Raw genomic sequence first — 57671 nt, forward strand, 5'->3', positions numbered from 1 at the left:
TACCGGCGCCGACGCCAGCGTCACCGTGCAGATGATTCGGCCGCCTTCGGCCGACGCCATCGCGCATAACCGGAAGACTCGCGGTGCCGATCCATTCAAATATGGGGCGCCGGGAAGACGATGAGCCACCCTCTTATTTGACCCATTCAGGTATTCGGGCAGGACTACTTATCTTCGCGGCAGCATCCGCACCAACGTGTTATCGCGCACCACGTAGTGGTGAAACACCCCCGCCAGCGCATGCAGACCGATCAGCCAATACCCCCAGGTACCGATCTGTTCATGCCAATGCTTGATCTGCTTGGCGGTGTCTTCATTCGGGCCAATCAAGTGTGGCAACTCCAGCCCCCAGAACGGCACCGGCTTGTCGGCGGCGCTCAGGGTCAGCCAGCCCAGCAGCGGCATGGCCACCATCAGGGCGTAGAGCAGGGCGTGCATCAGGTGCGCAAGGCCAGTCTGCCAGGCCGGGGGCTTGGGAGTGATCCTGGGCGCGGCACCGACGATTTTTGCCGCCAGGCGAATCCACACCAGCGCAAACACGGTCAAGCCGGTCATGAAGTGCAATTGCACGATCAACATCCGGCTATCACTGCCCTTGGGGAAGTTGCCGCGCAGTTCGATGCAGGCATAGACGATGGCCAGCAGCACCAGCATCAGCCAGTGCAGGGCAATGGACAGGCTGCCGTAACGGGCCTCGGTATTCTTCCAGGTCATGGGGTTCCTCACGGTCGTTGCTGTTTTATATTTTTAGGTATTGCCGGGCACATTGGGCCACAGGTTGGCCACCAAAAACAGGCGTTCAGCCTCTTCCCAGGCGCCATCCTCCACTTGGACCAGCCGGACCAGCAATTGTGCCGGGGCCATGGGGTCCAGTGCCGTCAGCCATTGTTGCAGTTGTTCGGTGCTCCAGGTGTCCTGCTGGCCGTAGCGAGCCGGCGCCAGCCAGGCGTGACGTGGCAGCACCTGCCAGCGGCCCGGCGGGCTGGCGGCGTAGAAGGCCGGCCAGTCGCACTGGTGCAGCCACTGGCCCTTGAGGTGCTGGGGGTGAGCGCCCAGGGGCGGGGCGGCGGTGCCGGGCCAGGGGTAGAGCAGGTAGCCGCCCAGCCACAACTGCGCGCTGAACACATCGATATCCAGCGCGGCCAGGGCTTGGCGGCTTTCAGCCCGTGCCGAAATCGGCAGTTGATGATCGTGCAGGTGCGCCAGCTTGCGGTCCAGGCGGTCGTGGCTGCCGGGGCCCAGCCAGTGAGACGGGTCATGACCGTCGCCGGCCTGCGGGCCCAGGTACAGCTTGATAGCCAGCTCCAGGTGATGCACGCCGTCGCCATCGCGCAGCAGAATGTCCAGCTCGCCCAAGGTGTGGCCCTCGCGGCGAATGGGCAGGTTGGCGGCGATCAGGTCGATGCCGGGGGCCTGGCTCAGGGCAAATTGCCACAAACGCTCGTAATAGAGCCCCAGCCGACGGGTGGCAGCGCCCCGGGTCAGCCATTCCACCAGCGGTCTGTGATCCTGGTCCAATGCCCGCAACCAGGCCTCCAGGTGCCCGGGCTGCGCCACCCAGTCGCTGCCGGTCAGCGGATGGCGCTGTGGCCACGGCGTCTGGGCCAGCATCGGCGGGGCCAGGATCACCCAGGCAAGGTCACGCACCTGGGGCTGGCGCAGGTGGCGAGGTAGAGCGGCCAGGGAGGGAAAGAGGTTCATGGTGCGAGCATAGCTGGTTGCCAACCTGTGCGCCGCTCCCACAAAAGCCGTTGCGGCCATACACGACCTCGTCGCTGCCAAGTACCCCTGTGGGAGCGGGCTCTGCCCGCGAAGCAGACACCGCGGTATTTCAGATACTCTGCGGCGTTCTTTTCCCGGGTAGAACCCGTACAGGTTTGTTTCCAGCGTACCGTTCCAGGGGCATCTCAACCGTCCGCCCTGTGTGCCTGGCAGCGAATCGGTGTGTCCCGGATGGGTTTACTTGCAACCCATGAAGAACCTGCATAGGGGCCATGGCGCAAACCTTTTTGTCCTGCCCGTTGCTTTCCCCCATAATCGACCCCACGTTTCCCAAGGCGCCGCCCCAAGGCCGCGCCCGTTGCAGACCCCCGCAGGAGCCCCATGGAGCAATTTCGCAATATCGGTATCATCGGCCGCCTCGGCAGTTCCCAGGTGCTTGATACCATTCGCCGCCTGAAAAAATTCCTGCTCGACCGGCACATGCACGTCATTCTCGAAGACACCATTGCCGAAGTCCTGCCAGGCCACGGCTTGCAGACCTCCACGCGCAAGATGCTCGGCGAGGTCTGCGACATGGTCATTGTCGTGGGTGGCGACGGCAGCCTGCTGGGCGCCGCGCGGGCCCTGGCCAAGCACAATGTGCCGGTGCTGGGCATCAACCGCGGCAGCCTGGGCTTTCTCACCGACATTCGCCCCGACGAGCTGGAAGTGAAGGTGGCCGAGGTGCTGGACGGCCATTACCTGGTGGAAAACCGCTTCCTGCTGCAGGCCGAAGTGCGCCGCCACGGCGAGGCCATCGGCCAGGGCGATGCGCTCAACGACGTGGTGCTGCACCCCGGCAAGTCCACGCGCATGATCGAGTTCGAGATCTACATCGACGGCCAGTTCGTGTGCAGCCAGAAGGCCGATGGCCTGATCGTGGCCACGCCTACCGGCTCCACGGCCTACGCGCTGTCGGCGGGCGGGCCGATCATGCACCCCAAGCTCGACGCCATCGTCATCGTGCCCATGTACCCGCACACCCTGTCGGGCCGCCCTATCGTGGTGGACGGCAACAGCGAGCTGAAAATCGTCGTGTCCAAGGACATGACCATCTACCCGCAAGTGTCCTGTGACGGCCAGAACCACTTTACCTGCGCCCCGGGCGACACGGTCACGGTCAGCAAGAAATCGCAGAAACTGCGCCTGATCCACCCGCTGGACCACAACTACTACGAAGTCTGCCGCACCAAACTCGGTTGGGGCAGCCGGCTGGGAGGCACAGGAGACTGATGCTCGATCCCGCACGCAGCTACGATCTTATCGGTGACGTGCACGGTTGCGCTCATACCCTTGAGCACTTGCTCGACACCCTCGGTTACCGCAAGCAGGGCGGCATTTGGCGCCACGCCCAGCGCCAGGCGCTGTTTCTGGGTGACATCATCGACCGCGGCCCGCGCATTCGCGAGGCGCTGCACATCGTCCACGACATGGTGGACGCCGGCCAGGCACGCTGCATCATGGGCAACCATGAATTCAACGCGCTGGGCTGGTGTACTGCGGCGCCACCGGGCAGCGGCAAGCAGTTCGTGCGCGAGCACACGCCGCGCCATGCCCGGCTGATCGGCGAGACCCTGGCCCAGTTCGAGCAGTACCCGGCGGACTGGAAAGACTTTGTGCAGTGGTTCTACGACATGCCGCTGTTCATCGACGCCGGGCGCTTCCGCCTGGTGCACGCCTGCTGGGACACCAGCATGATCGAGCTGCTGCGCGGCCAATACCCCGACGGCTGCATCGACGAACACTTTGTGCAGGCCGCCGCCGTGCCGGGCAGCTTTGCGTGCAACGTCTTCGACCGGCTGCTGCGTGGTACCGACATGCGCCTGCCCGACGGCATGACCCTGACCGGCGGCGACGGCCTGACCCGGGCGTTTTTCCGCACCAAGTTCTGGGAAGACGACCCGCAAACCTACGGTGACATTGTGTTCCAACCCGATGCGCTGCCCGCGGACGTGGCCAGCACGCCGCTGTCCAGCAGCCAGAAAAACAACCTGTTGCGCTATGGCCTCGACGAGCCCCTGCTGTTCGTCGGCCACTACTGGCGCAGCGGCCGCCCGTCGGCCATCCGCCCGAACCTGGCGTGCCTGGACTATAGCGCCGTACTCTACGGCAAGCTGGTGGCCTACCGCCTGGACCAGGAAACGCGCATCGACCCGCACAAGTTCGTGTGGGTGGACGTCGAGCGTGCGGCGGTGCGCCCATGAAGCCGGTAACCGCGATGCGCGTGCCGCTGGCGACCGACCTGGGCGGCTTCGTCAAGCTGCTGCGCCGCCTGCAAATGCCTCATCGGGTCAGCGAAGAGCGCGACGAACAGGTGGTGTGGGCGGCGGACGAGAAAATGGCTGCCGATATCCGTGAGCTGTACCAACGCTTCCCGGACGGCAATGCCGATGTCGACCTCGACCTCAGCCAGTACCAACCCCAGCCGCGCTTTACCCGGCCGAGCCTGGCCGCACAGGCGCGTGCGTGCCCGGCCACTACCTTCGTGCTGTTGCTGTGCCTGGTGGTGGCGGTCCTGACCTACCTGGGCGACAACGTCGACACCCTGCACTGGCTGACCTTCCAGGACTTCAGCTATGACAGCCAGAACCTCTACTTCATCCCCCTGGCCACCAGCCTCGATGCCGGCCAGTGGTGGCGGCTGTTCACGCCCATGTTCCTGCATTTCGGCGTGCTGCACCTGGCCATGAACGCCCTGTGGTACTGGGAACTGGGCAAGCGTGTGGAGATCCTGCAGGGGCGCATCAACCTGTTGGGGCTGACGCTGCTGATCGGCCTGCTGTCCAACGTCGCACAATACGGGTACAGCGGCCCCAGCCTGTTCGGCGGCCTGTCGGGCGTACTGTACGGCTTGCTGGGCCACGTGTTCGTGTTCCAGTGGCTGGCGCCCAACAACATCTATCGCATGCCGCGCGGCATCCTGGTGATGATGCTGATCTGGCTGGTGGCGTGCATGACACCGTTGGTCAGCATGTTCGGCCAGATCGCCAATGGCGCCCACGTGGGCGGGCTGTTGGTCGGTTGTGTCACAGGGCTCTTGGGTGGCGCCTTCGCGCGCCGTAAACTACGCGCATAAATTCTGGAGACGTCATGACTTCCTTCGCCCACATGATTGAAAACATCACCCCCGAGATCTACGAGAGCCTTAAACTGGCCGTGGAAATCGGCAAATGGTCCGACGGCCGCAAGCTCACCACCGAGCAGAAAGAATTGTCGTTGCAGGCGGTGATCGCCTGGGAAATGCAGAACCTGCCCGAAGACCAGCGCACCGGCTACATGGGCCCGCAGGAATGCGCCTCGAAGTCGGCGCCGGTGGCCAACATCCTGTTCAAGTCGGATGCTGTCCATTGAACGAGATTGGTCGCGGTACCCTGAGCAAGATGGCCACCCGGCTCGACGAGTCGGCGGTCCAGTACAGCTTTCGCCTGGGCGATGTCGAGATCCCGGTCAACGAGATGATCGGCAAGCCCTTGCGCCTGGAATTCCTGGGCGCCATTCACTGCACCCACTGCGGTCGAAAGACCAAGACCAGCTTCAGCCAGGGTTACTGCTACCCGTGCATGACCAAGCTGGCCCAGTGCGATGTATGCATCATGAGCCCCGAGCGCTGCCACTACGACGCCGGTACCTGCCGCGAGCCGTCCTGGGGCGAGCAGTTCTGCATGACCGACCACGTGGTGTACCTGGCCAACTCGTCGGGCGTGAAGGTCGGTATCACCCGCGCCACCCAGTTGCCCACCCGCTGGCTCGACCAGGGCGCCAGCCAGGCCATGCCGATCGTGCGCGTGGCCACCCGTCAGCAGTCGGGCCTGGTGGAAGACCTGTTCCGCTCGCAAGTGGCCGACCGCACCAACTGGCGCGCGCTGCTCAAGGGCGACGCAGCCCCGGTGAACCTGGCCGAAGTGCGCGACATGCTGTTCGACACCTGCGGCGCCGGCTTGTCGCTGTTGCAGGAACGCTTCGGCCTGCAGGCGATCCAACCGCTACAGGACAGCCAGGTTGTGGAAATCCGCTACCCGGTAGAGGCCTACCCGGCCAAGATCACCAGCTTCAACCTGGACAAGAACCCCGTGGCCGAGGGTACGCTGCTGGGCATCAAGGGCCAGTACCTGATCTTTGACACCGGCGTGATCAATATTCGCAAATACACGGCGTACCAGCTCGCCGTGCATCAGTAGAAGGATGTCAGCATGCGCACCGAACAGCCGAAAATGATTTACCTCAAGGATTACCAGGCCCCTGAGTACCTGATCGACGAAACGCACCTGACCTTCGAGCTGCACGATGACCACACCCTGGTCCACGCGCAGCTGGTCATGCGCCGCAACCCGGCGCGCGGTGCCGGCCTGCCACCGCTGGTGCTCGATGGCCAGCAGCTCGAACTGCTGTCGGTCAGTGTCGGTGACAGCGAGCTGTCGCCCGCCGACTACCAGCTCGACGACAGCCACCTCACCCTGCACCCCAAGGCCGACGCCTTCACGGTGGACACCAGCGTGCGCATCCACCCCGAGACCAACACGGCGCTGGAAGGCCTGTACAAGTCGGGCAAGATGTTCTGCACCCAGTGCGAGGCCGAGGGCTTCCGCAAGATCACCTACTACCTCGACCGCCCGGACGTGATGAGCAAGTTCACCACCACGGTCAGTGCCGAGCAACACAGCTACCCGATACTGCTGTCCAACGGCAACCCGATTGCCAGCGGCCCCAGTGAAGACGGCCGCCACTGGGCCACCTGGGAAGACCCGTTCATGAAGCCTGCGTACCTGTTCGCGCTGGTGGCCGGTGACCTGTGGTGCGTGGAAGACACGTTCACCACGATGTCTGCCCGCGAGGTTGCCCTGCGCATCTACGTCGAGCCGGAAAACATCGACAAGTGCCAACACGCCATGACCAGCCTGAAGAAGTCCATGCGCTGGGACGAAGAGACCTATGGCCGCGAGTACGACCTGGACATCTTCATGATCGTCGCGGTCAACGACTTCAACATGGGCGCCATGGAGAACAAGGGCCTCAACATCTTCAACTCCAGCGCCGTGCTGGCCCGCGCCGAAACCGCCACCGATGCCGCCCACCAGCGCGTCGAGGCCATCGTCGCCCACGAATACTTCCACAACTGGTCGGGCAACCGCGTCACCTGCCGCGACTGGTTCCAGCTGTCGCTCAAGGAAGGCTTCACGGTGTTCCGCGACGCCGGTTTCTCCTCGGACATGAACTCGGCCACGGTCAAGCGCATCCAGGACGTGGCCTACCTGCGCACCCACCAGTTCGCCGAAGACGCCGGCCCCATGGCCCACCCGGTGCGCCCGGACAGCTTTATCGAGATCTCCAACTTCTACACCCTGACCGTGTACGAGAAGGGTTCGGAAGTGGTGGGCATGATCCACACCCTGCTGGGCGCTGAAGGCTTCCGCAAGGGCAGTGACCTGTACTTCGAGCGCCACGACGGCCAGGCCGTGACCTGCGACGATTTCGTCAAGGCCATGGAAGACGCCAATGGCGTTGACCTGACCCAGTTCAAGCGCTGGTACAGCCAGGCCGGCACGCCGCGCCTGCAGGTCAGCGAAAGCTACGACGCCGCCGCCAAGACCTACAGCCTGCATTTCCACCAGACCTGCCCGGCCACCCCGGACAAGGCCGAGAAACTGCCGTTCGTGATCCCGGTGGCCCTGGGCCTGATCGACGCCCACGGCAACGACCTGCCGCTGCGCCTGCAAGGCGAACCCCAACCGCAGGGTAGCAGCCGCGTGCTGTCGGTGACCGAGGAAGACCAGACCTTTGTGTTTGAGGGCATCGAGGCCAAGCCACTGCCATCGCTGCTGCGTGGTTTCAGCGCGCCGGTGAAACTCAGCTTCGACTACAGCCGCGACCAGTTGATGGTGCTGATGCAGCACGACAGCGACGGTTTCAACCGCTGGGACGCCGGCCAGCGCCTGGCCGTACAGTGCCTGCAGGAACTGACTGCGCAGTACATGGAAAACCAGCCGATGGTGCTGGACCCACGGCTGATCACCGCGTTCGGTACAGTGCTGGCCAACCACAGCCTGGACCAGGCCATGGTGGCCGAAATGCTCTCGCTGCCGAGCGAAGCCTACCTGGCCGAACTCAGCGACCGCGCCGAAGTGGACGCCATCCACGCCGCCCGCGAATTCGCCCGCGGGCAAATTGCCGAACACCTGTACGGCGCCCTGTGGCAGCGCTACCAGGCCAACCGAGCCATCTCCCGCGACACCGCGTACGTGCCGGAAGCCGAGCACTTCGCTCGCCGTGCCCTGCAGAACATCGCCCTGTCGTACCTGATGCTCACGGCCAAGCCAGAAGTGCTGGAAGCCACCCTGGAACAGTTCGACGCCTGCGACAACATGACCGAGCGCCTGACCGCGCTGGCCGTGCTGGTCAACTCGCAGTTCGACGCCGAGAAAGCCAAGGCCTTGGCAAGCTTCGCCGAGCACTTCAAGGACAACCCCCTGGTCATGGACCAGTGGTTCAGCGTGCAGGCCGGCAGCACCTTGCCGGGCGGCCTGAAGCGCGTACAAGCGCTGATGGAACACCCAGCCTTCACCTTGAAAAACCCCAACAAGGTGCGCGCCCTGATCGGTGCCTTTGCCCAGCAGAACCTGGTCAACTTCCACGCCGTGGACGGGTCGGGCTACCGCTTCCTGGCCGACCTGATCATCCAGCTCAACGCCCTCAACCCCCAGATCGCCGCCCGCCAACTGTCACCGCTGACCCGCTGGCGCAAATACGACCCGCACCGCCAGGCGCTGATGCGCGGCGAGCTGGAGCGGATTTTGGCGTCCGGTGAGTTGAGCAGTGATGTGTATGAAGTGGTGAGCAAGAGCCTGGCGTAAGTCAGGCGCTTGCACCCAGGCGCCGTCCCTGCCCAGCAGGCGCGACGCCTTTTTCATGGCTTGCAGAAAATGGCGGCACACAGGACCAGCGTCGAACGCACAAGGCTGACAACTCGATACATCAGGCCATTGTACGTTGTAACAAATGTGGGAGCGGGTTCTACCCGCGAAGCGCCGCGCGGGCGGCGCTCGATCTCATGAACACCACAAAAACCGACAAGCGCTTCCAAACCACACCACAAACCCGTAGCCACTGCCGCCAGGCTGAGCTGGCCGGTGTGAACCCTGAGGACATCCAGCGAAGCACAGGGCCAGCGCAGCCTGCGGCAGCGGGATTGCGTCATGGCCGCCAGGTGCTAGTCGATGTTTTTCTAGCGCCCTCGAGATCGAGCGCCGTCCGCACGGCGCTTCCCGGGCAGAGCCCGGTCCCACAGTCTATGGTTACCCCCTTTTCTGCAATACTGTACTGAGATGTTCGTGAATTTGGTTTGCGTCAATCTATTCGGCGTCGTGTGTGGGAGTTGGGCTCCCGCGCCTCGATGAAAGTCGCGCCAGACGGTCCTTAATATTTGTTCGGCTTCAAAAGCCGAGTGGGACCACAGGTTGCCCGTCAGGCCGGTGTACCGTTCACGTCATCTGTATGTGCAGCATCGCAAAACCAGGTGGTTGTTACTCGTGTGTCCGCAGGGTCAAGCGCTGATGGCGCTTGATCCTGCATCGAATTCGCTGTGGTGTGCGGTAATGGCCCAGGCGATCCTGGCCAGTTTGTTGGCGATCGCGCACACCACCAGATTGGTGTGATGGGTGCGCAGCAGTTCGCGGACCCAGTCCGCCAGTTTGCCGCTTTGTCGCTCCAACCCCATCAGATAAACCCTCGCGCACTGAATCAGAAGGCGTCGCTGATTGCCGTCGCCTCGCTTGCTGATACCACCCAGTCGTGGTTTGCCGCCGGTCGTGAACTGCTTGGGCACCAGCCCCACCGAGGCGGAGTAGTCGCGCCCGCTCCGGTACTGTTTACCATCTCCCAACTCCGCAGCCAGGGCGGTAGCGGTGATCGGGCCAACACACGGCAATGTCATCAAGCGCGAAGCCAGATCATCGCTGGCGGCCTGGCAATGCACTTCCTTGTCCAACGCCTTGACCTGGCCGTCGAGATAGTTGAAATGGGCATGTAGATCCATCAGCAGCTTTTTGATCAGCAGCGAAAATGTGCAGTCATCGAGCAGAATCGGCAGTTCCCTCACTGATTTGAAACCGGGCGGGAGGCTGATGCCGACTTCCAGCAAATAGCTGTGAACACGATTCATCGTGGCCGTGCGCTCCTTGATGAAGGTGTCGCGCAGCGAGTTGAGCATTGCCAGCGCTTGCTGGGCTTCGGTCTTGGGGTGGACGAATCGCATCTTGTCACGGGTCGCAGCCTCACCAATGGCGGCGGCATCGGCGAAGTCGTTTTTGTTGCTTTTGACGTAGGGTTTGACGAATTGAGCTGGGATGAGCTTGGGCGTATGGCCCAGCCTGGTAACCTCGCGCGCCATGAAATGAGAACCGCCGCAGGCCTCCATCACCACCGTGCAAGGGGCTAGGCTCGCCAAGTGCTTGACAAGCCCCATGCGGTTGAACTTGCGGTGATAAAGCTCTTGACCCGAATCATCTTGCGCGTGGATGTGGAAACTCAATTTTCCCAGATCGATAGCGACGATAGCGACGTTTTTCATGGCATAGCACTCCGATAGGCACCCTGTGAAAGTTTAGTGGGCTTACACAGGGTGGGGCGGGGGTAGCCATTTCATTATTGGTTGCAACGTGCCATGGCCTGATGGTCCGAGTTGTCAGCCTTGGTCGTTCGCAGGGGATGAGGTGCATGCCCTAATCGGCGCGTTTGCCCGGCAGAACCTGATCAACTTCCACAGTGTCGACGGCTCGGGCTACCGCTTCCTGGCCGACCTGGTGATCCAGCTCAATGCCCTCAACCCTCCGATCGCCTCCAACTGGGCCCGCTGACCCGCTGGCCTAAATCCGACCGGCCCGCCAGGCGTTTATGCGTGGCGCTGGAGCGAGTTTTAGCGTCCGGTGAGTCGAGCCGGAGGTGTATGAAGTGGTAAGCAAGAGCTTGGCGTAATTCAGACGCTTGGACCCAGAGGCGCTGGCCCTGCCCAGCAGGAGCGGTGTTTTTTGTGCATGCACAGCCCCGATACCATGAACTGGTGCATGACGACATCTGCTTTCGCTCGCGCCAAAGAGTATTCCTACAGAACCTTGGGAATTTGCTGATGGGTGTGGATTTACCTGTCGCGTAGATTCAGCCTTTCAATTTTCAGGATGATCGTGCTACGGCTAATCCCGCTTACATGACGCTCACTGGCAAAGCCCAAGGGCTCATTTCCGCTGGTTGCTCCACTCAGGATTCGATTGGCAATAAATGCCAGGCTGGGCACCGTGACGAGATCATGGTCCTCTCGTTCAACCACTTAATGGAACATATCGGCAACAGCAGCCGCGCCACTCACCAGCCAATCATGATCACCAAAAATATCGATAAGTCCTCTCCGCTGCTGGCTCAAGCGCTCGCCAGTCTGGAACAGGTTGATTGCACGATCACTTTTTATCGAGTATCGGCGTACGGCGTTCAGGAAAAATTCTTTACCGTAGAAGCCACGGGAGCCCGAATCAGCAGGTTGGTAGTGGACATGCCGCATGCAATCTTGGAAAGCGACGATGACGCTCAGGAGCAGGTCTCCATTCGTTATCGCGATATCCGATGGGTGCACCATTTGGCAGGGACAACAGGGTACAGCTCATGGGGTGACAGTGAGTGAGCAAGTCAACCACGAGCGAGGTAAAGAGTGCCTGCGATTTCTGGGACGTCTCACAGGCAGCAAATTACCTGGCAAGCCAAGCATGTACATTGAGTGGGCGGCACATTCAGGACGGCGTGCTGCGATCAAGTTTTAATCGCGAAGTGGCTTACTACGCAAGAGGAATTGTTCGTGATGTAGAGGCAGGTCGTAAAACACCGGATGAGGGGCTAGCGGCTCTGCTTAAGGAAAAGCGACATTTAATCAAGCAGTCTCGCGAAATCGCGTTGAAGGGAATCGGTGTGGCAGCCGGGTCTTTACAGATCGCGACGGGGGCAGGTATTTGCTATGGTTCTGTAGGCCTTTTATGCCCCTTTTTCGGCGTGCCGTTGATGGCCCATGGTGCTAACAACGTATACGAAAATGGTCGTAACCTGATGCAGGGGCGGTCTGACACCCAAGGGCCTGTGAGGAAGGCTTACCAAGGCGTATCGAAGGCTTTCGGACAAAGTGATGTTGAGGCCAACATTGCCTACGGCGCGGTCGATGTGAGCACTTCGATATATGGCCTAGGGAGACTCCTGCTCAAGCGTGATGCTTGGCGCTTATTTCGCTACATTCGTGCAGATTACGTGCGTGTTTACTCGCAAACCAGCGTTCCGGCTTTGACCTTCGAGGCTATTTCGAATGGGATTACTCTGAAGTCTACGCACGACGAATTCGAAAAGCATGGCAGATAGCTACTGGCTGATATTGGGTAGCTACTTGCTGGTGTCGATCAGCGGTCTGATCTTCTGCAAGTGGGTTGCTACCCGATTGTCGGGGCTAACGGCGTCAACGCCTTGGTTTTGGCTGTCTATCGCCCTGACCGTTGCGTGGGGTATGGTGCAACTGAATGTAGCGAAGTACGGAGGCGTGATTTTTTTTGAGGGCACGAAAAAGTACCTTGAGGAAAATGAGCTCGTCAGGTTGTGCGCCTTGATTATCACGCTGCTGCTTACCGGTTGTACCCCAAGGCCAGAAAAGAAAAGGCCGGGTTGTTGAGGCCTTGGGTTGCTCACGGTACCTTTACTGAGTCTCGTGCAACCCCTGAAGGGGCGCGGAGACTAGGCCGTTGCTCATCTGCGTTAAACAATCAATAGCGTGGTTCAACGCCTGCGTAGCCTGCGCATCCGCATCACATCGCTCATCCGACAGAACTCTAATGGTATTGAGCATGGCATTGGCGCACTGCAAGGTCTCGTCAATCGGAATATTGGCACGCACCGCAAAGACAAGTTGGGTGGCAGACCGTGCGGCGTTCGAAGTCGGGTAACTCTCGATCAACATGGAAGCCAAGAGGCCCGCGCCACACGGCCCGCCATAAAGCAAAGCAAAAGGCAAAAAAATGCCCCAGCTTTTATGGGGGCGCTACTGCGCCATGTTGATTGAGTGCCGGCTTCGACCCCGGGCCGTTGATTTGGCAACGACGGGAGGAAGCCTATCGTCAGAGGCCGGTGACTGCAAGTGGTATGTCGCCGCTGCCGCCAGGCTGCGGGACTTCGTCATGGCCGTCAGGTGCTAGTCGATGTTTTTCTAGCGCCCTTGAGATCGAGCGCCGTCCGCACGGCGCTTCCCGGGCAGAGCCCGGTCCCACATTATTTGTTGCAACGTACCATGGCCTGATACACCGAGTTGTCAGCCTTGGTTGCTCGCAGAGTCTGCCGCGTCGCAATCAACCATCAAGAATCCCGTCCCCCCGCCGATACGTCCCGACGCCCCTTGGACTTTTCGGCTGAATTTCATGAAGCAGTTTTTCAACAAGCCTTACCTGTTACCCACCCTGATTTCCCTTGTTTTGCTGGCCGTGGTGTCGCTGTGGCTGAGCCCGGCGCTGGACCTGTTGGCGCTGGCCGTGGACCTGCGCTGGCTGTCGGTGCTGGCATTGTTCCTGTTTTGCCTGTTCTGCTGGACCTGCATCTCCCTGGGCCGCTGGGGCGAGGTGGCGTGGAAGCGTGTCGATTATCTGTGGCTGGGCTGCGTGGCGTTGGCGCTGGTGGTGCAGGCGGCGGGCGAGGGCAGCCTGCGCTGGGTGGCCACGGCACTGTTGCTGGTGTTGGCGCTGTCGCTGCGCGCCACCAAGGTCAAGGCCGAGATCCTGCTGAAAACCCCGCGCCGTCAGGCCGTGTGGCTGGTGCTCAACCAGCGTCTCGAGGTGCCGTCCGAAGGCCGCCTGGACATGCGCGCCCAGCGCGCCAAGGTGCGCCTGGTGCAGCTGCTGCGCGACTGGCGCGTGGGGCAACTGCCGCTGGCCCACGTGCAAGTGGCCGCGAAGGCGCCGGACCTGCTGAGCAGTTCGGTGATCGAGGTCAAGCCGCGTTTCAGCGAGCCGGAATTCACCTACGACTTCCAGCATTCATTGGAATCCACCGCCCTGGGCCGCTGGATCCTGGAGCAGCCGGTGGACACGGTGTACTTGTTTGGCGAAATCAATTCGATGCTGCTGGCCCAGCTGTTCCGCTGGGGCAAGGACCACAACCTGGAAGTGATCGCCGACGGTGGCGTGACCCTGCTCAACGAGGAGCACGCGGCGGCCTGACGGTGATATGGTGTAGATAGTTCGCAGGCTATCTATCCATCCTCAGGAGTGCCGTTCATGAATCTGAAACGCCTGTTCACCGCATCCAGCCTGGCCTTGGCGGTATTGGCCAGTGGCGCGGTCCACGCCGACGCGCCGCCCTCGGGCGTGCGTGGCGCCATCACCGCCATCAACGGCGACGACCTGCAGGTCAAGACCAACCACGGCGAAGACGTGCTGGTGCACCTGACCGGCGACACCCAGGTACGTGGCGTGACCCTGGCCAACATTGCCGATATCAAGCAGGGCAGCTACGTGGGCGCCGCCGCGGTTCCTCAGGACGACGGCACCTTGAAAGCCCTGGAGGTGCACGTGTTTGCGCCGTCCATGGCCGGCACGGGTGACGGTCACCGCGCCTTTGACCTGGCCGCCAACAGCAGCATGACCAACGGCAGCGTCGGCGACCTGGTGGTGGCCAACGGGCGCACCATCACCGTGAAGTACAAGGGTGGCGAGCAGAAGATTTTCGTGCCCGAGGATGTGCCTATCGTCAACCTGGTGCCGGGTGATCGCAGCCTGCTCAAGCCCGGGGTGAAGGTGGTGCTGTTTGCCCAGAAGGCGGCGGATGGCAGTTACACCGCCAAGGCCATTTCCGCTGGGGAAAATGGCTTGAAGGCGCCGATGTAACAATGCTGCCTGGTGTGGGAGCGGGCTCTGCCCGCGAATCAGACGCCGCGGTGTTTCAGGTAGACGGTGGCGTTTGCTTCGCGGGCAGAGCCCGCTGCCACGGTTGGCGACGCAGTTTCACCACCAACCCATACAACAACGGCACAAAGAACAACGTCAACACCGTCGCCGACAACATCCCGCCAAACACACTGGTACCAATTGCCCGCTGGCTCGCCGAACCCGGCCCGGTGGCCAATGCCAGTGGCAGCACGCCGAACATGAACGCCAGCGACGTCATCACAATGGGGCGCAGGCGCATGCGCGCCGCGTCGAGGATGGCCTGGTGCAGGCTGGCGCCCTGACGGTGCAGGGTTTCGGCTACCTCGATGATGAGGATGGCGTTTTTGGCCGTCAGGCCCATGATGGTGATCATGCCTACCTTGAAGTACAGGTCATCGGGCATGCCGCGCAGGTGCGTGGCCGCCAGGGCGCCGAGCAGGCCCAGGGGGATGGCCATGATCACCGCCAGCGGCATCGACCAGCTTTCGTACAGGGCCGCCAGGCAGAGGAAAATCACCAGCACCGACAAGCCGAACAGCAACGGTACCTGATCGCCCGACAGGCGTTCCTGAAAGGACTGGCCCGCCCATTCATAGCCGATGCCCACGGGCAGTTGCGCCACCCGCCGGGCCAGGGCATCCATGGCCTGGGAGGTGCTGTAGCCGGCGGCCGGCAGGGCACTGATGGCCATGGTCGGGAAGCCGTTGAAGTGGTCGATCTGCAGGGCGCCCAATGTCCAGCGCATGCTCACGAACGCGCTCAGCGGCACCATGTTGCCGTCGGCGTTGCGCACCCGCGCCTGCAACAGGCTGTCGGGGGACTGGCGGTCGCGGCCCTCGGCCTGCACCAGGATGCGCCGCACCTGGTTCTTATAGATGAAGTCGCCCAGGTACTGCGAGCCATACAGCGTGGCCAAGGTGTCATTGATCTCGCTGACGGCCACACCCATGCTCTGGGCCTTGACTCGGTCGATGGACACGCGCAACTGCGGCGCATCGTCCTGGCCGGAGAACGACACGTCGCTCAGGGCCGGGTCTGTGGCCGCCAGCGCCAGCAACCGGTCCTTGGCCGCCAGCAGCGCGTCATGGCCCAGGCCGCTGCGGTCTTGCAGGCGCAGGTCGATGCCCTCGGTGCGGCCCATGTTTGGCAGCGGCGGGGTGTTGAGCGCCTTGACCAGGGCCTTGGGTTGCTGTGCAGTGCCATGCTCGAAGTGGCTGTTGATGCGCTGCATGATCGCGTCCACCTGCTGGTCAGGCCGCTTGCGCCGGGACCAGTCGATCAGCGTGGGCCAGACCATGGCGGTGTTCTGCCCGTCGCCAAAATAACTGAAGCCTTGCATGGCAAAGCGGCTGTCGATGTCCGGGTCCTGGGCCATGAACGCCTGCACCTCGTCGAGTACTTGGCGCGTGTCGGCCTGGGTAGCGCCGGTGGGCAGTTGGATTACGGTGGCGAAGTTGCCCTTGTCTTCCTTGGGCAGGAAGCCGCCCGGCAGGTGCATGAACAACAGCGCGCATAGGCCCAGCAGGCCGCCGTACAACAGCATGAAGCGCAGCGGGCGGCGCAGGAAACCATCCAGCGCGCGCAGGTAACGGTTGGCCACCGCCTGGCTGGCGCGGGCCACGCGGCCGGTGCTGGCGGCATGACTGATCGGTTTGAGCAAGGTGGCGCACAGGGCCGGCGTAAGGCTCAGGGCCAGGAACGCCGACAGCGCCATGGGCACCGCCAGCGCCACGGTGAATTGCCGGTAGATCTCGCCCACCGCGCCGGGGAACAGCGCCATGGGCACGAACACCGCAGTCAGCACCAGGGTAATGGCAATGATCGCACCGCTGATCTGCTGCATGGCCAGCAGCGTGGCCTCGCGCGGGCCTACGCTTTGCTCGGCCATGATGCGCTCAACGTTTTCCACCACCACGATGGCGTCGTCCACCAGGATACCGATGGCCAGCACCATGCCGAACAGCGTCAGCACGTTCAGCGAGAAACCCAGCACCAGCATGGCCGCGCAGGTACCGGCCAGGGCGATGGGCACCACCAGGCTGGGGATCAGCGTGGCGCGCCAGTTGCCCAGGAACAGCCACATCACCGCGAACACCAGCACCATGGCCTCAACCAGGGTGTAGCCGACCTTGACGATGGACAGGTGCACGAAGGTCGAGGTGTCGAAGGCCGTGTGGTAATGCAGGCCAGGCGGGAACTGCGGCGCCAGCTCGGCCAGGGTGGCCTTGATGGCGTCGGCGGTTTGCAGGGCGTTGGCGCCGCTGGCCAGCTTCACCGACATGGCGCCGCTGTAGCGGCCGTCGAGAAACGCCGGGTAGTCATAGTTCATGCCGCCCAGTTCCACCCGTGCCACGTCGGCTACGCGCAGGGCCGAGCCGTCGCCGTTCACGCGCAGGGCAATGGCGCCGAAGGCCTGTGGCGTGTCCAGTTCTTCCTGCACCGCCAGCGGCGCGGTGATCGCGGTGCTGGCGGGCGCGGGCGGGGTGCCGATGGCGCCCAGGGTAATGCGTTCGTTCTGCAGGCTAATGGCGTTCACCAACTCGCTGGTGGTGATGCCGGTGGCGGTCAGGCGCTGCACGTCCGGCCAGATGCGCATGGCGTATTCGGGGCTATACACCTCCACGCCACCCACGCCCGGGGTGCGTAGCAGGGCCGGGCGGATGACGCTGGTGGCGTAGTCGCCCAGCTCGATGTCGTCGACGTTGGGGTTGTCGGCCGTCAGGGTCACGAACATCAGCTCGTTCTGGCCGCTTTGCTCCACGGTCAGGCCCTGGCGGCGCACGCTTTCAGGCAGGCGTTCCTCAACGCGTTTCAGGCGGTTCTGCACCTCTACCGCTGCCAGTTGGGTGTCGGTGCCAGTGTCGAACGACAGGTTGATCTCGATGGTGTTTTCCGAGCTGCTGGAGGCGAAGTACAACAGCCCCGGAATGCCGCTCAGCTCACGCTCGATCACCGCCGTCACCGTGCGCTCGGCCACCTCGGGCGAGGCGCCGGGGTAGCTGGCGGTGATGCCCACCCGTGGCGGCGCCACGTTGGGGTATTGCTCCATGGACAAGCGGCCTGCGGCGCCAAGGCCGGCCAGCAGGATGACAATGGCGATGACCCAGGCCATCACCGGCCGGGCGATAAAGAAGGCTGACATGGAAGTCCTTATGAACGATCGGCGACTGTACCGGTAGCAGCAGAAGGTTTGGCGGCAACGGCCTGGCCGTCGCCCAGGGCGCCACCGTCGAGGATCACCTGTTCGCCACCGGACAGGCCGGCACTCACGCGCCACTGTTTGCCTTGCAGGGTCTGGGCCTGCACGTTGACCTGTCGCGCATGGCCGTCCTTGAGCACCATGACGTAGGCGCCGTCGCGGGTGCGGGTCAGTGCCTGCTGGGGTATCAGCACATCCTGGCGGCCGCCGGCGCGTTCGAATTCCACCTGCACGTACAGGCCGGGCAGCAACAACTGGTCGGGGTTGTCGAACAGCGCGCGCAGGGCCACGGTGTCGGTTTTCGGGTCGACGGCGGTGTCGGTGAACAGCAGTTTGCCCACGCGCTTGTACAGGCTACCGTCGCTCAGGCGCAGGCTGACCCTTGCGGCGCCAGGGCTGTCTTTCAGGGCCTCGCCCAGGGCCAGGAACTCGCTGGCCGGCTGCGAGAAGTTGACGTAGATGGGGTCCAGTTGCTCCACGGTGGTCAGGGGCGTGCCTTCATCCTGACCGACCATAGCGCCTTCGCTGACCAAGGCGCGGCGGGCGCGGCCGGCGATCGGCGATTTGACGCTGGCGTAGTCCAGTTGCAGGCGCGCACTGCGCACCTTGGCTTCGGCGGACAGCACCGCGGCCTTGGCGCGTTTTTCCGCGAACAGGTCCTGGCGGCTTTGCTGCACGCTGATGGAGTTGTCCACCACCAACTGTTGCGAGCGGCGGGCGATGTCCCCCGCCGACTCAGCGGCTACCTGGGCCTGGGCCAATTCGGCCTCGGCGGCGGCCAGGTCGGCGGCGAAGGGCGCCGGGTCAATGCGAAACAGCAGGTCACCGGCCTTCACCGCGGCGCCTTCGGTGTAGGTGCGCTGCTCGACGATGCCGGCCACCCGCGCACGAACTTCGGCCGTGCGGAAGGCTTCCAGGCGGCCGGTAAGTACCGTGGTGCGCGGTTCCAGCGCCGCAGTGGCGACAGCAATGTCCACGGCAAGGGGGGCAGAGCTGGTGGTGGCGGGTGGCGCGGGCTTGTCGCAGCCGGCCAGCATCCCGCTGGCGGCCATCGACAACGCCAGGGCTTTGAGCGTGAGCTTGAAGCTGGGCATGGTCGTACTCGGGTCGGCTCTCTTCATGAGAGGGTGGTGCGTGAACAGCAATGGCTGTGCCAATGTAGAAAGGACGAAACAATTGGCCGTTGGATTACAGAGGGTGTCGCTTTTTTATAACAATGTGGGACGAAGGTACGACCTTCGGCACCACATCGGGGCAATAAATCCCCCACCCGCAGCAGCCCTCAGCGGTAGGCGCTACCGCCAGGCCGCAGGCTGCGAAGGCGTGCAACGCACGCCCGTGGTACTCCAGGCAATGCGCAAGGTCCTGCGGACCTTCTCACAGCCTGGCGCCAGCGCCTACGGATGTGCGCGTATCCGCACGATTCACTTATTGCTGGGTATAGATTTGATCAAACACCCCACCATCGGCGAAGTGGGTTTTCTGCACGGTGCGCCAGTCGCCGAAGGTTTTCTCTACCGAGAGGAAATCCACGGTGGGGAAGCGGTCCTTGTACTTGGCGAGAACGGCAGGGTCACGCGGGCGCAGGTAATTCTGCGCGGCGATTTCCTGGCCTTCCGGCGACCACAGGTATTTCAGGTAGTCCTCGGCCAGGGCGCGGCTGCCTTTCTTGTCCACCACCTTGTCGACCACCGCCACCGGCGGCTCGGCTTCGGCGGACACGGTCGGGTAGATGACCTCGAACTTGTCGCGGCCAAACTCGCGGGCAATCATTTCCGCTTCGTTTTCGAAGGTCACCAGCACATCGCCGATCTGGTTGGTCATGAACGTGGTGGTGGCGCCACGGCCGCCGGTATCGAGCACCGGCACCTGTTTGAACAGCTTGCCGACGAATTCCTTGGCCTTGTTCTCGTCACCGCCGTTTTTCAGCACATAGCCCCAGGCCGACAGGTAGGTGTAGCGACCGTTGCCGCTGGTTTTCGGGTTGGGCACGATCACTTGCACGCCGTCCTTGAGCAGATCGGGCCAGTCTTTCAGGCCCTTGGGGTTGCCCTTGCGCACAATGAACACGGTGGCCGAGGTGAACGGCGCGCTGTGGTTGGGCAGGCGGGTGACCCAGTCATCGGGCACCAGCTTGCCGTTGTCGGCCAGCGCATTGATGTCGGTGGCCATGTTCATGGTGATGACATCGGCTGGCAGGCCATCGATCACCGAGCGCGCCTGTTTGCTGGAGCCGCCAAAGGACATTTGCACCGTGACATTCTCGTTGTGCTCGGCCTGCCAGTGTTTCTGGAACGCGGCGTTGTAGTCCTTGTAGAAGTCACGCATCACGTCGTAGGAAACGTTCAGCAAGGGCGGCGGCGCGGCCTGGGCCAGGCTGGCCAGCCCCAGGCCGGCAGCGAGCAGCGAGGCGCTCAAGAGTTTATGCATGGTGATGTCCCTGTTGTTGTCGTTGGATGCAATTGGCCAGCAACTATAGCCGGGCGGTATAGGCCCCCCAAAGATCTAAAAGTGGGGTGCTTATTCGATTTTTTGAAACAGCGCATTGCCACAGCGCGAACAGAAGGCCGCCTGGCTGTCATGGTCGTCCTTGGCGCACACCGGGCACTTGTGCGTTTGCCGTTCGCCGCGCATGGCGTTGGTCAGCTCGGCGGTGAAGATACCGGTGGGCACGGCGATGATCGAGTAACCGGTGATCATCACCAGCGCCGAGATGATCTGGCCCACCGGCGTCTTCGGCACGATGTCGCCAAAGCCCACGGTGGTGAGGGTGACGATGGCCCAATAGATGCCCATGGGGATGCTGGTGAAGCCATGCTCCGGGCCTTCGATCACGTACATCAGGGTGCCGAACACCGTGACCAGGGTGGAGACCGTGAGCAGGAATACGATGATCTTCTGCCGGCTGCCGCGCAGTGCCGCCATCAGGTAGTTGGCCTGGCTCAAGTAGGGGCGCAACTTGAGCACGCGGAAAATGCGCAGCATGCGGATCACCCGCACAATCATCAGGTACTGGGCGTCGCTGTAGTAGATGGCCAGGATCCCCGGCACAATGGCCAGCAGGTCCACCAGCCCATAGAAGCTGAAGGCGTAGCGCAGCGGTTTGGGCGAGCAGTACAGGCGCAGCATGTACTCTACGGCGAAGATGGTGGTCAGGCCCCATTCGATGTTGGCGAACAGGGTGGCGTACTCGCGGTGCACGCCTTCTATGCTGTCGACGATCACCAGCACCAGGCTGGCGAGGATGATCAGCAACAAGGTGGTGTCGAAGCGTCGGCCGGCCACCGTGTCACTGAAGAAAATGATGGTGTAGAGCTTTTCGCGCAAGGTGCGTTGGCTGTCCATAAGGTCTCGGTTCCTGACAATGAACAGAGCCTAGGGGGTTTACCGGCGGCTGTGCAAGGCCGGCTCCGGCAGCAGCACCCGGGAGCCGGCCCGCACCAGCCAGCACGCCAGAATGAATGGCGCGGTCAGGCCGGGCAGCGGCAGGCTGGCGAACCCCGGTTGCAGCAGCACGGCCAGGGCCACGGCCATGCCGGCGCGTAGCGGCCGGGCACTGAAGGCCAGTGCCGCCAGGGCCGGGTTGAAGCCGTACAGGCCCGGCAGCGGCGGTTCGCCCTGCAGCCCGGCGAAGAACAACCCGGCGGCCGAGCCCAGCACGGCCCACAGTGCCGCTCGGCGGTCTGCCACAATCAGCCCCAGCAGGACCAGCGCGCCCGCCACGGGGCTGCCGAGCACGAAGATCTGGCCCAGGCCGGTCAGCACATCGGCCATGCCGAAGGGCTGGATGGCGCCCGGCAGGGGACTGATGACGCCCGCCAGCGCCCAGCCGGCCAGCACGAAGGGCGTGGTGTAGGCGGGCAGGCAGGTGGGCCGCGCGCAGTGTTTGAGCCAGCGCGCCAACAGCAGGCTGCTCAGGCCGCTGGCGGCGATGATCAGCAGTGGCAGCGTCAATGTCAGGGGCAGCCCGTGGCTGAACAGCAGGCCGATCAGTACGCCGTTGTAGCTATACAGGCCGGCCTGGCGATGGGCGCGCAGGTAGCCTCGTCGTTGCGCGGTCAGCAGGCCGCTGGCGGCGCCCAGCAGTGCGCCGCCAAGCAGCTGCGGGGCGCCGACCAGGATGGCCAGCAGGCAGCACAGGCCGCACAGGGGGTGGCGTTGCAGCACCACTTGGCTGAAGCCGTTGAGCAGGGCGGTGGCCCAGTCGGGGCAGAACGAAGAAGGTGTGTGCATGGGTGTGGTTCTTGTGGGAGCGGGCTCTGCCCGCGAAGGGCATACCGCGAAATGTCTGGTTAACCGCGGCGTTTTCTTCGCGGGCAGAGCCCGCTCCCACAAGGTCAGGGGTTGTGTTGGAAAATGGTGTCAGACCAATGTTTCGATACGCAGCGAATTGGTGCTGCCCGGCTTGCCGAACGGCACGCCCGCGGTGATCACCAAGGTATCCCCTCGACACGCCAACCCTTGCGCCTGGGCAATCTCCAGCGCCGTGGAGCACACTTCCTCCACCTGGCGCAGGCGGTCGTTGACCACCGAGCGCACACCCCAGGCCACGCTCAGCTGGCGCGCGGTGGCCAGGTTGGGGGTGAGGTTGAGGATCGGCACCCGTGGCCGTTCGCGGGCGGCACGCAAGGTCGAGGCGCCTGACTCGCTGTAGTTGACCAGCACCGCCACCGGCAGGATGCCGCTGATCCGGCGGATGGCGCAGCTGATGGCGTCCGACACCGTGGCTTCGGCCTGGGGCCGGCTGACGTCCAGTTGCGCCTGATAATCAGGGCCGTTTTCCACCTGGCGAATGATCTTGCTCATCATCTGCACGGCTTCCAGCGGGTAATCCCCCGAGGCCGTCTCGGCCGACAGCATCACCGCATCGGCCCCTTCGGCCACGGCATTGGCCACGTCGGTGACTTCGGCGCGGGTGGGCGCCGGGGCAAAGCGCATGGATTCGAGCATCTGCGTGGCCACCACCACCGGGCGGCCCAGGGCGCGGCACACGGCAATGATGCGCTTCTGGATGTGTGGCACGGTTTCGGCCGGCACTTCCACGCCCAGGTCGCCGCGGGCAACCATGATGGCGTCGCTCAACTGGGCGATTTCCTCCAGGTGCACCAGCGCCGAGGGCTTTTCGATCTTGGCCATCAGCTGCGCACGGCCCGCAATCAGTTGCCGGGCTTCATGAATGTCTTTCGGGCGCTGCACAAATGACAGCGCCACCCAGTCCACCCCCAGCTCCAGGCCGAAGGCCAGGTCGCGGCGGTCCTTGGCGGTCAGCGGGCTGAGCTCCAGCACTGCCTGGGGTACGTTGACACCCTTGCGGTCGGACAGCTCGCCGCCGGCGATCACCTGGGTATCGATGGCGTCGGCATGCTTGTTGGTTACCTTCAGGCGCAGCTTGCCATCGTCCAGCAGCAGGTCCATGCCCGGCTCCAGCGCCGCGATGATCTCCGGGTGCGGCAGGTTGGCCCGGCGCTCATCGCCGGGGGTGCTGTCCAGGTCCAGTCGAAAGGCCTGGCCGCGATGCAACAGCACCTTGCCGTCGGCGAAACGGCCCACGCGCAGTTTCGGCCCTTGCAGGTCCATCAGCACGCCCAGGGGCGTATTGAGTTGTGCCTCCACGTCGCGAATCCATTCCAGGCGCTGGGCGTGGTCGCCGTGCTCGCCATGGCTGAAGTTGAGGCGGAACAGGTTGACGCCCGCCAGGGCCAGTTGGCGAATGTCTTCCTGGCTGCGGGTAGCCGGGCCGAGGGTAGCGAGGATCTTGGTATTTTTATAGGCAGTCATGGCGCGGTGGCTTCCAGGATCAGGATGGCGCGAAAGTCGTTGACGTTAGTGCGCGTGGGTTCGGTGACCACCAGGGCGTCCAGGGCCTGGAAGTAGCCATAACCGTTGTTGTTGTCCAGCTCGGCGGTGGCGCTCAGGCCCAGTTGCGCGGCGCGACGGTAGCTGCACGGGGTCATCACGGCGCCGGCGTTGTCTTCGGAGCCATCGATGCCGTCGGTGTCACCGGCCAGCGCGTACACGCCAGGCAGGCCCTTGAGGTTTTCGGTCAGGCTGAGCAGGAACTCGGCGTTGCGCCCGCCACGGCCATTGCCGCGCACGGTCACGGTGGTTTCGCCGCCGGAAAGAATCACGCAGGGGGCGGCCAGCGGCTGGCCATGAATGACGATTTGCCGGGCGATGCCGGCGTGCACCTTGGCCACTTCCCGCGACTCGCCCTCCAGGTCGCCGAGAATCAGTGGGCTGAAGCCGGCGGCGCGGGCTTTCACCGCCGCGGCCTGTAGCGATTGCTGGGGGGTGGCGATCAGCTGGAAGTGGCTGCGCGACAGGCACTGGTCGCCTTCCTTGACGGTTTCCGAGGCCGGGTTGTGTAGCCAGTCGCGCACATTGGCCGGTACCTCGATGCTGTAGCGGGCCAGAATCGCCAGGGCCTGGGCCGAGGTGCTGGGGTCGGCCACGGTGGGGCCGGAGGCGATAACCGTGGCCAGGTCGCCCGGTACATCGGAAATGGCGTAGGTGTGCACGGTGGCCGGCCAGCAGGCCTTGGCCAGGCGCCCGCCCTTGATGGCGGAGAGGTGCTTGCGCACGCAGTTCATCTCGCCGATGGTGGCGCCGGATTTCAGCAGTGCCTTGTTCACCGCCTGCTTGTCGGCCAGGCTGATGCCCTCGGCCGGCAGGGCCAGCAGCGACGAGCCGCCGCCGGACAGCAGGAAGATCACCCGGTCGCTTTCACTGAGGTTGCCGACCAGCTTCAGCACGCGGCCGGCCACCGCCAGGCCGGCGGCGTCTGGTACCGGGTGGGCGGCTTCCACCACTTCGATTTTCTGGCAACGGGCGCCGTGGCCGTAGCGGGTCACCACCAGGCCGCTGACCTCGCCCTGCCAGCAGTGCTCGACCACTTCGGCCATGGCGGCGGCAGCCTTGCCGGCGCCAATCACGATGACTCGGCCAGTGCGGTCGGCGGGCAGGAAGGGTTCCAGTACCTGGCTTGGGTGCGCCGCGGCGATGGCCGTGGCAAACAGCTCGCGCAGCAGGGATTGCGGATCGACTGGCATGGCAGGCTCCCGGGGGTTCTTATTGTGTGTGGAGTGAGTTGTGGGGGCTGGCAAGCCAGCTCCCACAGGTTCCAGCAGCCCTTAGTTGTCGCGGATGCTGAAGTTGGCCATGTGTTCCAGGCCCTTGATCAGCGCCGAGTGGTCCCAGTGGCTGCCGCCCAGGGCCGCGCAGGTGCTGAACACCTGTTGGGCGTTGGCGGTGTTGGGCAGGTTGACGCCCAGCTCGCGAGCACCTTGCAGGGCCAGGTTGAGGTCCTTCTGGTGCAGGCTGATGCGGAAGCCCGGGTCGAAGGTGCCTTTGATCATGCGCTCGCCGTGCACTTCCAGGATCTTCGAGGAGGCAAAGCCGCCCATCAGCGCTTCACGGACCTTGGCTGGGTCGGCGCCATTCTTGGCGGCGAACAGCAGGGCTTCGGCTACGGCCTGGATGTTCAGGGCCACAATGATCTGGTTGGCCACCTTGGCGGTCTGGCCGTCGCCGTTGCCACCCACCAGGGTGATGTTCTTGCCCATGCTCTGGAACAGCGGCAGCGCGCGGTCGAAGGCGTCCTGGTCGCCGCCCACCATGATGCTCAGGGTGGCGGCCTTGGCGCCCACCTCACCGCCCGACACCGGCGCGTCGAGGTATTGCGCGCCGCGCTCGATCACCTTGGCGGCAAAGCCCTTGGTGGCCGACGGCGAGATGGAGCTCATGTCGATGACGATCTTGTTCGGGCTCAGGCCTTCGGCAATACCTTGGGCGCGGAACAGTACGTCTTCGACCTGAGGGGTGTCGGGCACCATGATGATGATGAATTCCGCTTCCTGGGCCACGTCACGCGGGTTGGCCAGGGCCACGGCGCCTGCGGCTACCAGGTCGGCGGGGGCGGCGTCGTGGTGGGCAGAGAGGAACAGTTGGTGACCGGCTTTCTGCAGGTTCTGCGCCATGGGATGGCCCATGATGCCGGTGCCGATGAATCCGATTTTTGCCATGGTGGTGATCCTTCCTGATTGTATTTTTTTGAAAAGAAGAATGATCGTTGGATGCCTGCCGGGCCCTTGCGGGCGCGGGCTCTGCCCGCGAAGCAGGCACCGCGGTCTGTCAGGTTACGCAGCGCGCCCTTCGCGGGCAGAGCCCGCTCCCACAAGGGATTTGAGCCAGCCCAGGCCCGCTTCGGTGGTGGTCAGCGGCTTGTATTCACAGCCCACCCACCCCTGGTAGCCAATTTTGTCCAGGTGCTCGAACAGGAAGCGGTAGTTGATCTCGCCGGTGCCCGGTTCGTGGCGGCCGGGGTTGTCGGCCAGTTGCACGTGGTTGATCTGCGGCAGGTGCGCCTGCAGGGTGCGGGCCAGGTCACCTTCCATGATTTGCATGTGGTAGATGTCGTATTGCAGGAACAGGTTGGCGCTGCCCACCTCGGCCTGGATGGCCAGGGCCTGGGCGGTGGTGGTCAGGTAGAAGCCGGGGATGTCCAGGGTGTTGATCATCTCCATCACCAGGCGAATACCGGCCGCGTGCAGCTTTTCGGCGGCGTAGCGCAGGTTGGTGACGAAGGTGTCTTTCACCGTGGTGCAGTCCAGGCCCTGGGGGCGGATGCCGGCCAGGCAGTTGATCTGGGTGTTGCCCAGCACCTGGGCATAGGCGATGGCCAGGTCCACGCCGGCGCGAAATTCCTCGACGCGGTCGGGGTGGCAGGCAATGCCGCGCTCGCCCTTGGCCCAGTCACCGGCCGGCAGGTTGAACAGCACCTGGGTCAGGCCGTGGGCCTGCAATTGCGCCTTGATCTCGGCAGAGTTGAAGTCATACGGGAACAGGTATTCCACCCCGCTGAAACCGGCATCGGCGGCGGCCTTGAAGCGGGCGAGGAAGTCCTGTTCGGTGAACAGCATCGACAGGTTGGCAGCAAAACGCGGCATGTGAGCCTCCTGGAAATAGGGGGCCACGCCCACGGGCGTGGCAAGCAGGTATCAGTCGAGCAGCGAGATCGCCGTCGGGGCGTCGTTGCCGACCAGGGCCAAGTCTTCGAATTCGTTGACCGCGTTGATCTCGGTGCCCATGGAGATGTTGGTCACTCGTTCAAGAATGATTTCCACCACTACCGGTACCTTGAATTCCTCAAGCATGGCCTGGGCCTTGCGCAGGGCCGGCTGGATCTGTGCCGGTTCGAACACGCGCAGGGCCTTGCAACCCAGGCCTTCGGCTACCGCCACGTGGTCCACGCCATAGCCGTTGAGCTCGGGGGCGTTGAGGTTTTCGAAGGCCAGTTGCACACAGTAATCCATGTCGAAGCCGCGTTGGGCCTGGCGGATCAAACCCAGGTACGAGTTGTTCACCACCACGTGAATGTACGGCAGGTGGAACTGCGCGCCCACGGCCAGTTCTTCGATCATGAACTGGAAGTCGTAGTCGCCGGACAAGGCCACCACCTTGCGCGCAGGGTCAGCCTTGACCACGCCCAGTGCCGCAGGGATGGTCCAGCCCAGCGGGCCGGCCTGGCCGCAGTTGATCCAGTGGCGTGGCTTGTACACGTGCAGGAACTGCGCACCGGCGATCTGCGACAGGCCGATGGTGCTGACGTAGCAGGTGTCCTGGCCGAACACCTGGTTCATTTCCTCGTACACGCGCTGGGGCTTGACCGGCACGTTATCGAAGTGGGTCTTGCGCTGCAGGCTGGCCTTGCGCTGCTGGCAGTCGGCGAGCCAGGCGCTGCGGTCCTTGAGCTTGCCGGCGGCTTTCCATTCGCGGGCCACTTCCAGGAAACGGTCCAGGGCGGCGCCGGCGTCCGAGACGATGCCCAGGTCGGGAGTGAACACGCGGCCGATCTGGGTGGGTTCGATGTCCACGTGAATGAAGCGACGACCCTCGGTGTACACCTCGACGGAGCCGGTATGGCGGTTAGCCCAGCGGTTGCCGATACCCAGCACCACGTCGGACTTGAGCAGGGTGGCGTTGCCGTAGCGGTGCGAGGTTTGCAGGCCAACCATGCCCACCATCAACGGGTGATCGTCCGGGATGGTGCCCCAGCCCATCAGGGTAGGCACGACCGGTATGCCGGTCAGTTCGGCGAATTCCACCAGCTTGGCGCTGGCATCGGCATTGATGACGCCGCCACCGCTGACCAGCAACGGCCGTTCGGCCTGGTCGAGCATGGCCAGGGCCTTTTCGACCTGGGTGCGGCTGGCGGCCGGGCGAGTCACGGGCAGCGGCTCGTAGGCGTCGATGTCGAATTCGATCTCGGCCATCTGCACGTCGAACGGCAGGTCGATCAGCACCGGGCCGGGGCGGCCGGAGCGCATTTCATAGAAGGCTTTCTGGAAGGCGTAAGGCACCTGGCCCGGTTCCAGCACGGTGGTGGCCCACTTGGTCACCGGCTTGACGATGCTGGTGATGTCCACGGCCTGGAAGTCTTCCTTGTGCAGGCGGGCGCGGGGGGCCTGGCCGGTAATGCACAGAATCGGGATGGAGTCGGCCGAGGCACTGTACAGGCCAGTGACCATGTCGGTGCCCGCCGGGCCCGAGGTGCCGATGCACACGCCGATGTTGCCGGCCTTGGTGCGGGTGTAGCCCTCGGCCATGTGCGAGGCGCCCTCCACGTGGCGAGCCAGCACGTGATCGATGCCACCGACTTTCTTGAGGGCCGAGTACAGCGGGTTGATGGCGGCACCGGGAATGCCGAAGGCAGTGTCCACACCTTCGCGGCGCATCACCAGAACGGCTGCATCGATTGCTCTCATTTTGCTCATGGTTTTGTGCCTCTTTGTGTTTTGTAATTGTATACAAGTGGCTATTTGTCGAGTTTATTCACGGCAGAGGCTTCAGGTCAAACCCTTTTAACTTTTGCCAAAGCGTGGTGTCAACGAGCCATTGGACCGGAATATTTTCGATATTGTATACAATAAATTTTGTATTTGTGCTCTATTTGTTGTGTCGATTTTTCATTCCAGAGGATCTGCCCATGACTGCCATTACCTTGGCCGCTGCCAATCGTCTCGTCGAACACGCCCTGGCCACGGGGCGTGAAATCAATGCCGCGCCGCTCACCGTGGCGGTGCTGGACGCCGGCGGCCACCTGATCAGCCTGCAACGCCAGGACAGCGCCAGCCTGCTGCGACCGCACGTGGCCATTGGCAAGGCCTGGGGCGCCATTGCCCTGGGCAAGGGCTCGCGGTTGTTGGCGACGGACGCCCAACAGCGCCCGGCGTTTTTCGCCGCGTTGAATGGCTTGGGGCAGGGTGGCGTGGTGCCGGCGCCGGGCGGGGTGTTGATTCGCGATCAGCAGGGGGTGGTGCTGGGGGCGGTGGGCATCAGCGGGGATGTGTCGGATGTGGATGAGCGGTGTGCGATCAGCGCCATCGAAGCGTCAGGCTGGACAGCCGATGCTGGCACCACCCCCTGAAACCCGTGGGAGCGGGCTCTGCCCGCAAGGCAGGCACCGCGTGGTGTCTGCCAACCCGCAGTGCTGCTTTCGCGGGCAGAGCCTGCGCCCACAAAAAACAGGATTGGGTTGTCATGACTGTCAGGCGTCGGGGGCGCAGCCCTTCAGCACCATGCGAATGATCGTTTGCGCCGCCGCTTCATAGTCGGCCTCGTCCAGCCGCGCTTTGCCGGTAACCACGGCAATCTGCCAGTCGAAGTCGGCGTAGGTCTGGGTCGCGGCCCAGATGCTGAACATCAGGTGGTGGGCGTCGACATGGGCGATCTGGCCGCGGTCGATCCAGGTCTGGATGCAGTCGATGTTGTGCTTGGCCTGGGCGTTCAGCTGTTCCACCTGGTCGGGGCTCAGGTGTGGCGCGCCGTGCATGATCTCGCTGGCAAATACCTTGGAAGCTGCAGGCAAGTCCCGGGAAATACGGATTTTTGAGCGAATGTAGCCACTGAGCACTTCATCGGGATTGCCCTCGGCGTTGAACGGCGTGGACGCCGCCAGAATCGGCTCGATGATGCTTTCCAGTACCTCGCGGTACAGGTTTTCCTTGGACTTGAAATAGTAATAGACGTTGGGCTTGGGCAGCCCGGCCTTGGCCGCGATGTCGCTGGTCTTGGTGGCGGCGAAACCTTTGTCGGCAAATTCTTCGCTGGCCGCGCGCAGGATCAGTTCTTTGTTGCGCTCGCGAATGGTGGTCATAAACCCGATGATTCCTTGCCTGCTGGGGCGGTGCCGCATGGTAGCACCGTGCTCGCGCAGCGCTCAACACGGCGCAGGCCGACGAGAGGCCTGTCGGCTGCCTGAATGGATGCGGGGTTGGCCAGGTGGCGGGTGGGCGCGCTGCTAGAATTTTCAGGAGAACAGGCTAGTGGCCATCACCGAAAGCCTGTGTGCCCGAGGTGTAAGCCGGTGCCGAAGCGTAAACGCGGTCTTCTCTTGTTTGCTGCCCTTGTGCTGGTGCTGCTCGCCTGTTTTCTTGCCTGGCACCTGCTGGCCGGCAAGGCCAAGCCCAAACCACCGCCGCCCGCCGAGCCGGTGGCCGTGGTGGCGGTGAAACAGCAGGACGTGCCGGTGTACATCGACGCCTTGGGCACGGTCACCCCCACCCGCACGGTTACCGTGGTCAGCCAGGTGGCCGGGCTGCTCACCGAGGTGCCGTTCAAGGAAGGCCAGCACGTCAACAAGGGCCAGATGGTGGCGCGCATCGACGACCGCGCGCTGAAGGCGCAGTTGGCCCAGGCCCGTGGCGTACTGCTGCATGACCAGGCGTTGCTGGCCAACGATCAGCGCGACCTGACCCGCTTCGGCCAATTGATCAAGGTGGGCTCGGTCAGCCAGCAAACCCTCGACACTCAACGCTCGCTGGTGCAGCAACAGCAGGGCACCGTGGCGGCCGACCAGGGCAGTGTGCAGAACCTGGACGTGCAGGTCAGCTACTGCACCCTTTATTCGCCGGTGGACGGCGTGGTGGGCTTGCGGCTGGTAGACCCGGGCAACTATGTCAATCCACAGACCAGTACCGGCATTGCCGTCATCACCCAATTGCAACCGGCCACTGTGGTGTTCGCGGTGCCCGAAGACGACCTGGGCGCCATCGACCAGGCCATGGCCAAGGGCCCGGTCACGGTGCTGGCCTATGACCGCAACAAGCATGACCTGCTGGCCACCGGCACGATGCTGGCGCTGGACAACCAGGTCGACACCAGCACCGGCACGGTCAAGGTCAAGGCACAGTTCACTGACCCGGCGGCCCATCTGTTTCCCAACCAGTTCGTCAACGCGCGGTTGCAGGCCGACCGCCTCAGCCAGGTTGCCGTGGTGCCCACCCCGGCCATTCAGCATGGCAGCCAGGGCGATTTCGTCTTTGTGGTCAACGACAACAAGGCGGCGTTGCGGGTGGTCAAGCCGGGCCCGGCCATGGGCGACGTCACCGCCATTCTCGACCAGGGCGTAAAGCCCGGTGAGCAGGTGGTGACCGAGGGCGCCGACAAGCTGGACAACGGCTCGGCCGTCAAGGTCGCCACCCCATGAATATCTCGCGGCCGTTCATCGAGCGGCCGGTGGCCACCGCGCTGATCATGGTCGCGGTGCTGCTGGTGGGCCTGCTGGGTTACCACCTGCTGTCGGTGTCGGCGCTGCCCGAGGTCGACTACCCCACCATCCAGGCGTTCACCCAGTACCCTGGCGCCAGCCCCGAGGTCATCAGCTCCTCGATCACCGCGCCACTGGAGCGCCAGTTTGGCGAGATGCCGGGCCTCAAGTCGATGAACTCCACCAGTTCCGATGGCGCTTCGGTGATCACCCTGCAGTTCGCCCTGGCCTTGTCCCTGGACGTGGCCGAGCAGGAAGTACAGGCGGCGATCAACGCCGCCGGTACTTTCCTGCCGGCCAACCTGCCGTACCCGCCGGTGTACAGCAAGGTCAACCCGGCCGACGCGCCAGTGCTGACCCTGTCGCTGACCTCGGACGTGCTGCCGCTGACCAGGATTCAGGACCTGGCCGACACCCGGCTGGCGCAGAAAATCTCGCAGATCACCGGCGTCGGCCTGGTTACCCTCAGCGGTGGCCAGCGCCCGGCGGTGCGGGTACAGGCGAACACCTCGGCGCTCAATGCACTGGGCCTGTCGCTGGATGACGTGCGCACCGTGCTGGGCACCGCCAACGTCAACCAGGCCAAGGGCAACATCGACGGCCGCTTCCAGGCCTACTCCATCGGCGCCAACGACCAGTTGCAGTCGGCCGAGCAGTACCGCGACCTGATCATCGCCTACAAGAACGGCGCGCCCATCCGCCTGGCGCAGGTTGCCGCGTCCATCCAGGGCCCGGAAAACCCGCGGCAGGCGGCCTGGACCAACAGCACGCCGTCCATTGTGCTGAACATCCAGCGCCAGCCCGGCGCCAACGTCATCCAGGTGGTGGACCGCGTGCAGCGCCTGCTGCCCAGCCTGCGCGCGAGCCTGCCGGCGACCCTCAAGGTGGACGTGCTCACAGACCGCACCCAGACTATCCGCGCCTCGGTCACCGACGTGCAGCTTGAGTTAGGCGTGGCGATCCTGCTGGTGGTGCTGGTGATTTTCATTTTCCTGCGCGACCTGGCTGCCACTCTGATCCCGGCGCTGACCGTGCCACTGACCCTGATCGGCACCCTGGCCGTGGCCTACGCCCTGGGTTTCTCGCTGAACAACCTGACCCTGATGGCGCTGACCATCGCCATCGGCTTCGTGGTGGACGACGCCATCGTCATGATCGAGAACATCACCCGCTACATCGAGGAAGGCGAGAGGCCCCTGCAGGCGGCGCTCAAGGGCTCGGCGCAGATCGGCTTCACCATCATCTCGCTGTCGGTGGCGCTGATCGCGGTGATGATCCCGTTGCTGTTCATGGGCGACGTGGTGGGGCGGCTGTTTCGCGAATTCGCCACCACGGTGGCGGTGACCATCGTCATTTCCGCGCTGATTACCCTGACCCTCACCCCCATGCTTTGCGCGCGGCTGCTCAAGGCCCGGCACACGGAGCGCCGTGAAGACTTTTTTGACCGCATCAACGGCTATTACGTGAAGGGCCTGGACTGGGTGTTGCTGCACCAGACCCTGACGCTGGTTTCAATCGTCATGACTGCGGCGCTGACCGTATGGCTGATTCTGATCATTCCCAAGGGTTTTTTCCCCGACCAGGACACCGGCCTGATCCAGGGCATCTCCCAGGCCGCGCCCGGCGTGTCCTTCGCGCGCATGCAGACTGAACAGCAGCGCCTGGCCGCGCGCATTCTCAAGGACCCGGCGGTGGCCAGCCTGTCGTCGTTCGTGGGCATCGACCAAACCAACCCGACGCTGAACCAGGGCAACCTGCTGATCAACCTCAAGCCCCGTGGCGAGCGGGACAGTGCCGCCGTGGTGATCCGCCGCCTGGCCGATGCCAGCAGTGACAATTCGGGTATTCGCCTGTACCTGCACGGGGTGCAGGACCTGACCCTGGATTCCACTCTATCCACCACCGGTTACCGCCTGGGCTTGCAGGCCATCGACCCCCAAGTACTGGAACAGTGGGCCAATAAATTGATGGCGGCCATGCGCAACGACCCGATGTTCGCCGACGTGCAGAGCCAGGCCCTGCAGTTCGGCAACCAGGTACAGCTGACCTTCGACCGCGCCACCGCCTCGCGCCTGGGCGTGACGCCCCAGGCCATTGATGACGTGCTGTACGACGCTTTCGGCCAGCGCCAGGTGTCCACCATCTACACCCAGCTCAACCAGTACCACGTGGTGCTGGCCAGTGACCGCCAGCCCGGCAACCTCGCCGACCTGCTCACCGGCCTGTATGTGGACACCGCCGGTGGCGGGGTGGCGCCGCTGTCGAGCATGGCCACCCAGCAGGTGGTGCGCACGCCCATTACCCTCAACCGCCAGGGCCAGTTCCCCTACGCCGACGTCTCGTTCAACCTGGCGCCGGGCCAGACCCTGGGCGCTGCCGTCACGCGCCTGGGGCAGGTGGAGCATGACGTGGGCCTGCCCATTACCGTGCAGGCGCAGCTGGAAGGCGCGGCGGCCACCTTCCAGTCGTCGCTGGGCAATCAGCTGTTCCTGGTGCTGGCGGCCATCGTGGTGGTGTACCTGATGCTGGGCATTCTCTACGAGAGCTTCGTGCACCCGGTGACCATTCTTTCCACCTTGCTGTCGGCGGCCCTGGGCGCGTTGCTGGCGCTGCTGGTCACCGGCACGCAGTTCGACATCATCGGCCTGATCGGCATTGTGCTGCTGATTGGCATCGTCATGAAGAACGGCATCATGATGGTCGACTTCGCCCTGGAGTTGCAGCGCAACGAGGGCCTGGACGCCACCGCAGCGATTCGCCAGGCGGCGCAGCTGCGGTTCCGGCCCATCCTGATGACTAGCATGGCCTCGCTGTTCGGCGCCGTGCCGCTGGCGCTGGGCACCGGCATAGGTTCGGAGCTGCGCCACCCGCTGGGCATTGCCATCATCGGCGGCCTGCTGCTGAGCCAGCTGCTGACGCTGTTCTCCACGCCGGTGATTTTCCTCGCCATGAACAGCCTGGGACGACGCCTGGGCGGCGCCCAGCCGAGCGCTGAAGCGCCGGCGCCATGAACCTCTCGGCGCCGTTCATTTCGCGCCCCATCGCCACCACGCTGTTGGCGTTGGGGCTGGCACTGTTTGGCATTCTGGCGTTCAAACTACTGCCGGTGGCACCGCTGCCCGAGGTCGACTTTCCCACCATCAGCGTGCGCGCCAGCCTGCCGGGGGCCGACCCCAGCACCGTCGCCACCTCGGTGGCTACACCCCTGGAGCGCCAGTTCGGGCAGATATCGGGCATCACTCAGATGACCTCGTCCAGCACCCTGGGCGCCACGCGCATCAACCTGCAGTTCGACCTGAACCGTGATATCGACGGCGCCGCTCGCGACGTGCAGGCGGCCATCAACGCGGCGCGCACCAACCTGCCCAGCGACCTGTCCGGCAACCCTACCTATCGCAAGGTCAACCCGGCCGACTCGCCCATCCTGATCATCAGCATGACTTCGGCCACCGCCACGCCGGGGCAAATGTACGACGTGGCCTCCACCGTATTGCAGCAGCGCTTGCTGCAAACCTCGGGGGTGGGCGACGTGATTGTCGGCGGTGGCGCCCTGCCGGCGGTGCGGGTGGAACTCAACCCCGATCGCCTCAGCCATTACGGGGTCAGCCTGGAGCAGGTGCGCGGGGTGATCGCCGACGCCAACACCAACCTGCCCAAGGGCACCATCAGCAGCGGCGGCGGCAACTATACCCTGGGCGCCAACGACCAGCTGTACCAGCCCCAGGACTACAGCACGCTGATCGTCAAACAAAGCAATGGCGACGTGGTGCACGTGGCCGACCTGGGTTATGTGCGCGAAGACGTCGAAGACCTGCGCAACTTCGGTTTGTCCAACGGCCAGCCGGCGGTGTTGCTGGTGGTGTTCAAACAACCGGGCGCCAACGTGCTGGAAACCGTGGACGCGGTGAAGGCGGGGCTGCCGTTTTTGCAGGAATCGGTGACCAGCGGCATCAAGCTCAACCTGTTCATGGACCGCACCACTACCATCCGCTCGTCACTGCACGACGTGGAAGTCAGCCTGCTGATTTCGGTGTTGCTGGTGACCCTGGTGACCTTCTGTTTCTTCCGTGACTGGCGCAGTACCTTGGTGCCGGCCATCGCTGTGCCGCTGTCGTTGCTGGGCACCTTTGGCGCCATGTATTTCCTGGGCTACAGCCTGAACAATCTGTCACTGATGGCGCTGACCATTTCCACCGGCTTCGTGGTCGACGACGCTATCGTGGTGGTGGAAAACATCATGCGCCACCTGGAGCAGGGCGCCACGCGCACCCAGGCGGCACTGGAGGGCGCGCGCGAGGTGGGCTTCACGGTGCTGACCATCAGCGTGTCGCTGGTGGCGGTGTTTATCCCGCTGCTGTTGATGGGCGGTATTGTCGGGCGGCTGTTTCGCGAGTTTTCCATCACCCTGTCGGTGGCCATCGTGATCTCCATGGTGGTGTCGCTCACCGTCACCCCCAGCCTGTGCAGCGTGTTGCTGCGCCCGCAGCGGGGCGGGCAAGGGCAGGGCGAGGAACACCCGGATTCGCGCTTTCACCGGTTCTACGACCGCACCTTGGGTTGGGTCATCGGCCATTCGCTGCTGGCCGGCCTGGTGACCCTGATGGTGGTGGGCGTGGCGGCGGTGCTGTTTGTGCTCATTCCCAAAGGCTTCTTCCCCCAGGAAGACACCGGGCGCCTGCAAGGCTCGATACTGGCGGCGCAGAGCGTGTCCTACAGTGCCATGCAAAAGAGCTTCGAGCGGATTAACCGCACGGTGATGCGCAACCGCGCTATCGAGAACGTCGGCGGTTTTGTCGGCGGCAGTGGTGGGGGCAGCGGGGCGATCAACAGCGCGCAGCTGTTCATCACCCTCAAGCCATTGAACCAGCGCACGGTGGGCGCCGACGCGGTGATCGGGCAGATCCGCCATGCGCTGGGCGACATGCCCGGCACCAAACTGTATTTGCAGTCGGCCCAGGACATCACCGTGGGCGGTCGCCAGAGCGGTGCCCAATACCAGTACACGCTGACCGCCGATGACCAGAGCGACCTGGACTTCTGGGTACCCAAGGTGCTCGATGTGCTGCGGCCTCTGGGCCAGCTCACCGACCTGAACACTGACCAGCAAGACAACAGCCTGCTGGCCAACCTGCACGTGGACCGCGACAGCGCCTCGCGGCTGGGCGTGAGCCTGTCGGCCGTGGACCAGACCCTGTATGACGCCTTTGGCCAGCGCCAGGTGTCGACCATTTACCGCGCCGCCAACCAGTACCACGTGGTGATGGAACTGGCGCCGCCGTACTGGCGCGACCCGGTGGCGCTCAAGGGTATTTACGTGCCGGTGGGCACGGTGGCCTCCACGGCGCGCGGCGGCGCGGCGCCCGGCATCGCCAGTTCGGCCCTGGTGCCGCTGTCGGCCATGGCCACCTACAGCATCGACCGCACGGCCATTTCCATCAGCCACCAGGGCACCTTCCCGGCGGTGACAGTGTCGTTCAACCTGGCGCCCGGGGTGTCCATCGGCCAGGCCACGGTGTTAGTGGAAAACGCCGTGGCGCAACTGCGCATGCCCGCCAGCGTGGTTGGCCAGTTCGCCGGCACCGCCCAGGTGTTCCAGGCCTCGGTGGCCGACGAGCCGCTGTTGATCGTCGCCGCGCTGGTGTCGGTGTACATCGTGCTGGGCGTACTCTACGAGAACCTGGTGCACCCGCTGACCATTCTCTCGACCTTGCCGTCGGCCGGGGTGGGCGCATTGATTGCGCTGCTGGTGACGGGCACCGAGCTGTCGATCATCGCCTTGGTGGGGGTGATATTGCTGATCGGTATCGTCAAGAAGAACGCGATCATGATGGTCGACTTCGCCATCACCGAGCGCCGCGAAAAAGGCCTCGACGCTCGCGAGGCCATTCGCCGGGCCTGCCTGATCCGCTTCCGGCCGATCATGATGACCACCCTGGCGGCCATTTTGGGCGCCATGCCGCTGGTGCTGGGCCATGGCTACGGCTCGGAGCTGCGGCGGCCGCTGGGTATTTCGATCATTGGCGGCTTGCTGTTCAGCCAGGTGCTGACGCTGTACACCACGCCGGTCATTTACCTGTGGCTCGACCGGGCCTCGGCGCGCGTGCGCCGGCACGGCAAGGAGACTTGAATGCGCACCCTGATTGCTTCGGCGCTGCTGCTGGCGCTGGCCGGCTGCACGGTGGGGCCCGATTACCAGCGCCCGCAACAGGCGTTGCCCAGTGGTTTCAAGGAAGGCGCGGCGTTCCAGCGTGCGGCCGCCAACCCGCAGGGGGCGCTGCACAGCCAGTGGTGGCTGGATTACCACGATGCCACCCTGAACCGGCTTGTCGAGCAGGCCAACAGCGCCAACCAGTCGATCGCCGCCGCCGAGGCCGCCTACCGCCTGGCCAATGCCCAGGTGGCCGCCAGCCGGGCGAGCCTGTGGCCGACGGTGGGGGTTGGGTTGTCGGGGGCGCGTGGCGTGGGCGAGAGTGGCTCTTCCAGCAGCGCGGCAGCCGCCAGCACCACCGGTGTCAGCCAGTCGGTCAGTGCCACGCTAACGGCCAGTTGGGAGCCTGACCTGTGGGGCCAGGTGCGCCGGGGCATCGAGTCGAGCAACGCCCTGGCACAATCGTCCGACGCCTTGCTGGCCGGGGTACGCCTGTCGATTGCCGCGAGCGTGGCCACCGACTATTTTGCCGTGCGCCAATTGGACATCGACATCCGGCTGCTGAAAGACCAGCAACGCATCGACCAGCAACTGCAGGACATGACCCAGGCCGAGTTCGTCCAGGGCACTGCCACCAACGACCAGTTGCTGGTGGCGCAGGATCAGTTGACCGCGGTAGTGGCCGCCTTGCAGACGTCTCAGCGTTCACGTGAACAGTACGAGCATGCACTGGCGGTGCTGGCAGGGCAGGCTCCGGCGCAGTTCAGCCTGGCACCGCTGGCCGATTATTCGTTCGCGGTGTTGCGGCCGCCATTGGCAATGCCGTCGGGGTTGTTGCAGCGTCGCCCTGACGTGGTGTCGGCCGAGCGCACGGCAGCCGCCGCCAACGCGCGCATCGGCGTGGCCGAAGCGGCCTTCTATCCCGACCTGACCCTGACGGCCGAAGGCGGCTATCGCGGCAGTGCCCTGGGCGGTCTGTTCTCATTGCCCAACCGCGTCTGGCTGCTGGGCCCGGCGCTGGCCGAAACTATCTTCGACGGCGGCGCACGGCGCGCGGCGGTCAATGAAGCCCAGGCCACCTATGATCAGGACGCCGCCAACTACCGCGGTGCGGTGCTCACCGCGCTGCAAAACGTTGAGGATAACCTCTCGGCCCTCAACCACTTGCAACAGCAGGCCGACGCCTACCAGCAGATCTTTCAGCGCAACCAGCAACTGTTCGGCAGTCAGCAGGCCCAACAGCAGGCTGGCACCGTCAGCCGGCAGAATGTGCTCACCCAGCAACTGGTGTTGTTGCAGGCCGAACAGAACCTGCGCGACACCCAGGGCCAGCTCGGCCAGGGCAGCGTGGCCCTGATCCAGAGCCTGGGCGGTGGCTGGCAGGGCAGTGCACAGTAAGGGCATGACAGGGTATGCTCGCGCCCATTGAACATGAACGATGGGAACGTTTCTTATGGCAGGAAGCAGTCTGCTGGTATTGCTGGATGACATCGCCGCGGTACTCGACGACGTCTCGCTGATGACCAAGGTAGCGGCCAAGAAAACCACCGGCGTGCTGGGCGACGACCTGGCGCTCAACGCCCAGCAGGTTACCGGCGTGCGCGCCGAGCGCGAACTGCCCGTAGTGTGGGCGGTGGCCAAGGGCTCGCTGCGCAATAAGGTCATCCTGGTGCCTGCGGCCCTGGCCATCAGCGCCTTCATCCCCTGGGCGGTGACGCCGCTGTTGATGGTGGGCGGTGCGTACCTGTGCTTCGAAGGCTTCGAAAAAGTGGCGCACAGCTTGCTGCACGCAAAGCAGGACGATCACGCCGAGTCTGCCGTGGTGGCCGACCCCAGCGTCGACCTGATGGCCTATGAACAGGACAAGATCAAGGGCGCGGTGCGCACTGACTTCATCCTGTCGGCGGAAATCATCGCCATCACCCTGGGCATCGTCGCCGACGCGCCGCTGATGCAGCAGGTGATCGTGATGAGTGGTATCGCCCTGGTGATGACCGTGGGCGTCTACGGGTTGGTGGGCGGCATCGTCAAACTTGACGACCTGGGCCTGTGGATGACCCAGCGCCAGGGCGGCCTGACCCGCGCCATTGGCGGCGGCATCCTGCGCGCCGCGCCCTACATGATGAAAACCCTGTCGGTGGTGGGCACGGCGGCGATGTTCCTGGTGGGCGGCGGCATCCTGGTGCACGGCATTGCACCGTTGCATCACTGGGTGGAAAGCGTGGGCGGCAGCGTGACCATGGCGTTGCTCAATGGTGTGCTGGGCGTGGCGGCAGGTGCCGTAGTGCTGGGCGTTGTCACCATCGCCAGCAAAATCTGGAGCGCCCTGCGCGGCTGACCCCGCCAAAACCGCCGCAGCTGCCGCCCCGCAGCTCCACAGGTCATCCCCTTTGATTGATGCCATGGCGGAATGACGTGCTGCCGATTCGTCGTTTGCGGCGCTGGGAGCCGGATTCGATACTGAACCATCTGCCTTGAAGGAGCCTGCGCCGTGACCGAACTGAATTACCGCTTCGCCCCCACCTTCCAGGCGCCGACCGGTTCGGCGATTCGCGAGCTGTTCAAGTACCTGTCGCTGCCCGGCATGATCTCCTTCGCCGGTGGCTACCCGGCCACGACCTTTTTTGATCAGCCGAACCTGACCGCCGCTGCCGAACGTGCCCTGCGCGAATCGCCCGTGGACTGCCTGCAATACGCGGCCACCGATGGCTTGCCGTTGCTGCGTGAGCAACTGGCGGCGTTGATGGCGCGCCGTGGTGCGCCGGTGGCCGTGGATGACCTGATGGTGACCACCGGCTCCCAGCAGGGCCTGGACCTGTTGATCAAGGTGCTGCTCAGCCCAGGTGAGCGGGTGCTGGTGGAGCGGCCGACCTATCCTGCTGCCTTGCAGGCGTTTCGCCTGGCCGGCATGCACGTGGACAGCGCCGACACCGATGCCCAGGGCCTGGACACCGAGCGCCTGGCCGAGCAATTGGCGACCTTGCCCCGTGGCAGCATCCGCCTGCTGTACTGCGTGCCGACCTTCGCCAACCCCACGGGCGCCTGCCTGCCGCTGGAGCGTCGCCTGAAGCTGCTGGCCCTGGCCGCCGAGCACGACTTCCTGATGATTGAAGACGACCCCTACGGCGCCCTGCGTTTCGCTGGCCCCGAGGTGCCCTCGCTGCTGGCGTTGGAAAAGCAGGTCGATGGCGCGGCAGGGCGGGTGATCCATCTGTCCAGCCTGTCCAAGGTCGTGGCCCCGGGCCTGCGTATCGGCTGGTTGATTGCGCCAGCGCCGGTGCGCCAACGCTGCGTCATCGCCAAGCAGACGGTGGACCTGTGCACTGCGCCCTGGGCCCAGCAGATTGCGGCATTGTACTTGGCGGACGGTGCGTTGGAGCGAGCCTTGCCGGGCCTGATCAAGGGCTACGGCGACAAGTGCGCACGAATGCTGGGCGGCCTTGAGGGGCTGCGAGACGTGCTGGAAGTATCGCCGCCGCAAGGCGGGATGTTCATCTGGGGGCGTTGCCGTGACGGCGTGAATGCGGGGGAGTTGTTGGAGCGGGCCATCGAACAGCGGGTGATGTTCGTGCCGGGCAGTGCGTTCTTTGCGAATGATCCTGATACCAGCAGCCTGCGCCTATCTTTCGCCGCTCCGTCGATCGAGCAGATCGACGAAGGGCTCCTGCGCCTTTGCAGGAGCTTCAAGCGGTAAGCTGCAAGCCAGCGCGGATCGCCGTTACTTGCAGCTTAAAGCTCAAAGCTTGCAGCTTATATCGCCGCCTCAGCGGCGCTTAGAAGAACACTTTCAGCAACAGGCTGGCGGTGTTCTGGTTGGTGTCGAAAGCGTGGCTGCTGTCGATGCCGTACTTGTCTTTCCAGTAGTCATACTCAAAGCCCACGTAGACCTGCTTGGGCTGCCAGTGCAGGGCCTTGCCCAGGTCGTATTTGACCTGCGGGTTGAAGTGCAGGTTGGCGTGGTAGTCGCCTTCCTTGTTGTGGTCACCGCTGACCACCCAGTCCATGTAGCCGTCGATGAGGACGTCGGAGCTGCCCACCGGAATGGTGTAGGACCACACCGGGGTGATCTGCCAGATGTTGTTGCCCGCGCGGCCGCCATCCGGGATACGGTTGTAGAAGTTCAGCTGGAAGTAGTCGAAACCGGGAATATTCAGGTCGAAGCCCGGGCCGATCAGGTAGGACTCCACGTCACCTTCGCCAAACTCGTAGGTGAAGGCCAGCAGCACGTCGCTCACTGGGCCAAAGGCAAACTTCTGGTCAAAGATCTTGCCCAGCGACAGGCGCGGGCTGAACTCGCCATACAGGCCGAAGGTGCCGTTGCCGGAGTCTTTCTTGCCGTTGTACCAGGTGTTGTCCACGAACAGGAAGTTGTCACCGTATTTCCAGGCGTCGGCGTGCTCGAACGTGACGGTCTGCTGGATGCCCGGGTTGACCTTGAAGTCCTGGCCATACAGGTAGGTCAGGCTGTTGCTCTGCCACTGCAGCCAGCCGCTGTCGTCAGCCATGGCCTGGCCCCCGGCCACCATGCTGCCAGCCACCATCAGGCTCGAAAGAGTACGTTTCATCGGTTTGCTCCCTGGATAAATCTTCGTCTGTTTTTCGTGGTGGCGCTCTGGAGTGGCGCCTTGTGGGTTGTGCAAAAAAGTCGTCCAACTGGTCAACTTCTCCTGCGGCGCAACTGAGATAGCAAGAGCCTTGCCAAGTATTCGAGCGGCCAGAAAAATCCCGTCGGCTGTGTGAAAAAAACAGTCGAAAGGTGTTCGATTGGCTGCAAACGATGACGCGGCAGGGCAGGCGCCCAGTCTTGTGCAAGAGGTCAGCTTTATCGGGGAAAACATCCCCCCGGTTTCACGCGGCCGCGCAGATTACTGACTCATGGCGCCTCGCTCAAGTGCTCCGTTACAGAGCAGGCACAGCAAAAGTGGGGCACTCGGTCAGCTTTTTGCCCGGTGCCCCCCGTGATCAATGCTGATGCGCCGCTCGGGCATGGGCCTCGCGCTCGGCGCCGCCGAGTACGTTGAACAGCAGGTTGAGCAGTACCGCGCTCAACGTTGCCATGGCGATGCCGCTGTGGGTGATGGGGCCCATCCACGCGGGCAGCTGCGAAAAGAACTCGGGGCGCACCACCGGGATCAGGCCCATGCCGATGCTTACCGCCACCAGCAGCTGGTTGCGACGGTCACCGATATCGGCTTCCTGAAGGATCTTGATGCCGGTGGCCGCCACCATGCCGAACATGGCGATGGCCGCGCCGCCGAGCACGGCCGGGGGAATGGAGGCCACCAGGAACGCGGCCTTGGGCAACAGGCTGAGGGCGATGAGGAAACTGCCGGCCACGGCGGTCACCGAACGGCAGCGCACGCCGGTCATCTGCACCAGGCCGATGTTCTGGGCGAAGGAGGAGTGGGTGAAAGTGTTGAAGAAGCCGGCCACGAAGGACGCTGCGGCGTCGCACAGCAGGCCACGGCGCAACATGCCCGGGGTGACCTCGCGGTCGGTGATCTTGCCCAGGGCCAGGAACATGCCGGTGGACTCGACGAAGATGATGACCACCACCAGGCACATGGACAACACCGGTGCCAGGCCGAAGGTGGGCATGCCGAAATGCAGCGGCGTGACCAGTTGCACCCAGGGTGCGGCAGCCATGCCCGACAGGTCGACCATGCCGATGAAGCCCGACAGTATGTAGCCCAGCACCATGCCGATCAGCACCGAGATATTGACCCAGAAGCCGCTCATGAAACGGTGGATCAACAGGATGGTGGCCAGCACCAGCCCGGCCACGGTCAGGTAGATGGGCGAGCCGAACTGCACGGCCTTGGCGCCACCGCCGGCCCAGTTCACCGCTACCGGAAACAGCGACATGCCGATGGAGGTGATCACCGTGCCGGTGACCAGGGGCGGGAAGAAACGCACGATCTTGGACATGAAGGGGGCGATGACCATGCCGAAGAAACCCGCGGCAATGGTGGCGCCGAAAATGCCCGGCAAGCCCACGCCCTGCATGCCGGCCATGGCCACCATGCTGCCCACAGCGGCGAAGCTGGCGCCCATCATCACCGGCATGCGGATGCCCAAGGCACCGATACCCAATGACTGCACCACGGTGGCCACGCCAGCCACCAGCAGGTCGGCGTTGATCAGGAAGGCAATCTCGTCACGGGAAAGACCGGCGGCCTGTCCGATGATCAGCGGCACCGCGATGGCGCCTCCGTACATCAGCAATACATGCTGCAACCCTACCAGGATCAATTGCATCAGCGGCAGGGGCTGTCGTGGTGGCGCGGCAGGGATGCGCGCGTGGCTTGACTCGGACATGCAACACCTCGGATTTTGTTTTTATTGTGGAGCTGTGGTCAGGACGCTTCATTCACATTGACCCTGTGGGAGATCATTTTGTGGGAGCGGGCTCTGCCCGCGAAGAAAACGCCGCGCAATGTCTGGTATATCGCGGCGCCCGATTCGCGGGCAGAGCCCGCTCCCACAAAGTATGCATCCATGCAATTTTCCCCTGGGGTATCCAGCGTCACCTCAGTTGGTCTGCGCTCCCTTGGCGATCCATTGGCCAATCAGGTTGCGCTCTTCCTGGGTCATCTTGGTGATGTTGCCCAGCGGCATGATCTGGCTGGCCACGGCCTGCGCCTGGATGCGCGGGGCCAGTTGCTGGATCTGCTGCGGGGTGTCGAACATGACGCCGGCCGGTGCGGTGGAGAACAGCGGGCTGGTAGGTGTGGCCGAATGGCATACCGCGCAGCGCTCCTGAATCACCCCGTGAACCTTGTTGAAGTCTGCGTCACTGGTGCCGGCGCTGGCTTGCGCCGGCTGTTCGGCTGCCGCGGGCTGCGCAGGCTGGGCCGGCATTTCGTCGGCGCGCTTGCCGCCAATGGCGGTACCCGGCAACGGCTGGTACTCGATCTTCGGTGCCTGGGCCACGTCGCTGCTGTTGCCCATTTGCATGGGGCCGGTCACGAACGCCAGGCAGATCATGCCCAGGGCGCCGGCAGGCAGGGCCCAGGCAAACTTGTGGCTGTTGTGGCGGGTGTTGAAATAGTGACGCACCATCACCGCGACCACCGCGATACCAGCCAGGATCAGCCAGTTGTAATGGCTGCCGTAGGTGCTGGGAAAGTGGTTGCTGATCATGATGAACAGCACGGGCAGGGTGAAGTAGTTGTTGTGACGCGAACGCAGCAGGCCCTTGGCCGGCAGGGTAGGGTCGGGCGTGCGGTTCTCTGCGATGGCTGCCACCAGCGCGCGCTGGGCGGGCATGATGATGCGGAACACGTTGCCGACCATGATGGTGCCGATGATGGCGCCGGTGTGCAGGTACGCACCGCGGCCGCTGAACACCTGGCTGAAGCCATAGCAGGCGGCGATGATCAGTACGAACAGCACCAGGCCCAGCAGGCCGGGGCGCTTGCCCAGGGGCGAGTCACACAGCAGGTCGTAGATGAACCAGCTGGCAACCAGCGCGCCCACGCCAATGGCGATGCCTTCCGGCCCGCTGAGGGTGCTGCCGGGGGCCAGCAGGTAGAGCACCGGGTTGGAGTAGAACACCACGCACAGCAGCACGATGCCCGACATCCAGGTCCAGTAGGCTTCCCATTTGAACCAGTGCAGGTTGTCCGGCATGGTGGGGGGAGCCAGCTTGTATTTTTCCAGGTGGTAGATACCGCCACCGTGAATGGCCCACAAGTCACCGCTCAGCCCGTCACGTGGGTTGGCGCGGTTGAGGTTGTTCTCCAGCCAGACGAAATAGAAGGATGCGCCGATCCAGGCGATACCCACGATCATGTGAATCCAGCGCACGCCCAGATTCAGCCACTCCATCAGATGTGCTTGCACAGTCGTTACCTCTTGCCGTGCCACTGCAGTGCAATGGCCAGCCTTCTCTTATTGGTGGGGGGCGAGGATCAGTAATTCGTCCTCATTGAAAAAATGCTCATCGCAGTTGTTGCCAGTGCCACTGCGATCAACCACCAGGAAGTCATCCCGCTTTTCGATCGTCAGCACCGGATGGTGCCAGACGCCGCGATGGTAATTGATGCCCTGCCTGCCATTGGTGATGAAGGCGCGGACCAAGCCTGATACAGGTGCATCGCCAAGTGGCGCGACCACGATCAGAAAGGGGTTGCCCAGCAGCGGCACGAAAGCCTGGCTGCCCAGCGGGTGGCGCTCCAGCATGCGCACGGTCAACGGCATGTCCAGCACGTCGGCGCGGAAAATGCTGATGATCGCCTTGTCGTCTGGCGTGGCGGTCTCGACCGTGGCCAGACGATGGAAACGCATGGTCGAGCCATTGTTGATCATGAAGTGGTCGCTGCCGTCGGTTTCGATCACGTCACCGAAGGGGGCGAAGGCTTCTTTTGTCAGGGGCTCGATCACTAGTGTGCGCATTGTGGGTCTTCTGTCTGTTCAGTGATTAGTGTGTTGCCTTTGCGGGCCTCTTCGCGGGCAGAGCCCGCTCCCACAAAAACATCTGCAAACCCTGCTTTTGTGAGAGCGGGCTCTGCCCGCGAAGAGGCTACCGCTTACTTGGCTACCTTGCCGAGTACGCGCAAGCGGCTCACGCCACCGTCCGGGAACACGTTCAGGCGGATGTGGGTGATAGGCCCCAGGTCCTTGATCTGCTCCTGGAAGCTGTGCTCCTGGTGCATCTGCAGTTTCTGGCTAGGCAGCAGTTCGCGCCAGAACAGGCTCTGGGTTTCGATCTGGCTGTCGGTGCCGCCTTTCACGAACGCGCCCTGGATCGAGCAGCTGTCCGGGTAGTTACCCTTGAAGTGCAGGGTGTCGACCACCACGTGTTCAACGGTGCCGGCATGGCCCAGGGCGACGATCACCCAGTCATTGCCGGGCGTGCGGCGGCGGGCGGTTTCCCAGCCGTCGCCCATGTTGATGCCACGGCCCGGGTTGAGAATGTTGCTCATGCGCCCGAAGTGCTCGTCGGAGCAGGCCAGGGCACGGCCGCCGTTGAGGGCGCTGGCCAGGTCGACCTGCTCATTGTCGCCGGTGGCCGACCAGTCGCGGAAGGGCACGCCGTACACGCGCAGGCGCGCCACGCCGCCGTCCGGGTAGATGTTGAAGCGCAGGTGGGTGTAGGCCTGGGCATCATTGATTTCGTGGTAGTGGTGGCTGTTGCCTTGCAGTTCCACGGCCGACAGCACTTCGGTCCACTGGGTGGCGTCGGTCGGGTCGCCGTTGGCCACGAAGCAGCCTTCCAGCGAAGCCGATGGCGGGAAGTTGCCGGTGAAGAACGAGGTGTCGATGTCCACGCCCTTGATCGAACCCGGCACGCCCAGGCGGATTACCGCGCTGTCGTAGCCTTCGAAGCGCTTGCGACGCGACTCCCAGCCGTCCATCCACTTGCCGTTGTCATCGAACACGCCTTCCTTCCACACCGCGGGGGTGGGCTGGAACAGGCGGTTGACGTCGGCGAACCAGTCGTCGGTGACCGAGATGGCCTTGGTGCCCAGGCGTGCGTCGGCCAGGTTGACGAACTTCTCGAAGGGTACGGCGTATGCTTTCATTTTTCTTGTCTGCCTTGAATAGGTGGCTGGGGAAGCTTGTCAGGCCCTGGGTGCGTCAGCGCTGACGGTACTCGGGCCAGGCTCGCTATAGGGTCAGTAAACGGAACAGGGCAATCTTGTTGATCTGCGCCAGGGCTTCCTTGAACTCGGCCTCGACCGAGTTGTGGATGCGCACTTCGAACGCGGCGAGGATCTGATGCCGGTTGCTGCCTTTCACTGCCATGATGAAGGGGAACTTGAATTTGGCCTTGTAGGCATCGTTCAGCTCCGTGAAGCGCTGGAACTCCTCGGTGGTGCATTGGTGAATACCGGCGCCGGCCTGTTCGTGGGTGCTGGCTTCGGTCAACTGGCCCTGGACGGCAGCTTTGCCGGCCAAGTCAGGGTGCGCGTTGATCAATGCCAGCTGGCTGGTGTGATCGGCGCTCAACAGGATGTCGCTCATACGCTGGTGCAGGGTTTCGATCTGGTCGAGTTCGGCGTCCTGGCCCAGGTCGAAGGCTTTTTCCGCGACCCACGGCGAGTGCTCGTAGATGTCGGCGAAAACGGCGACGAAGGCGTCACGGTCGAGTGTCGACGGCTTGATGGTCTGGAAAGCGGTCATTGCGCGGCCTCTTCCTGGAAGGGGTGGGCTTCGTGCCAGTGACGGGCGATGTCCACGCGGCGGGCGAACCACACCTGGTCATGGCCTTTGACGTATTCAATGAAGCGCTTGAGCGCCGCCATGCGTGCAGGGCGGCCGATCAGCCGGCAATGCAGGCCGATAGAGAGCATTTTCGGCGCTTCGGCACCCTCCGCGTACAGCACGTCGAAGGCGTCTTTCAGGTATTCGAAAAAGTCGTCGCCCTTGTTGAAGCCCTGCACTTGGGTGAAGCGCATGTCGTTGGTGTCCAGGGTGTAGGGGATCACCAGGTGCGGCTTGCCGGTGCCGTTGTTCGGCTCCCAGTAGGGCAGGTCGTCGTCGTAGGTGTCGCTGTCGTACAGGAAGCCGCCTTCCTCCATCACCAGCCGACGGGTATTGGGGCCGGTGCGCCCGGTGTACCAGCCCAGTGGGCGTTCGCCGCTGATTTCGGTGAGGATACGGATGGCTTCGAGCATGTGCTCGCGCTCCTGGTTCTCATCCATGTATTGGTAGTCGATCCAGCGGTAGCCATGGCTGCAAATCTCGTGGCCGGCATCGACCATGGCGCGGATCACGTCAGGGTGGCGCTGGGCGGCCATGGCCACGGCAAAGATGGTGAGCGGAATGCCCGCTTCCTTGAACAGCTTGAGTACACGCCACACGCCGGCACGGCTGCCGTACTCGTACAGCGACTCCATGCTCATGTTGCGTTCGCCTTGCAGGGGCTGCGCGGCCACCATTTCGGACAGGAAGGCTTCGGATTCCTTGTCACCGTGCAGAATGTTGCGCTCGCCACCTTCCTCGTAGTTGAGTACGAACGACAGGGCGATGCGGGCATTGCCCGGCCAGCGAGGGTGGGGCGGGTTGGGGCCGTAACCGATCAGGTCGCGTGGGTATTCAGCGCTCACTGCATTCATCCTTCTTCGCGTCATAAGGTGGCGGGTGGCCCCGATGAGGTTGGCGACCCGGCGATGGATTGATTGTATACAACTTTATGATCACTTTGTAAGCCTGTTTTTTTCCAATCATCGCTTCAGCCCATCGATTTATTTTCTTGCAAAATACTTGCCCGATTGGTCAGGTATTTGCTTGGAAGACCATGCAGGACTTGCTTTGCCGGGTAATATGCCTGTTTTCTGGGCATGCCTGCGGGCAGGGTAAAAAGACCGGAATAATTGTGTACAATTTGCTTTGAAAGTGTCTTAATGTTTTCCTGCCTGGCGCCTTCAGTGCCCTGAAAGGGTGCGCAGGCCTACGAACAACCGGATGAAAATGAGGCACGAAACACCATGGGACGTTTGACTACGCATGTGCTGGACGCCGCCCACGGCTGCCCTGGCAGCAACATCAAGGTCGAGCTGTATCGCGTCGAGGGCCAGCAACTGGAGCTTGTGGCCAGCGCCTTGACCAACAGTGATGGCCGTTGTGACGCACCGGTATTACAAGGTGATGACTACCGCACCGGCGTGTACCAGTTGCAGTTCTCGGTGGGCGACTACTATCGCGCCAAAGGCGTGCAACTGCCGGACCAGGCGTTCCTCGACGTGGTCGTGCTGCGGGTTGGCATCAATGCCGAACAAGAGCACTACCATGTGCCCTTGCTGGTTTCGCCTTATAGCTATTCCACTTATCGCGGCAGCTGATTCAGCCGTAACAGCGCTTCGTTGGTACCTCTTGCCCGCCCACACTGCGGGCTTTTTTTGTTGCGCGATATTTCCCGGGCGGCGCTGTGCAGCCGCTGCCGCCGGCTGCGCCGGCCCGCACGTTCGCTGAAACCCCCCAGTGGCCTCCGGTGCCAATGCAGCCTGGCGGCAGCGGCGACGGTATCGGCATCGCTCTTCCATTTCGCGGTAGTATTCGTCGGGTATTCCTCCCTACCGAATGGAACTCGTCGAGTCGATCTATGAAAAAAGCAGCAGGCATAGCAGCAGGTGTGGTCATTGCCGTGGGCGTCGTGGCCACCGCCGGTGCGTGGTTTACCGGTACCCGCCTGGAAGGCGTATTGCAGGAAGCAATCAGCGAGGGCAACCAACAGTTGTTGCAGTCGGGCGTAGGCCCCGATGGCAAGGCGCAGTTCAGCATCGAGCTGGTCTCGCTGGACCGTCACCTGTTCAGCAGCACCGCCCATTACCGCGTGAACGTGCAGATGCCCCACGCCAAGCCGGCTCATCTGCTGTTTGTCGACCACATCGAGCACGGCCCCCTGCCGCTGTCGCGGGTCACCCGCCTGCGCCTGGCGCCGGTGATGGCGGCCAGCAATTTTGAGCTGGAAAAAAGCCCCGACACGGAAAAGTGGTTTGCCATGAACAACGGCCAGACCCCGCTCACCGGTCACTCGGCCATCCACTACAACCGTGGTACCGAGACCCACGTCGACCTGGCACCGCTGGAGTCCAAAGAGCCGGGCAAGACCCTGAAGTTCTCGGGCCTGGCGGTGTCGATCAACACCACCGCCGATGCGCAGAAGTACGAGCTCAAGGGCAACATGGCCAACCTGTCCCTGGACCTGGCCAGCGAAGAAGGGCCGGTGCATGCCGATATCGACGGCGTGACCCTGGACAGCGGCGGCGAGAAGGGCAAGTCGGGCTTCTACCTGGGGCACACGGAACTGAAGGTGGCCACCCTCAACCTGCAGGGCGCGAACGCGCCGGCCTTCGCCGTGAAAGACCTGGACTTCAACGGCCTGATGCAGGAAGTCGAAGACAAGCTGGCCGCGCAGATCAGCTACGCCGTGGGTTCACTGGACGTGGGTGGCCAGGCCCTGGGCTCGGCGCAGATGAACTGGAAGTTCGACAACTTCGACATCGCTTCCAGCAAGTCGCTGTACGCGCTGTACGTCAGCAAGATCGCCGCGCAGCAACAAGCCGCGGCGGCTGCCCACGTGCCGTTGAACCTGCAGCTCAGCGATGCCGACCAGCAGCAGCTCAACACCGACATGCTCACCCTGCTGGCCGCCAAGCCGCACATCGAAATGGAGAACCTGTCGGTCAAGACTGCCAATGGCCAAAGCCAGGCCAGCCTGGTGCTGGACCTGACCAGCCCAGGCACGCTGGACAACGACTCTGCCGATGTAGGCAAGAAAATGATCAGCCTGCTCGACGCCAAGGTTACGCTGTCCAAGCCCATGATCATGGACCTGGCCACCGCCCAGGCGCACCTGCAAGGCCGCACCGACAAGGATGCCGTGGCGCTGCAGGCCAAGAACGTCAGTGACTCCATTGGCGGCATGGCCGTGGCCACCCAGTTGGGCAAGGTGGACGGCGACAACGTCACCAGCCGCCTGCATTACGCCGACGGCATGGTCGATTTCAATGGCCAGAAGATGACCGTGGAGCAATTTTCCGCGTATGTCGGCAATCTGCTGGGCCAGCAGCAAGCCCAGCGCTGATAGGCGTTTGACGCATGGGGGGAATGCCGCAGGAACTGCCGGAAGGTCCTGCGGACCTTTTCGCAGCCTTTCGGCAGCTCCGGTTTCATTCAACTTCTGGGTCAGCCGCGGCTGATCAACGCCGCGGTGCCGGCCGCACCAAACAGCGCGGCACTCACCCGGTTGAACCAGCTCTGCCCGCGCCCCGTGCGCAGGTAGTGCGCCGCGCCGTGGGCGCCCAGGCCGTAGCCCAGCTTGCACAGCAGATCCAGCACTGCCCAGGTGGCGATCATGATGCCCAGTTGCGCGCCCAGCGAGTGTTGGGCGTTGAGGAACTGTGGCAGGAACGCTGCAAAGAACAGAATGTCCTTGGGGTTGCTGGCGCCCAGGGCAAAGGCGCGCCAGAACAGTGCGCCAAAGCGTGGCGCCGGCAGGTCGGCGGGCACCTCGGCGGCGCTTGGTGCGCGGCGTGACTGCTGCCAGCTTTGCCAGGCCAGGTAGAACAGGTACAGGCCGCCTACGATCTTCAGGGCGCTGAACACCTGTTCCGAGGCCATCAGCAACGCGCCCAGGCCCAGGGCCGACGCGCTGAGCAGGCAGATGGAGGCACTCACCCCGCCCAGGAATGCCGGGTAGGAGCGGCGCAGGCCGTAGTTCAGGCTGTTGCCGATCATCAGCAACGACAAAGGCCCTGGGATGACAATCACCACCAGGGCCGCGGCGCTGAACAACAGCCAGGTATCCACACTCATTGTTTCTCTCCTCGACGACAGATTTCCCCGCACTGTAGCCGCAGCCTGGCGGCAGCGGCTGCAAGCGGGCGTTACAGGAAGATGAACTTGGCGATGAAGATCGCGCACAGCACCCACAGGCTCACCGAGATTTCGCGGTGCTTGCCGGTGCCGGCCTTCAGCGCCACGTAGCTGATGAACCCCAGGGCAATACCGTCGGCCACCGAGAAGGTCAGCGGCATCATGATCATGGTGACGATGGCCGGGATGCTGTCGGTGGCCTCATCCCAGTTGATGTGGGCCATGCCACCCATCATCAGCATGGCCACGTAGATCAACGCACCGGCCGTAGCATAAGCCGGAATCATGCCAGCCAGGGGCGCGAAAAACATCGCCGCGACGAACAACAGGCCCACAGTGACCGCCGTCAGCCCCGTGCGGCCACCGGCGGCCACGCCTGCGGCGCTTTCCACGTAGCTGGTCACCGGTGGCACGCCGACCATGGCGCCGAACACGCTGGAGGCGCTGTCGGCCTTCAGTGCGCGGGACAGGTTTTCGATACGCCCGTCGGCGTTCACCAGGTTGGCACGCTGGGCCACGCCCATCAGCGTGCCGGCGGTGTCGAACATGTGCACGAACAGAAAGGCCAGCACCACGCTGATCATGCTGACGTTGAACACCCCGGCCACGTCCATGGCCAGCCAAGTGGGCGCCAGGCTCGGTGGCGTGGAGAACACGCCGCCGTACTGGACGATGCCCAGGCCCCAGCCAGCGGCCGTCACGGCAATGATGCTGATGAGGATGGCGCCGAACACCCGGTGATAGCTCAACACCGCGATCAGCAGGAAGCACACGGCGGCCAGCAGCGGTGCCGGGTCACGCAGGTTGCCCAGCTTGATCAGTGTGGCGGGGCTGGCGACGATGATGCCCGAGGTTTTCAGGCCAATCACCCCCAGGAACAGGCCCACGCCGGCGCCCATGGCAAAGCGCAGGCTCACCGGGATGCTGTTGAGTAGCCACTCGCGCACCCGAGACAGGGTCAGGATCATGAACAGCACGCCGGAGATGAACACCGCGCCCAGCGCCGTCTGCCACGAATAGCCCATGGTGCCTACCACGGTGTAGGTGAAGAACGCATTCAGGCCCATGCCCGGTGCTAGCCCCACCGGCCAGTTGGCGTACAGGCCCATCAGCAGGCAACCCAGGGCAGCGGCGATGCAGGTGGCGACGAAGGCGGCGCCATGGTCGATGCCCGCATCGGCCATGATGTTGGGGTTGACGAAGATGATGTAGGCCATGGTGATGAACGTGGTCAGGCCGGCGATCAACTCCGTGCGCACGGTGGTACCGTGCAGGCTCAGCTTGAACAGGCGTTCCAGCAGCCCGCGCCGCAACGGCTGGGCAAGGTGCAGGGGGGCGGCTTCGGATTTATTGCTTTCCACAGCGAGTTACTCCTCAAGGCTTTTGTTGTTTTCCGAAGCCGCGCGCACATGAGCTCGACCCCGTGAGGCAGGTAAAAGTGGTGGTGCAGGCGACTGTTGTTATTTGACCTCTGGGTCAGGAAAATCGCTCGAGGTGATTATGCGTTTGTATACAAAGAATGCAAATAATGTTTTTGGTTTTGTGCGCAGATTATTCGTCAATCGCGACATATGGTTATCCGGCGTGCTTGCCAAGTGCGGCCATGCATGACCTGACACAAGCCCTTGGCCCTGTGTACAATGGGCCTTACTGCCGCAAAAACTTCACCTTCGAGTGCCCATGAACGAACAGTTGCAACCCCTCAAGAAACCAACGCGCGCGGCCAAGGCCGGCCGTCTCGGCACCCAGGACGACATCGTCTACGCCCATATCTTCGAGGCCATCCTCGAACAGCGCCTGGCGCCTGGGACCAAATTGAGCGAGGAAGCGCTGGGCGAGATCTTCGGCGTCAGCCGCACCATCATTCGCCGTGCACTCTCGCGCCTGGCTCATGAAGGCGTGGTATTGCTGCGCCCCAACCGCGGTGCGGTGGTGGCAAGCCCCAGTGTCGAGGAAGCGCGGCAGGTGTTCTTCGCCCGGCGCATGGTGGAGCGTGCCATTACCGAACTGGCGGTGGAGCACGCCACGACCGAGCAGTTGGCGGAGTTACGGCAAATGGTGTTGGACGAACGCGACAGCTTCTCGCGCGGTGACCGTGGCGCCGGTATTCGCCTGTCCGGGGAGTTTCACCTGAAGCTGGCCGAGGCGGCGAAGAACGCCCCGCTGATCAGCTTCCAGCGCAGCCTGGTGTCGCAGACTTCGTTGATCATCGCCCAATACGAAAGCGGCAACCGCTCGCACTGTTCCTACGATGAACACACCCAGCTGATTGACGCTATCGAGGCGCGCGATGCGACCCTGGCGGTGGACCTGATGATGCACCACATGGACCACATCGACAGCAAGCTGAACCTGGACGAGGAAAGCGCCTCGGACGACCTGCATGCGGTGTTCTCGCACCTGTTGGGCAAGAAGGGCGGCAAGGGCTGATAACAGAACCCTGCAGGCAGGCGTTTTATGTGGGAGCGTGCAGAGCCCGCTCCCACAGCGTTCAACTTCACAGCGGGCGCACCAGGGGTTTATCTTTGATGCACCTTGTTACCCGCCGCATAGGTCTGCAGCACCGTGCGGTCATCGCCCAGTGTGGTCAGCACGAACAACGTCTCTTCAATGCTCTTGGACTGCTTGATGCGGTACGCCAGTAGCGGCGTGGCATTGTAGTCCAGCACCAGGAAGTCGGCATCGCTGCCCGGCTTCAGGTTCCCCACCTTGTCTTCCAGGCGCAGCGCCCGCGCGCCCCCCAAGGTGGCCAGGTACAGTGACTTGAACGGGCTCAGCCGTGCGCCCTGCATCTGCATCACTTTGTAGGCCTCGTTCAGCGTATTGAGCAGTGAGAAGCTGGTGCCGCCACCCACGTCCGTACCCAGGCCCACGTTGAGCTTGTGCTTCTCGGCCATCGGCAGGTTGAACAGGCCGCTGCCCAGGAACAGGTTGGAGGTGGGGCAGAAGGCAATGGCCGAGCCGGTTTCGGCCAGGCGCGCGCATTCGTCGTCGCACAGGTGCACGCCATGGGCAAACACCGAGCGTTCGCCCAGCAGCTGGTAGTGGTCGTACACGTCCAGGTAGCCGCTGCGCTCGGGGAACAGCGCCTTGACCCACTCGATCTCCTTCAGGTTTTCGCTGATGTGGGTCTGCATGTAAACGTTGGGGTATTCCTTGAGCAACTGGCCGGCCACGGTCAATTGCTCGGGGGTGCTGGTGGGCGCGAAACGCGGGGTTACTGCGTAGTGCAGGCGGCCCTTGCCGTGCCAGCGTTCGATCAGCGCCTTGCTGTCGGTGTAGCTGCTTTGGGCGGTGTCCACCAGGTAGTCCGGGGCGTTGCGGTCCATCATCACCTTGCCGGCGATCATGCGCAGGTCCAGCTTTTCGGCCACCTCGAAGAACGCATTCACCGACTCTGGGTGCACGCTGCCGAACACCAGCGCCGTGGTGGTGCCGTTGCGCAGCAGTTCCTTGACGAAAATGTCGGCCACTTCGTCGGCATGGGCCTTGTTGGAAAACTGGCTCTCGAACGGAAAGGTATAGGTGTTCAGCCAGTCCAGCAACTGCTCGCCATAGGAGGCGATCATGCCGGTCTGCGGCAGGTGGATGTGGGTGTCGATAAAGCCCGGGGTGATCAGCGCGTCGGGGTAATGCTCGATCGCCACGTCCGCCGGCAGCGCAGGCAGCAGCGCTTGGGCGTGGCCCACGGCGCTGATGACGCCGTTTTCCACCACCAGCAGGCCGTCGGCGAAGTATTCGTAGGAGGCGTCGACACCCACTTCGGCAGGGTCGCCGATGCTGTGCAGGATGGCGGCGCGATAGGCTTTGCGGGTCAGGCTCATGGTTCTGGATTCTCAGGCTTGGCTGCGTCGCGAGTGCGGCAGCAGTTGGGCGATGGGTTCGGCGGTGGCCGTGGCCTGGCCGAAGTTGGCATTGTAAGTGGCGATGATTTCGGCAGCGACCGACACGGCGATTTCAATCGGCAGTTTGCCTTTGACGTCGGCCAGGCCCATAGGGCACCTCATGCGTTGCACCACCTGCGGGTCGAAGCCGCGATCGCGCAGGCGATGCTCGAATTTGACCCGCTTGGTGTTCGAGCCGATCAGGCCGAACCAGGTAAAGTCGTTGCGTTTCAGGATGGCCGCGGTCAGCTCCAGGTCCAGTTGGTGGTTGTGGGTCATGACAATGCAGTAACTGCCCACGGGCAGGTTGTCGACTTCGTCCACCGGCTCTTCGTTGACCACCTTGCGCACGCCTTCGGGTAGTTGCGCGGGGAATTCCTGCTCGCGCGAGTCGATCCAGGTGACCCGGCAGGGCAGGGCGGCCAGCAGCGGCACCAGGGCGCGGCCCACGTGGCCGGCGCCGAACACGGCGATACGCGCCTGCACGCGGCCCATGGGTTCGAACAGCAGCACGGTGACGCCGCCGCAGCACTGGCCCAGGCTGGCGCCCAGGCTGAAGCGCTCCAGGTGGGTGGCCTGGCTGCCGCTGGCGAGCATCTGGCGGGCAATGTGCATGGCCTTGTATTCCAGGTGGCCGCCACCGATGGTGTCGTACAGCTGGGTGGCGCTGACCACCATCTTGGAGCCGGCGTTGCGTGGCGTGGAGCCCTTTTCCTCGATGATGGTCACCAGGACGCAGGGTTCACCTTGTTGCTGCAGGTCGGCGAGGGCGCTGATCCAGTTGTTCATGGCTGAAAATCTCCTGCGACCGTCTTGGCCTCTTCGCGGGCAGAGCCCGCTTCCACAATCGAATGCACCGCCTATATCTCCGTGGGAGCGGGCTCTGCCCGCGAAGGGGTGGGCGCCGATTCCTGGGCCTTGCGCATCTGCTCGCACCCCCACAACACCCGCTCTGGCGTGGCCGGGGCGTCGATGTTGGGCTGCACCTTGTAGTCGGCCAGGCTGGCCACGGCGTCCTTGATGGCGCACCACGGGGCAATGCCCAGCATGAACGGCGGCTCGCCCACGGCCTTGGAATGGAACACCGTGTCTTCGGGGTTCTTGCGGTTTTCCACCAGCTTCACCCGCAGGTCGGCCGGCATGTCGGCCACCGCCGGGATCTTGTAGCTGGCCGGGCCGTTGGTCATAAGCTTGCCCTTGGCGTTCCACACCAGTTCTTCGGTGGTCAGCCAGCCCATGCCCTGAATGTAGCCGCCTTCCACCTGGCCAATGTCGATGGCCGGGTTCAGCGAGGCGCCCACGTCATGCAGGATGTCGGTGCGCAGCATCTTGTATTCGCCGGTCAAGGTGTCCACCACCACCTCGGCGCAGGCCGCGCCAAACGCGAAGTAGTAGAACGGCCGGCCACGGGCCTGGCTGCGGTCGTAGAAAATCTTCGGAGTCTTGTAGTAACCGGTGCTGGACAGCGACACCTGGCCCATCCACGCCTGCACGATCAGGTCGGGGAAGGGCATCACCTGCTCGCGCACGCGCACATGGCCATTGCGAAATTCCACGTCTTCTTCACTGACGCCGTACTTGCGCGCGGCGAACTCCACCAGCCGCTGCTTGATGATTTCGGCGGCGTTCTGCGCAGCCTTGCCGTTCAGGTCGGCGCCACTGGAGGCGGCGGTGGGCGAGGTGTTGGGCACCTTGTCGGTGTTGGTGGCGGTGATCTGGATGCGGCTGATGTCCACCTGGAACACCTCGGCCACCACCTGGGCCACTTTGGTGTTCAGGCCCTGGCCCATCTCGGTGCCGCCGTGGTTCAGGTGAATGCTGCCGTCGGTGTAGATGTGAATCAGCGCGCCGGCCTGGTTGAGGAAGCTGGCGGTAAACG

The 57671-nt window shown here is 63.6% G+C and carries 47 protein-coding genes and 1 pseudogene (1 of these 48 running past the window's edge); 22 read left to right on the forward strand and 26 right to left on the reverse strand.

What is annotated here, in order from left to right; translation table 11 throughout:
• Positions 1–168: 168 nt before the first annotated feature.
• Positions 169–714, reverse strand: a complete 546-nt coding sequence (locus PMM47T1_RS18425) for a cytochrome b (RefSeq protein WP_008371631.1) — start codon at positions 712–714, stop codon at positions 169–171.
• A gap of 33 nt (positions 715–747) precedes the next feature.
• On the reverse strand, positions 748–1701 hold the full coding sequence (locus PMM47T1_RS18430) for a DUF1853 family protein (RefSeq protein ID WP_043301251.1): 954 nt from the start codon (positions 1699–1701) through the stop codon (positions 748–750).
• Between the two features lie 402 nt (positions 1702–2103).
• Here PMM47T1_RS18430 and PMM47T1_RS18435 point away from each other — a divergent pair, with 402 nt between their 5' ends.
• From PMM47T1_RS18435 to pepN, 6 genes are read left to right on the forward strand one after another with little or no spacing between them, the layout of a single operon-like run.
• Complete coding sequence (locus PMM47T1_RS18435; RefSeq protein ID WP_008371633.1) at positions 2104–2994, forward strand: NAD(+) kinase; 891 nt, start codon at positions 2104–2106, stop codon at positions 2992–2994.
• Complete coding sequence (locus tag PMM47T1_RS18440; protein WP_008371634.1) at positions 2994–3965, forward strand: metallophosphoesterase; 972 nt, start codon at positions 2994–2996, stop codon at positions 3963–3965. Before PMM47T1_RS18435 ends, PMM47T1_RS18440 begins: the two co-directional genes overlap by 1 nt.
• Positions 3962–4837 carry a rhomboid family intramembrane serine protease gene (locus PMM47T1_RS18445; RefSeq protein ID WP_008371635.1) on the forward strand — a complete coding sequence of 292 codons (876 nt, stop codon included), beginning with the start codon at positions 3962–3964 and terminating at the stop codon, positions 4835–4837. Before PMM47T1_RS18440 ends, PMM47T1_RS18445 begins: the two co-directional genes overlap by 4 nt.
• A gap of 14 nt (positions 4838–4851) precedes the next feature.
• Positions 4852–5112, forward strand: a complete 261-nt coding sequence (locus tag PMM47T1_RS18450) for a YeaC family protein (protein WP_008371636.1) — start codon at positions 4852–4854, stop codon at positions 5110–5112.
• Positions 5109–5939: a DUF2797 domain-containing protein gene (locus PMM47T1_RS18455; RefSeq protein ID WP_043301253.1), complete on the forward strand. Its 831-nt coding sequence runs from the start codon at positions 5109–5111 to the stop codon at positions 5937–5939. The genes PMM47T1_RS18450 and PMM47T1_RS18455 overlap by 4 nt, the downstream gene beginning before the upstream one ends.
• Positions 5940–5951: 12 nt before the next feature.
• Positions 5952–8609: an aminopeptidase N gene (pepN, locus tag PMM47T1_RS18460; protein WP_008371639.1), complete on the forward strand. Its 2658-nt coding sequence runs from the start codon at positions 5952–5954 to the stop codon at positions 8607–8609.
• A 689-nt stretch (positions 8610–9298) separates the two neighbouring features.
• On the opposite strand, the gene PMM47T1_RS18465 is transcribed toward pepN, so the two are convergent.
• Positions 9299–10324 (reverse strand): IS110 family transposase, encoded by a 1026-nt coding sequence (locus PMM47T1_RS18465; RefSeq protein WP_008371640.1) that lies wholly within the window; start codon positions 10322–10324, stop codon positions 9299–9301.
• Positions 10325–10460: 136 nt separating this feature from the next.
• On the opposite strand from PMM47T1_RS18465, the pseudogene PMM47T1_RS30940 reads away from it, so the two are divergent.
• From PMM47T1_RS30940 to PMM47T1_RS18495, 6 genes and pseudogenes are all read left to right on the forward strand, one after another.
• A pseudogene (locus PMM47T1_RS30940) lies at positions 10461–10728 on the forward strand (aminopeptidase N C-terminal domain-containing protein); the annotation flags it as partial.
• A 178-nt stretch (positions 10729–10906) separates the two neighbouring features.
• Positions 10907–11425 carry an Hcp family type VI secretion system effector gene (locus tag PMM47T1_RS18470; RefSeq protein ID WP_274379871.1) on the forward strand — a complete coding sequence of 173 codons (519 nt, stop codon included), beginning with the start codon at positions 10907–10909 and terminating at the stop codon, positions 11423–11425.
• The gene (locus PMM47T1_RS18475) at positions 11422–12144 is read left to right on the forward strand and encodes a DUF4225 domain-containing protein (protein ID WP_043301254.1); all 723 of its coding nucleotides are present in this window, start codon (positions 11422–11424) and stop codon (positions 12142–12144) included. The genes PMM47T1_RS18470 and PMM47T1_RS18475 overlap by 4 nt, the downstream gene beginning before the upstream one ends.
• Positions 12134–12448, forward strand: coding sequence for a hypothetical protein (locus PMM47T1_RS18480; protein ID WP_008371648.1), 315 nt, complete (start codon positions 12134–12136; stop codon positions 12446–12448). The genes PMM47T1_RS18475 and PMM47T1_RS18480 overlap by 11 nt, the downstream gene beginning before the upstream one ends.
• A gap of 739 nt (positions 12449–13187) precedes the next feature.
• Positions 13188–13982 (forward strand): hypothetical protein, encoded by a 795-nt coding sequence (locus PMM47T1_RS18490; protein ID WP_008371657.1) that lies wholly within the window; start codon positions 13188–13190, stop codon positions 13980–13982.
• A 57-nt stretch (positions 13983–14039) separates the two neighbouring features.
• Positions 14040–14648 (forward strand): DUF5666 domain-containing protein, encoded by a 609-nt coding sequence (locus PMM47T1_RS18495; protein ID WP_008371659.1) that lies wholly within the window; start codon positions 14040–14042, stop codon positions 14646–14648.
• Between the two features lie 55 nt (positions 14649–14703).
• Here the strand turns inward: PMM47T1_RS18495 and PMM47T1_RS18500 are convergent, their stop codons facing one another.
• The 10 genes from PMM47T1_RS18500 to gcl all read right to left on the reverse strand — a co-directional run bounded on the left by PMM47T1_RS18500 (position 14704) and on the right by gcl (position 28661).
• Complete coding sequence (locus tag PMM47T1_RS18500) at positions 14704–17832, reverse strand: multidrug efflux RND transporter permease subunit (protein ID WP_008371661.1); 3129 nt, start codon at positions 17830–17832, stop codon at positions 14704–14706.
• 8 nt (positions 17833–17840) lie between these two features.
• On the reverse strand, positions 17841–18983 hold the full coding sequence (locus tag PMM47T1_RS18505; RefSeq protein WP_008371663.1) for an efflux RND transporter periplasmic adaptor subunit: 1143 nt from the start codon (positions 18981–18983) through the stop codon (positions 17841–17843).
• A 334-nt stretch (positions 18984–19317) separates the two neighbouring features.
• Complete coding sequence (locus PMM47T1_RS18510) at positions 19318–20319, reverse strand: sulfate ABC transporter substrate-binding protein (RefSeq protein ID WP_008371666.1); 1002 nt, start codon at positions 20317–20319, stop codon at positions 19318–19320.
• A gap of 90 nt (positions 20320–20409) precedes the next feature.
• Positions 20410–21234, reverse strand: a complete 825-nt coding sequence (locus PMM47T1_RS18515; protein ID WP_008371669.1) for an ion transporter — start codon at positions 21232–21234, stop codon at positions 20410–20412.
• Between the two features lie 39 nt (positions 21235–21273).
• The gene (locus PMM47T1_RS18520; RefSeq protein WP_008371671.1) at positions 21274–22122 is read right to left on the reverse strand and encodes an urea transporter; all 849 of its coding nucleotides are present in this window, start codon (positions 22120–22122) and stop codon (positions 21274–21276) included.
• 129 nt (positions 22123–22251) lie between these two features.
• The gene (pyk, locus tag PMM47T1_RS18525; RefSeq protein ID WP_008371673.1) at positions 22252–23667 is read right to left on the reverse strand and encodes a pyruvate kinase; all 1416 of its coding nucleotides are present in this window, start codon (positions 23665–23667) and stop codon (positions 22252–22254) included.
• Positions 23664–24938, reverse strand: a complete 1275-nt coding sequence (locus tag PMM47T1_RS18530; protein WP_008371674.1) for a glycerate kinase type-2 family protein — start codon at positions 24936–24938, stop codon at positions 23664–23666. Before PMM47T1_RS18530 ends, pyk begins: the two co-directional genes overlap by 4 nt.
• An 81-nt stretch (positions 24939–25019) precedes the next feature.
• Positions 25020–25910 carry a 2-hydroxy-3-oxopropionate reductase gene (locus PMM47T1_RS18535; protein ID WP_008371676.1) on the reverse strand — a complete coding sequence of 297 codons (891 nt, stop codon included), beginning with the start codon at positions 25908–25910 and terminating at the stop codon, positions 25020–25022.
• A 114-nt stretch (positions 25911–26024) separates the two neighbouring features.
• A complete protein-coding gene (gene hyi / locus PMM47T1_RS18540; protein WP_008371678.1) occupies positions 26025–26834 on the reverse strand; it encodes a hydroxypyruvate isomerase in 810 nt (269 codons plus the stop codon).
• 51 nt (positions 26835–26885) lie between these two features.
• A complete protein-coding gene (gene gcl / locus PMM47T1_RS18545; RefSeq protein WP_008371679.1) occupies positions 26886–28661 on the reverse strand; it encodes a glyoxylate carboligase in 1776 nt (591 codons plus the stop codon).
• 212 nt (positions 28662–28873) lie between these two features.
• Here gcl and PMM47T1_RS18550 point away from each other — a divergent pair, with 212 nt between their 5' ends.
• Positions 28874–29314 carry a GlcG/HbpS family heme-binding protein gene (locus PMM47T1_RS18550; protein WP_008371682.1) on the forward strand — a complete coding sequence of 147 codons (441 nt, stop codon included), beginning with the start codon at positions 28874–28876 and terminating at the stop codon, positions 29312–29314.
• Between the two features lie 120 nt (positions 29315–29434).
• Here the strand turns inward: PMM47T1_RS18550 and PMM47T1_RS18555 are convergent, their stop codons facing one another.
• Positions 29435–30043 (reverse strand): TetR/AcrR family transcriptional regulator, encoded by a 609-nt coding sequence (locus tag PMM47T1_RS18555; protein ID WP_008371684.1) that lies wholly within the window; start codon positions 30041–30043, stop codon positions 29435–29437.
• A 237-nt stretch (positions 30044–30280) separates the two neighbouring features.
• On the opposite strand from PMM47T1_RS18555, the gene PMM47T1_RS18560 reads away from it, so the two are divergent.
• The 6 genes from PMM47T1_RS18560 to PMM47T1_RS18585 all read left to right on the forward strand — a co-directional run bounded on the left by PMM47T1_RS18560 (position 30281) and on the right by PMM47T1_RS18585 (position 41277).
• Positions 30281–31375 carry an efflux RND transporter periplasmic adaptor subunit gene (locus PMM47T1_RS18560; RefSeq protein WP_008371686.1) on the forward strand — a complete coding sequence of 365 codons (1095 nt, stop codon included), beginning with the start codon at positions 30281–30283 and terminating at the stop codon, positions 31373–31375.
• Positions 31372–34446: an efflux RND transporter permease subunit gene (locus tag PMM47T1_RS18565; RefSeq protein WP_008371687.1), complete on the forward strand. Its 3075-nt coding sequence runs from the start codon at positions 31372–31374 to the stop codon at positions 34444–34446. Before PMM47T1_RS18560 ends, PMM47T1_RS18565 begins: the two co-directional genes overlap by 4 nt.
• On the forward strand, positions 34443–37562 hold the full coding sequence (locus PMM47T1_RS18570; protein WP_008371689.1) for an efflux RND transporter permease subunit: 3120 nt from the start codon (positions 34443–34445) through the stop codon (positions 37560–37562). Before PMM47T1_RS18565 ends, PMM47T1_RS18570 begins: the two co-directional genes overlap by 4 nt.
• Entirely contained in the window at positions 37563–38981 is a 1419-nt protein-coding gene (locus tag PMM47T1_RS18575) for an efflux transporter outer membrane subunit (protein ID WP_008371691.1), read from the forward strand.
• Positions 38982–39036: 55 nt separating this feature from the next.
• Positions 39037–39921: a DUF808 domain-containing protein gene (locus PMM47T1_RS18580; RefSeq protein WP_008371693.1), complete on the forward strand. Its 885-nt coding sequence runs from the start codon at positions 39037–39039 to the stop codon at positions 39919–39921.
• Between the two features lie 153 nt (positions 39922–40074).
• Entirely contained in the window at positions 40075–41277 is a 1203-nt protein-coding gene (locus tag PMM47T1_RS18585) for an aminotransferase-like domain-containing protein (protein WP_008371695.1), read from the forward strand.
• 79 nt (positions 41278–41356) lie between these two features.
• Here the strand turns inward: PMM47T1_RS18585 and PMM47T1_RS18590 are convergent, their stop codons facing one another.
• The 7 genes from PMM47T1_RS18590 to puuE all read right to left on the reverse strand — a co-directional run bounded on the left by PMM47T1_RS18590 (position 41357) and on the right by puuE (position 48637).
• Entirely contained in the window at positions 41357–42148 is a 792-nt protein-coding gene (locus PMM47T1_RS18590; protein WP_008371698.1) for an outer membrane protein OmpK, read from the reverse strand.
• Between the two features lie 397 nt (positions 42149–42545).
• The gene (locus tag PMM47T1_RS18595; RefSeq protein WP_008371700.1) at positions 42546–43901 is read right to left on the reverse strand and encodes a nucleobase:cation symporter-2 family protein; all 1356 of its coding nucleotides are present in this window, start codon (positions 43899–43901) and stop codon (positions 42546–42548) included.
• Between the two features lie 213 nt (positions 43902–44114).
• On the reverse strand, positions 44115–45428 hold the full coding sequence (locus PMM47T1_RS18600; RefSeq protein WP_008371702.1) for a urate hydroxylase PuuD: 1314 nt from the start codon (positions 45426–45428) through the stop codon (positions 44115–44117).
• A gap of 48 nt (positions 45429–45476) precedes the next feature.
• Positions 45477–45980, reverse strand: coding sequence for an ureidoglycolate lyase (locus PMM47T1_RS18605; RefSeq protein WP_008371704.1), 504 nt, complete (start codon positions 45978–45980; stop codon positions 45477–45479).
• Between the two features lie 134 nt (positions 45981–46114).
• A complete protein-coding gene (alc, locus tag PMM47T1_RS18610) occupies positions 46115–47110 on the reverse strand; it encodes an allantoicase (protein WP_008371706.1) in 996 nt (331 codons plus the stop codon).
• A gap of 85 nt (positions 47111–47195) precedes the next feature.
• The gene (uraD, locus tag PMM47T1_RS18615; RefSeq protein ID WP_008371708.1) at positions 47196–47711 is read right to left on the reverse strand and encodes a 2-oxo-4-hydroxy-4-carboxy-5-ureidoimidazoline decarboxylase; all 516 of its coding nucleotides are present in this window, start codon (positions 47709–47711) and stop codon (positions 47196–47198) included.
• Positions 47708–48637, reverse strand: a complete 930-nt coding sequence (gene puuE, locus PMM47T1_RS18620) for an allantoinase PuuE (protein ID WP_008371711.1) — start codon at positions 48635–48637, stop codon at positions 47708–47710. Before puuE ends, uraD begins: the two co-directional genes overlap by 4 nt.
• A gap of 381 nt (positions 48638–49018) precedes the next feature.
• Between puuE and uraH the strand changes: the two genes are divergently transcribed.
• Positions 49019–49372 (forward strand): hydroxyisourate hydrolase, encoded by a 354-nt coding sequence (gene uraH / locus PMM47T1_RS18625; protein WP_008371713.1) that lies wholly within the window; start codon positions 49019–49021, stop codon positions 49370–49372.
• 260 nt (positions 49373–49632) lie between these two features.
• Complete coding sequence (locus PMM47T1_RS18630; protein ID WP_008371715.1) at positions 49633–51117, forward strand: YdgA family protein; 1485 nt, start codon at positions 49633–49635, stop codon at positions 51115–51117.
• A gap of 101 nt (positions 51118–51218) precedes the next feature.
• Here the strand turns inward: PMM47T1_RS18630 and PMM47T1_RS18635 are convergent, their stop codons facing one another.
• Both PMM47T1_RS18635 and PMM47T1_RS18640 read right to left on the reverse strand, forming a co-directional pair.
• Positions 51219–51848 carry a LysE family translocator gene (locus tag PMM47T1_RS18635; protein ID WP_008371716.1) on the reverse strand — a complete coding sequence of 210 codons (630 nt, stop codon included), beginning with the start codon at positions 51846–51848 and terminating at the stop codon, positions 51219–51221.
• Between the two features lie 71 nt (positions 51849–51919).
• Positions 51920–53269 (reverse strand): NCS2 family permease, encoded by a 1350-nt coding sequence (locus PMM47T1_RS18640; RefSeq protein ID WP_008371717.1) that lies wholly within the window; start codon positions 53267–53269, stop codon positions 51920–51922.
• A 319-nt stretch (positions 53270–53588) separates the two neighbouring features.
• Here PMM47T1_RS18640 and PMM47T1_RS18645 point away from each other — a divergent pair, with 319 nt between their 5' ends.
• Entirely contained in the window at positions 53589–54338 is a 750-nt protein-coding gene (locus tag PMM47T1_RS18645) for a GntR family transcriptional regulator (RefSeq protein WP_008371718.1), read from the forward strand.
• An 89-nt stretch (positions 54339–54427) separates the two neighbouring features.
• Here the strand turns inward: PMM47T1_RS18645 and guaD are convergent, their stop codons facing one another.
• The 3 genes from guaD to xdhB all read right to left on the reverse strand — a co-directional run.
• Positions 54428–55732, reverse strand: coding sequence for a guanine deaminase (gene guaD, locus PMM47T1_RS18650; RefSeq protein WP_008371719.1), 1305 nt, complete (start codon positions 55730–55732; stop codon positions 54428–54430).
• Positions 55733–55744: 12 nt separating this feature from the next.
• On the reverse strand, positions 55745–56581 hold the full coding sequence (gene xdhC, locus PMM47T1_RS18655) for a xanthine dehydrogenase accessory protein XdhC (protein WP_008371720.1): 837 nt from the start codon (positions 56579–56581) through the stop codon (positions 55745–55747).
• Between the two features lie 71 nt (positions 56582–56652).
• A protein-coding gene (gene xdhB / locus PMM47T1_RS18660) for a xanthine dehydrogenase molybdopterin binding subunit (protein WP_008371721.1) crosses the window boundary here: on the reverse strand, positions 56653–57671 show its end. Its footprint extends 1387 nt past the window's final position; the window shows 1019 of its 2406 coding nt (coding positions 1388–2406); its start codon lies beyond the right edge, outside the window — the gene reads right to left on this strand; it ends in the stop codon at positions 56653–56655.

Origin of the sequence: Pseudomonas sp. M47T1 (assembly GCF_000263855.1) — a bacterium.
Lineage (GTDB): Bacteria > Pseudomonadota > Gammaproteobacteria > Pseudomonadales > Pseudomonadaceae > Aquipseudomonas.

What these genes read in the sequence shown, in the direction of transcription:
- PMM47T1_RS18515 (WP_008371669.1), bottom strand. Translation starts at nt 21,234, where the DNA reads ATGGACAGCCAACGCACCTTGCGCGAAAAGCTCTACACCATCATTTTC.
- PMM47T1_RS18580 (WP_008371693.1), top strand. Translation starts at nt 39,037, where the DNA reads ATGGCAGGAAGCAGTCTGCTGGTATTGCTGGATGACATCGCCGCGGTA.
- PMM47T1_RS18595 (WP_008371700.1), bottom strand. Translation starts at nt 43,901, where the DNA reads ATGTCCGAGTCAAGCCACGCGCGCATCCCTGCCGCGCCACCACGACAG.
- PMM47T1_RS18480 (WP_008371648.1), top strand. Translation starts at nt 12,134, where the DNA reads ATGGCAGATAGCTACTGGCTGATATTGGGTAGCTACTTGCTGGTGTCG.
- PMM47T1_RS18505 (WP_008371663.1), bottom strand. Translation starts at nt 18,983, where the DNA reads ATGCCCAGCTTCAAGCTCACGCTCAAAGCCCTGGCGTTGTCGATGGCC.
- PMM47T1_RS18445 (WP_008371635.1), top strand. Translation starts at nt 3,962, where the DNA reads ATGAAGCCGGTAACCGCGATGCGCGTGCCGCTGGCGACCGACCTGGGC.
- PMM47T1_RS18490 (WP_008371657.1), top strand. Translation starts at nt 13,188, where the DNA reads ATGAAGCAGTTTTTCAACAAGCCTTACCTGTTACCCACCCTGATTTCC.
- PMM47T1_RS18500 (WP_008371661.1), bottom strand. Translation starts at nt 17,832, where the DNA reads ATGTCAGCCTTCTTTATCGCCCGGCCGGTGATGGCCTGGGTCATCGCC.
- uraH (WP_008371713.1), top strand. Translation starts at nt 49,019, where the DNA reads ATGGGACGTTTGACTACGCATGTGCTGGACGCCGCCCACGGCTGCCCT.
- PMM47T1_RS18440 (WP_008371634.1), top strand. Translation starts at nt 2,994, where the DNA reads ATGCTCGATCCCGCACGCAGCTACGATCTTATCGGTGACGTGCACGGT.
- PMM47T1_RS18495 (WP_008371659.1), top strand. Translation starts at nt 14,040, where the DNA reads ATGAATCTGAAACGCCTGTTCACCGCATCCAGCCTGGCCTTGGCGGTA.
- uraD (WP_008371708.1), bottom strand. Translation starts at nt 47,711, where the DNA reads ATGACCGCTTTCCAGACCATCAAGCCGTCGACACTCGACCGTGACGCC.
- PMM47T1_RS18530 (WP_008371674.1), bottom strand. Translation starts at nt 24,938, where the DNA reads ATGCCAGTCGATCCGCAATCCCTGCTGCGCGAGCTGTTTGCCACGGCC.
- PMM47T1_RS18605 (WP_008371704.1), bottom strand. Translation starts at nt 45,980, where the DNA reads ATGCGCACACTAGTGATCGAGCCCCTGACAAAAGAAGCCTTCGCCCCC.
- PMM47T1_RS18635 (WP_008371716.1), bottom strand. Translation starts at nt 51,848, where the DNA reads ATGAGTGTGGATACCTGGCTGTTGTTCAGCGCCGCGGCCCTGGTGGTG.
- PMM47T1_RS18425 (WP_008371631.1), bottom strand. Translation starts at nt 714, where the DNA reads ATGACCTGGAAGAATACCGAGGCCCGTTACGGCAGCCTGTCCATTGCC.
- pyk (WP_008371673.1), bottom strand. Translation starts at nt 23,667, where the DNA reads ATGACTGCCTATAAAAATACCAAGATCCTCGCTACCCTCGGCCCGGCT.
- PMM47T1_RS18630 (WP_008371715.1), top strand. Translation starts at nt 49,633, where the DNA reads ATGAAAAAAGCAGCAGGCATAGCAGCAGGTGTGGTCATTGCCGTGGGC.
- PMM47T1_RS18570 (WP_008371689.1), top strand. Translation starts at nt 34,443, where the DNA reads ATGAACCTCTCGGCGCCGTTCATTTCGCGCCCCATCGCCACCACGCTG.
- PMM47T1_RS18465 (WP_008371640.1), bottom strand. Translation starts at nt 10,324, where the DNA reads ATGAAAAACGTCGCTATCGTCGCTATCGATCTGGGAAAATTGAGTTTC.
- alc (WP_008371706.1), bottom strand. Translation starts at nt 47,110, where the DNA reads ATGAAAGCATACGCCGTACCCTTCGAGAAGTTCGTCAACCTGGCCGAC.
- PMM47T1_RS18510 (WP_008371666.1), bottom strand. Translation starts at nt 20,319, where the DNA reads ATGCATAAACTCTTGAGCGCCTCGCTGCTCGCTGCCGGCCTGGGGCTG.
- PMM47T1_RS18565 (WP_008371687.1), top strand. Translation starts at nt 31,372, where the DNA reads ATGAATATCTCGCGGCCGTTCATCGAGCGGCCGGTGGCCACCGCGCTG.
- PMM47T1_RS18645 (WP_008371718.1), top strand. Translation starts at nt 53,589, where the DNA reads ATGAACGAACAGTTGCAACCCCTCAAGAAACCAACGCGCGCGGCCAAG.
- PMM47T1_RS18550 (WP_008371682.1), top strand. Translation starts at nt 28,874, where the DNA reads ATGACTGCCATTACCTTGGCCGCTGCCAATCGTCTCGTCGAACACGCC.
- PMM47T1_RS18430 (WP_043301251.1), bottom strand. Translation starts at nt 1,701, where the DNA reads ATGAACCTCTTTCCCTCCCTGGCCGCTCTACCTCGCCACCTGCGCCAG.
- xdhC (WP_008371720.1), bottom strand. Translation starts at nt 56,581, where the DNA reads ATGAACAACTGGATCAGCGCCCTCGCCGACCTGCAGCAACAAGGTGAA.
- gcl (WP_008371679.1), bottom strand. Translation starts at nt 28,661, where the DNA reads ATGAGCAAAATGAGAGCAATCGATGCAGCCGTTCTGGTGATGCGCCGC.
- PMM47T1_RS18450 (WP_008371636.1), top strand. Translation starts at nt 4,852, where the DNA reads ATGACTTCCTTCGCCCACATGATTGAAAACATCACCCCCGAGATCTAC.
- guaD (WP_008371719.1), bottom strand. Translation starts at nt 55,732, where the DNA reads ATGAGCCTGACCCGCAAAGCCTATCGCGCCGCCATCCTGCACAGCATC.
- PMM47T1_RS18535 (WP_008371676.1), bottom strand. Translation starts at nt 25,910, where the DNA reads ATGGCAAAAATCGGATTCATCGGCACCGGCATCATGGGCCATCCCATG.
- hyi (WP_008371678.1), bottom strand. Translation starts at nt 26,834, where the DNA reads ATGCCGCGTTTTGCTGCCAACCTGTCGATGCTGTTCACCGAACAGGAC.
- PMM47T1_RS18435 (WP_008371633.1), top strand. Translation starts at nt 2,104, where the DNA reads ATGGAGCAATTTCGCAATATCGGTATCATCGGCCGCCTCGGCAGTTCC.
- PMM47T1_RS18575 (WP_008371691.1), top strand. Translation starts at nt 37,563, where the DNA reads ATGCGCACCCTGATTGCTTCGGCGCTGCTGCTGGCGCTGGCCGGCTGC.
- pepN (WP_008371639.1), top strand. Translation starts at nt 5,952, where the DNA reads ATGCGCACCGAACAGCCGAAAATGATTTACCTCAAGGATTACCAGGCC.
- PMM47T1_RS18520 (WP_008371671.1), bottom strand. Translation starts at nt 22,122, where the DNA reads ATGCACACACCTTCTTCGTTCTGCCCCGACTGGGCCACCGCCCTGCTC.
- PMM47T1_RS18590 (WP_008371698.1), bottom strand. Translation starts at nt 42,148, where the DNA reads ATGAAACGTACTCTTTCGAGCCTGATGGTGGCTGGCAGCATGGTGGCC.
- PMM47T1_RS18555 (WP_008371684.1), bottom strand. Translation starts at nt 30,043, where the DNA reads ATGACCACCATTCGCGAGCGCAACAAAGAACTGATCCTGCGCGCGGCC.